General features: G+C 34.3%; 41 protein-coding genes. 18 read left to right on the top strand and 23 right to left on the bottom strand.

Features of this window, described 5'->3' with window-relative positions; translation table 11 throughout:
* Nucleotides 1-1253: site-specific integrase (locus FNW52_RS18645; RefSeq protein WP_143378981.1), on the bottom strand; the 1253-nt coding region annotated here is incomplete at its 3' end.
* A gap of 787 nt (nucleotides 1254-2040) precedes the next feature.
* Between FNW52_RS18645 and FNW52_RS18640 the strand changes: the two genes are divergently transcribed.
* On the top strand, nucleotides 2041-2274 hold the full coding sequence (locus FNW52_RS18640; RefSeq protein ID WP_116761113.1) for a hypothetical protein: 234 nt from the start codon (nucleotides 2041-2043) through the stop codon (nucleotides 2272-2274).
* A gap of 124 nt (nucleotides 2275-2398) precedes the next feature.
* Nucleotides 2399-3301 carry a transposase gene (locus FNW52_RS18635; RefSeq protein ID WP_143378980.1) on the top strand — a complete coding sequence of 301 codons (903 nt, stop codon included), beginning with the start codon at nucleotides 2399-2401 and terminating at the stop codon, nucleotides 3299-3301.
* 97 nt (nucleotides 3302-3398) lie between these two features.
* Here FNW52_RS18635 and FNW52_RS18630 read toward each other — a convergent pair whose 3' ends face one another.
* From FNW52_RS18630 to FNW52_RS18615, 4 genes are all read right to left on the bottom strand, one after another.
* Complete coding sequence (locus FNW52_RS18630; RefSeq protein WP_143378979.1) at nucleotides 3399-4127, bottom strand: superoxide dismutase; 729 nt, start codon at nucleotides 4125-4127, stop codon at nucleotides 3399-3401.
* Nucleotides 4124-5290 (bottom strand): chromate transporter, encoded by a 1167-nt coding sequence (locus FNW52_RS18625; RefSeq protein WP_116761107.1) that lies wholly within the window; start codon nucleotides 5288-5290, stop codon nucleotides 4124-4126. Before FNW52_RS18625 ends, FNW52_RS18630 begins: the two co-directional genes overlap by 4 nt.
* Nucleotides 5291-5372: 82 nt before the next feature.
* The gene (locus tag FNW52_RS18620) at nucleotides 5373-6242 is read right to left on the bottom strand and encodes a chromate resistance protein ChrB domain-containing protein (protein WP_116761105.1); all 870 of its coding nucleotides are present in this window, start codon (nucleotides 6240-6242) and stop codon (nucleotides 5373-5375) included.
* Between the two features lie 183 nt (nucleotides 6243-6425).
* Nucleotides 6426-7145, bottom strand: coding sequence for a hypothetical protein (locus FNW52_RS18615; protein WP_143378978.1), 720 nt, complete (start codon nucleotides 7143-7145; stop codon nucleotides 6426-6428).
* Between the two features lie 166 nt (nucleotides 7146-7311).
* Here FNW52_RS18615 and FNW52_RS18610 point away from each other — a divergent pair, with 166 nt between their 5' ends.
* Nucleotides 7312-7479, top strand: coding sequence for a transposase (locus tag FNW52_RS18610; protein WP_116761101.1), 168 nt, complete (start codon nucleotides 7312-7314; stop codon nucleotides 7477-7479).
* 441 nt (nucleotides 7480-7920) lie between these two features.
* Here the strand turns inward: FNW52_RS18610 and FNW52_RS18605 are convergent, their stop codons facing one another.
* The 10 genes from FNW52_RS18605 to FNW52_RS18560 all read right to left on the bottom strand — a co-directional run bounded on the left by FNW52_RS18605 (nucleotide 7921) and on the right by FNW52_RS18560 (nucleotide 21312).
* The gene (locus tag FNW52_RS18605) at nucleotides 7921-8676 is read right to left on the bottom strand and encodes a phosphatase PAP2 family protein (RefSeq protein ID WP_116761100.1); all 756 of its coding nucleotides are present in this window, start codon (nucleotides 8674-8676) and stop codon (nucleotides 7921-7923) included.
* Between the two features lie 70 nt (nucleotides 8677-8746).
* Nucleotides 8747-11788 (bottom strand): efflux RND transporter permease subunit, encoded by a 3042-nt coding sequence (locus FNW52_RS18600; RefSeq protein WP_116761098.1) that lies wholly within the window; start codon nucleotides 11786-11788, stop codon nucleotides 8747-8749.
* Between the two features lie 5 nt (nucleotides 11789-11793).
* The gene (locus FNW52_RS18595; RefSeq protein WP_185966039.1) at nucleotides 11794-12708 is read right to left on the bottom strand and encodes an efflux RND transporter periplasmic adaptor subunit; all 915 of its coding nucleotides are present in this window, start codon (nucleotides 12706-12708) and stop codon (nucleotides 11794-11796) included.
* 4 nt (nucleotides 12709-12712) lie between these two features.
* Nucleotides 12713-13966, bottom strand: coding sequence for a TolC family protein (locus FNW52_RS18590; protein ID WP_116761094.1), 1254 nt, complete (start codon nucleotides 13964-13966; stop codon nucleotides 12713-12715).
* A gap of 14 nt (nucleotides 13967-13980) precedes the next feature.
* A complete protein-coding gene (locus FNW52_RS18585) occupies nucleotides 13981-15003 on the bottom strand; it encodes a YncE family protein (protein WP_143378977.1) in 1023 nt (340 codons plus the stop codon).
* 163 nt (nucleotides 15004-15166) lie between these two features.
* Complete coding sequence (locus tag FNW52_RS18580) at nucleotides 15167-15586, bottom strand: PepSY-like domain-containing protein (protein ID WP_185966038.1); 420 nt, start codon at nucleotides 15584-15586, stop codon at nucleotides 15167-15169.
* 64 nt (nucleotides 15587-15650) lie between these two features.
* Complete coding sequence (locus tag FNW52_RS18575) at nucleotides 15651-16907, bottom strand: HAMP domain-containing sensor histidine kinase (protein ID WP_143378976.1); 1257 nt, start codon at nucleotides 16905-16907, stop codon at nucleotides 15651-15653.
* The gene (locus tag FNW52_RS18570) at nucleotides 16900-17577 is read right to left on the bottom strand and encodes a response regulator transcription factor (protein ID WP_116761086.1); all 678 of its coding nucleotides are present in this window, start codon (nucleotides 17575-17577) and stop codon (nucleotides 16900-16902) included. The genes FNW52_RS18575 and FNW52_RS18570 overlap by 8 nt, the downstream gene beginning before the upstream one ends.
* 436 nt (nucleotides 17578-18013) lie before the next feature.
* Nucleotides 18014-20188, bottom strand: coding sequence for a TonB-dependent receptor domain-containing protein (locus tag FNW52_RS18565; protein ID WP_185966037.1), 2175 nt, complete (start codon nucleotides 20186-20188; stop codon nucleotides 18014-18016).
* Nucleotides 20189-20214: 26 nt separating this feature from the next.
* Nucleotides 20215-21312 (bottom strand): cytochrome-c peroxidase, encoded by a 1098-nt coding sequence (locus tag FNW52_RS18560; protein ID WP_116761082.1) that lies wholly within the window; start codon nucleotides 21310-21312, stop codon nucleotides 20215-20217.
* A gap of 402 nt (nucleotides 21313-21714) precedes the next feature.
* Here FNW52_RS18560 and FNW52_RS18555 point away from each other — a divergent pair, with 402 nt between their 5' ends.
* The 3 genes from FNW52_RS18555 (at nucleotide 21715) to FNW52_RS18545 (ending at nucleotide 24605) form a co-directional block, all read left to right on the top strand.
* The gene (locus FNW52_RS18555; protein ID WP_124019494.1) at nucleotides 21715-22464 is read left to right on the top strand and encodes a hypothetical protein; all 750 of its coding nucleotides are present in this window, start codon (nucleotides 21715-21717) and stop codon (nucleotides 22462-22464) included.
* A 1023-nt stretch (nucleotides 22465-23487) separates the two neighbouring features.
* On the top strand, nucleotides 23488-23766 hold the full coding sequence (locus FNW52_RS18550) for a transposase (RefSeq protein ID WP_143378975.1): 279 nt from the start codon (nucleotides 23488-23490) through the stop codon (nucleotides 23764-23766).
* Between the two features lie 5 nt (nucleotides 23767-23771).
* Nucleotides 23772-24605: an IS3 family transposase gene (locus tag FNW52_RS18545; RefSeq protein WP_143378974.1), complete on the top strand. Its 834-nt coding sequence runs from the start codon at nucleotides 23772-23774 to the stop codon at nucleotides 24603-24605.
* A 169-nt stretch (nucleotides 24606-24774) separates the two neighbouring features.
* Here the strand turns inward: FNW52_RS18545 and FNW52_RS18540 are convergent, their stop codons facing one another.
* The 4 genes from FNW52_RS18540 to FNW52_RS18525 form a co-directional block, all read right to left on the bottom strand.
* Nucleotides 24775-25836, bottom strand: a complete 1062-nt coding sequence (locus FNW52_RS18540; protein WP_143378973.1) for a DUF932 domain-containing protein — start codon at nucleotides 25834-25836, stop codon at nucleotides 24775-24777.
* A gap of 37 nt (nucleotides 25837-25873) precedes the next feature.
* Nucleotides 25874-26269 carry a single-stranded DNA-binding protein gene (locus FNW52_RS18535; protein WP_143378972.1) on the bottom strand — a complete coding sequence of 132 codons (396 nt, stop codon included), beginning with the start codon at nucleotides 26267-26269 and terminating at the stop codon, nucleotides 25874-25876.
* A gap of 402 nt (nucleotides 26270-26671) precedes the next feature.
* Nucleotides 26672-27106 (bottom strand): DUF1810 domain-containing protein, encoded by a 435-nt coding sequence (locus FNW52_RS18530; RefSeq protein WP_143378971.1) that lies wholly within the window; start codon nucleotides 27104-27106, stop codon nucleotides 26672-26674.
* A gap of 89 nt (nucleotides 27107-27195) precedes the next feature.
* A complete protein-coding gene (locus FNW52_RS18525; protein WP_255515651.1) occupies nucleotides 27196-27513 on the bottom strand; it encodes an alpha-ketoglutarate-dependent dioxygenase AlkB in 318 nt (105 codons plus the stop codon).
* A gap of 69 nt (nucleotides 27514-27582) precedes the next feature.
* Here FNW52_RS18525 and FNW52_RS18520 point away from each other — a divergent pair, with 69 nt between their 5' ends.
* Nucleotides 27583-27813: a hypothetical protein gene (locus tag FNW52_RS18520; RefSeq protein ID WP_223256052.1), complete on the top strand. Its 231-nt coding sequence runs from the start codon at nucleotides 27583-27585 to the stop codon at nucleotides 27811-27813.
* Between the two features lie 342 nt (nucleotides 27814-28155).
* Here FNW52_RS18520 and FNW52_RS18515 read toward each other — a convergent pair whose 3' ends face one another.
* Complete coding sequence (locus FNW52_RS18515) at nucleotides 28156-28473, bottom strand: helix-turn-helix domain-containing protein (protein ID WP_116761068.1); 318 nt, start codon at nucleotides 28471-28473, stop codon at nucleotides 28156-28158.
* A gap of 459 nt (nucleotides 28474-28932) precedes the next feature.
* On the opposite strand from FNW52_RS18515, the gene FNW52_RS18510 reads away from it, so the two are divergent.
* The 10 genes from FNW52_RS18510 (at nucleotide 28933) to FNW52_RS18465 (ending at nucleotide 50411) form a co-directional block, all read left to right on the top strand.
* A complete protein-coding gene (locus tag FNW52_RS18510; protein ID WP_143378970.1) occupies nucleotides 28933-37056 on the top strand; it encodes a PKD-like domain-containing protein in 8124 nt (2707 codons plus the stop codon).
* 13 nt (nucleotides 37057-37069) lie between these two features.
* On the top strand, nucleotides 37070-38101 hold the full coding sequence (locus FNW52_RS18505; protein ID WP_143378969.1) for a PorP/SprF family type IX secretion system membrane protein: 1032 nt from the start codon (nucleotides 37070-37072) through the stop codon (nucleotides 38099-38101).
* Nucleotides 38102-38487: 386 nt separating this feature from the next.
* Nucleotides 38488-40056 carry a class I SAM-dependent DNA methyltransferase gene (locus FNW52_RS18500; RefSeq protein ID WP_143378968.1) on the top strand — a complete coding sequence of 523 codons (1569 nt, stop codon included), beginning with the start codon at nucleotides 38488-38490 and terminating at the stop codon, nucleotides 40054-40056.
* Nucleotides 40040-41293, top strand: coding sequence for a restriction endonuclease subunit S (locus FNW52_RS18495; RefSeq protein ID WP_143378967.1), 1254 nt, complete (start codon nucleotides 40040-40042; stop codon nucleotides 41291-41293). Before FNW52_RS18500 ends, FNW52_RS18495 begins: the two co-directional genes overlap by 17 nt.
* Nucleotides 41294-41297: 4 nt before the next feature.
* The gene (locus tag FNW52_RS18490; protein WP_116761058.1) at nucleotides 41298-42248 is read left to right on the top strand and encodes a hypothetical protein; all 951 of its coding nucleotides are present in this window, start codon (nucleotides 41298-41300) and stop codon (nucleotides 42246-42248) included.
* Nucleotides 42245-42754: a hypothetical protein gene (locus tag FNW52_RS18485; RefSeq protein ID WP_116761056.1), complete on the top strand. Its 510-nt coding sequence runs from the start codon at nucleotides 42245-42247 to the stop codon at nucleotides 42752-42754. The genes FNW52_RS18490 and FNW52_RS18485 overlap by 4 nt, the downstream gene beginning before the upstream one ends.
* Nucleotides 42755-42945: 191 nt before the next feature.
* Entirely contained in the window at nucleotides 42946-44766 is a 1821-nt protein-coding gene (locus FNW52_RS18480; protein WP_116761054.1) for an ATP-dependent endonuclease, read from the top strand.
* A gap of 13 nt (nucleotides 44767-44779) precedes the next feature.
* Nucleotides 44780-46321 (top strand): ATP-binding protein, encoded by a 1542-nt coding sequence (locus tag FNW52_RS18475; RefSeq protein WP_143378966.1) that lies wholly within the window; start codon nucleotides 44780-44782, stop codon nucleotides 46319-46321.
* Entirely contained in the window at nucleotides 46318-49509 is a 3192-nt protein-coding gene (locus tag FNW52_RS18470) for a type I restriction endonuclease subunit R (RefSeq protein WP_143378965.1), read from the top strand. The genes FNW52_RS18475 and FNW52_RS18470 overlap by 4 nt, the downstream gene beginning before the upstream one ends.
* Nucleotides 49510-49511: 2 nt before the next feature.
* Nucleotides 49512-50411: a YafY family protein gene (locus FNW52_RS18465; RefSeq protein WP_143378964.1), complete on the top strand. Its 900-nt coding sequence runs from the start codon at nucleotides 49512-49514 to the stop codon at nucleotides 50409-50411.
* Nucleotides 50412-50428: 17 nt separating this feature from the next.
* On the opposite strand, the gene mobC is transcribed toward FNW52_RS18465, so the two are convergent.
* The 3 genes from mobC to FNW52_RS18450 are packed head-to-tail and all read right to left on the bottom strand — an operon-like array spanning nucleotide 50429 to nucleotide 54116.
* On the bottom strand, nucleotides 50429-52411 hold the full coding sequence (mobC, locus tag FNW52_RS18460) for a conjugal transfer protein MobC (RefSeq protein ID WP_143378983.1): 1983 nt from the start codon (nucleotides 52409-52411) through the stop codon (nucleotides 50429-50431).
* A gap of 17 nt (nucleotides 52412-52428) precedes the next feature.
* Nucleotides 52429-53739 carry a relaxase/mobilization nuclease domain-containing protein gene (locus FNW52_RS18455; RefSeq protein ID WP_143378963.1) on the bottom strand — a complete coding sequence of 437 codons (1311 nt, stop codon included), beginning with the start codon at nucleotides 53737-53739 and terminating at the stop codon, nucleotides 52429-52431.
* Nucleotides 53724-54116, bottom strand: a complete 393-nt coding sequence (locus FNW52_RS18450; protein WP_143378982.1) for a plasmid mobilization relaxosome protein MobC — start codon at nucleotides 54114-54116, stop codon at nucleotides 53724-53726. The genes FNW52_RS18455 and FNW52_RS18450 overlap by 16 nt, the downstream gene beginning before the upstream one ends.
* A gap of 824 nt (nucleotides 54117-54940) precedes the next feature.
* On the opposite strand from FNW52_RS18450, the gene FNW52_RS18445 reads away from it, so the two are divergent.
* On the top strand, nucleotides 54941-55231 hold the full coding sequence (locus FNW52_RS18445; RefSeq protein ID WP_317045987.1) for a hypothetical protein: 291 nt from the start codon (nucleotides 54941-54943) through the stop codon (nucleotides 55229-55231).
* The last annotated feature ends 308 nt before the right edge of the window (nucleotides 55232-55539 follow it).

The raw sequence follows: 55539 nt of genomic DNA, 5'->3' as shown, positions 1-55539 counted from the left end.
TTGGAATTTACTTTCACTAATTCATTTGTGGGATTTTTTGCGAGATTGAATTTGTTTCTTAAAATTATCATATCCTCACTCACTTTTTTATCCAATATTTTAGCATAGTGTTGTGTGGTTCTTATATTTTTATGTCCTAGCATTTTGCTCACGCTTTCTATGGGAACACCATTTGTAAGTGTCACAGTGGTTGCAAAAGTATGTCTGGCAATGTGGAAGGTTAAATCTTTTTTAATGCCGCAAACATCTGCTATTTCTTTTAGATAGCTGTTCATTTTTTGGTTGCTTAAAACGGGTAACAGTTTATCTTCATTTATGCATTGTGGGTGATTGGCATATTTCTGAATTAATTCTTCCGGAATAGGGAGGAGGGGAATGCGAGAAGCGGTTTCTGTTTTCTGGCGATGGGTGAATATCCATTTGCCACCATCAATACCCATGCTGATATTTGATACGGTTAAGTTTTTAACATCGATGTAAGCCAAACCTGTAAAGCAGCTGAAAACGAAAATATCTTTTACCAGGTTTAATCTTTCAGTTGCAAATACTTTAGAATAGATATCTTGAACTTCTTCTTGCGTTAGATAATCTCTTTCGACTTCACGAATTTTTGATTTATAGTTTGCAAATGGATCTTTATCTAACCATCCATTTGAAATACAGATTTTGATTATTTTCTTGAAGTTCTTAATGTATTTGACTGCTGTGTTATTGGCACATTTTCGGATGCTTCTCAGATAGAATTCATATTCTGTTATGAAAGAATGATCTATTTTATTGATTTCGATATCGGATATGTTGTATTTCCACTGCAGGAAGTTTTTGGTGTGCTTGAGTGAGGTTTTGTATCGCTCTAATGTTCCAGGTGCGTATTCGAGCCCCAAAAGTTCTTCTACTTTCCGGTTATGTTCTTCGAAAATAGGGATGAGCATATGTTGGTGTTCTTGGATCCCGAGAAGTCTATTTTTAAAAACTTCAATTGTGAGGAGTTCGTTGCGGTGTATTAATTCCATTTGGATATCGAATATTTTCGATTTCATTAAATCAAGGTATTCATTTAGTGAACGAGCATTCTCTGTATTGCCTTTCATTTTTGACATCTCAGGTGACCATTTAGTGGAATCTATAAATTTTTTGGTACTGAACTCCATTCGATTTCCATCAACAGTTAATCTTACATAGATAGGAAGTAGACCTGCTGCATTAGCTTTTGTGCTCTTCGCATAAAAGTGCAATGTGATTTTAGTTTTCATAGTGGTAACCTTTTAATTATTATTCAATTTAGACTTCTAAAGAATATCAAACAAGATGTTTAAATAGTGGACAAGTGTTAAACTATCCATTGAACAGGTTGTTTGAAAATTTTAAATTGATTTAGCGAGACCCTGATCTTAGAATTATAGTAGGGTCTCGATTTTATCTCGTTAAGAATGAGATTAGATGAGTAATTTGAATAATACGTAAAAGCAAAAACCCCGTAAATCATAAGATTTACGGGGTTTTGATACCATTTGTATTTCTACTGGCGGAGAAAGAGGCTCCGATGCCTTTATAATAATCCCAGTAAATACGGGGCTTCTTGCATTATATTTAAGAACAGGGTAACCAATAGGGTAACTCTGAGGAAGTTTCTTAAAAACTCTATGCAAATATATTAAAATTTTAGTGTGTTGCATACAATACTTCCGCAGAAAATGATTTAAGCAGTTAAAAATCAGTAAAATAAACGCCAAAAAAAAATAGGCTAAACCCGTGAATTATTGTGAATTATAAGATTATTATATAATTTTGAATCCACAGGCAAGATGTATTATTAAGCTTATCATTGTCAATACATTAGAGAAGGAGTATTTTAAATCTCTAAATAAATCAAGGAAAAAATTCATTGAAAATATCTTGATTTCCTTTTTGAGCATAAAAGGTAGAATTAATTTTCTTCAACTGGAAAGGTTCGGTGAATATTCAGAAAGCACCTATCGAAATCAATTTGAATAAAAATTTGATTTTTTTGAGTTAAACAAAAGTTTAGCTGTTCAGACTTTGAGCAACATAATTATTGGTTTTGACCCGTCCTATCTCTCCAAGTCTGGAAAGAAAACACATAGGGTTGGTTATTATTGGTCAGGGGTTGCTGGTAAAGCTAAATGGGGCTTAGAGGTTGCTGGTTTCGCAGCGATAGACCCAATTCTCAATACGGCTTTTCATCTGAATGAGTTTCAAATACCTCCAAGAGAAGAACTGGAATCGTCTGGAACATTACTTTTAGATTACTAATGCGAATCAAGAGTTGAAAAAGCAGTTGTTAACATGATAAATAGAAAGAAATATCTTTCAAATAATTTGTTTTAAAGTCTGGAAATCAGTACATTTAAGGTGTATTCGAAGCACTTTTAAACATATGATTATCCAGACTAAAGCCGTAAAATTAGTACAAATTTATTCAACAATTTGTGAACAATTTGAAAAAGATTTAAAATATACATGTCAGCGATTCAGCAATAATGACAAGCAAGATTTAACAGATCAAGAAATTATGACAATTTACTTATTTGCATTAGAAGAGGAACAGCGAATTACCGTAAAGCAAATCCACCGATTCGCTAGCGAATATTTGCATTCGTGGTTTCCAAAACTCGGCTCTTATGTTGCGTTTTCTAATCGCTTGAACCGCTTGTCAGAAACTTTCAGGAAATTGGTAACTAGCTTGATTACTGAGTATTGCCCTGACGATTGTTTTTTAGATCAAAGCTTGTTGGACTCGATGCCGATTATTACTTGTTCCGGAAAGCGTTCTGGAAAAGTTGCCAAAGACATTACAGATAAAGGATATTGTTCTACAAAAAGCATGTATTACTATGGAGTTAAACTTCATGCATTAGCTTTTAGAAGAGAAAAGACAATCTCTTTTCCTGAGGAAGTATTAATTACCCCAGCTTCTGTAAATGATTTGACCGTTTTTAAAGAAGCTTGGACAAACAAAGAAAATAGATGCTTTTTTGGGGATAAAATCTATCATCATCAAGACTTTTTTTCTGACCTTGAAAAAGAAAACAACTCAATAATGATGACACCCGTTAAGGCTGTTAAAGGAGAATGTCAAGAAATTAGAAATAGAGATAAAGCTTCAAATGACTTGTATTCAACAGCAGTATCAAGAGTTAGACAGCCTATTGAATCCTTTTTTAATTGGTTGATTGAAAAAACAAATATTCAAAGAGCTTGCAAAGTTAGATCCACAAAAGGATTATTAGTGCATCTATTTGGTAAGATAGCAGCTGCCTTTATAAACTTAATATTTTAACCCTTGATTCGCATTACTATGTAAATTTGATAACAAAAAATACAATTGAATTTAAAAATCTTACATTATAATTTTCTCAATAATGTCTCTTGACTTTTTATTTCATCAAATTTTCAGCATCATTTAATCGCAACGCAACATTATCCCAATTAATAATATTAAACAAAGCATCTACAAAATCGGTTCGTTTGTTTTTATATTTCAAATAATAGGCGTGTTCCCAAACATCTATAACTAATAACGGAATTGCTCCCCATTGTGTTAGTTTTTCGTGGTTTTCGCATTGCAAGATTACTAAATTATCGCTGTAAGGTTGATACGCTAGAATTCCCCAACCATTACCATCTACATTTTTGGAAGTAGCCGCAATTAAAACCTTCAACCTGTCGTAGCTTCCGAAACTTTTTTCAATTCGTTTTAATAAATTGCCTTTTGGCAAGGTGCTTTTATTAGTAAGATTTGTCCAAAATATAGAATGGAGAATGTGTGATGAAAAATGATAGGATAATTTTTTTGTCCAAAAATCAATAGTTTCCAAATTGTTTTCGTCCAATGCTTTTTTTATCATTTGCAAATCTTTGTTTGCGCCTTTTACCGCTCCGCCATGATGAAAAGTATAATGGAGATGCAAAGTTTCAGCATCCATGTAGGGTTCTAAAAAACTTTCGCTATATGGCAAGGTTTGCTGAATATAATTTCCATTGGCATCAACCAATTTATCAATAGAATTGTCGGCTAAATTTTCAGCAAACGCATTAGTCGTAGGTAGCACCAATGCTGCCGCACCAAATAAAGTACTCGATTTTAAAAAATCTTTTCTGTTCATAGCATTAATTTTATAATAATCCCAACAACTGCTGCAACAGCAATAATATAAGGTTCTTGAATTTTTTTGATATAAATTAAAGAAAAAATTGCCGCAATAGCAATAAGTATTGTTGGAATATCCAGAATACTTTTGGATGCAATTACACCAACTGCACCTACCAACGCGCCCACAACGGCTGCGGTAATACCATCTACAAAAGCTTTGATTGATTTATTTTGTGCGATTTTTTTAAACGATGGAGCTAAACTAATTGTAAACAAATAACACGGCAAAAAAGTCGCTAAAGCTGCAATCAATGCTCCAGGAAAACCAGCAACTAAATAGCCTATAAAACCAACGGTAATAACAACTGGACCAGGAGTAATCATCGCAACTGCTACTGCATCTACAAATTGTTGCTCCGTTAGCCAATGATTTTCTATTACAACTCCTGCGTGCAAAAAGGGCACTATCGCCAATCCGCTACCAAATACAAAGGCTCCAGCTTTTGCAAAAAAGATGGCAATTTCCACAAGAGTAGAATTGTCATAATTCCAAAAACCAATTTGCAATAAGGCAATAGAATTGGCAGTTTTAGCATTTAACCATTTTGGAGGTGCTTTGACAAACATATACAAAAGTCCAGCAAATACAAATAACAAAACTTGTTCCTGCTGTGTAACCAAGGTTACAACTATGGCAACTACAAAAAACAGCCACAATAACCAATTGGTTTTAAAAGAGGTTAAATTAAATTTACCAATAGATTTCAGCGTTAGTTTATAGGAACTCATTACGATAATACCGATAACTGCTGCTCCTACCCCATAGAAAACAGCTTGTATCCAAGACAATCCTCCGTATAATTTATAAACGATTCCTAAAAGTACTACCATTAAAAAAGAAGGCAAAACAAAAGCCAATCCTATCAACGTTGCTCCTAGAAAACTGTAATGTACAAATCCAAGATAAATCCCTAATTGTGCTGCTAATGGACCCGGTGCTAATTGTGCTAAAGCGAGACCTTCCTTGTATTCTTCTTCTGAAATCCATTTTCGCTCTTCTACTAAATCTCTGTGCATATAACCAACCAATGCTACTGGACCACCAAAACCAATGGTTCCTGATTTCAGGAAATAAAATGCTAATTCTTTTAAAGTATATTTTGGATTTTCTTTCATATCTAGATATTCAAATAGAGTGACATCATTTTGTATTAATAAAAAGCAAAACTATTGATCTTAAAAAGATATAAATAGAATGCTACTTACCTTTTGTATCTGGATTACTTTTTATTGAATTTCTCATGTAAGAAGAAGGATTTTTCCCAGTGCTCAGTTTGAATATTCTTGTGAAATGACTTTGATCTGAAAAGCCAGTCATATAGGCTATTTCGGTAAGGGTATAGGTTGAATTTTGAATAAGTGCAATTGCTTTTTCTATTCGTAACTTTCTAACGTAATCTCCAAAATTGAGGTCTTCAAAATACTTAGAAAACTCCCTTGACAAATAGGAAGGGTTCAATTCTAAGTCATTAGAAATTTTCTTTAGATCGAAAGTAAATTGGGCATCTATTTGATCCTGAATAATTGCCTTTAGCTCTTTGACCCAAGAAGGCGTTTTTTTATTAGTTGTTTTTTTCTCTTTCAGAAAGTTATGATACACTTCATGTAACAACTTTTCAAAAGGACTATTCTGCAAATGACTTTGTTTGTATAAATGCGTTGCCCAACTGTATAGCGCATCATAAATAACCATTCCAGTTTCTAACAATTTATAGTCATCGGTAATATTATACGAAAGTCCAGTAGAAATTGCAAAAAGTCCCGCTGATTCTTTTGCTATATCATGTCTGTCCGTGTCAGCACCACGTACAATATCTGCCATGATTAAAATAGCAGAATCTTCAATTTTATATTTTTTAACAAGGTAATCAAAGGTACTTTGCTCTTTGTAGTGCGTAAACTCTACATTGAGAATATCAAACGGAATAGCATGCAATTCTTTTGCTTTATCCAAAACTTCGCTGAATGGGACATAAATAAATTCAGCGTCTTTGTCTACGAAAGTTTTTATCAGCCAAGGACAGGCTATTCTATCAATTTTAGGTCTTTCTCTAGTAATCCATTTCATTTGAAATAATATAAAGGAAATTTTGCTCCTCAAATATTAAGCTAATCTACATTTATTTATCTACGTTTCAAAAAAACACTTACAAATCAATTGCTCCAAAACTAAGATCAGATATTCTTTATTTAGACAATATTTCTTTCTAAGAAATTTAAACAGGCTCTTATTGAATTCTTATATTTTTTTTTAAAAAAAATCCTCTAACGGTTTTTGGGTCGGAACTTTGTCTGAATTGTCAATACTGTCAAGTTGAGATTGAAATTTTGTCCACCAAGCCAAACCATACTTGATTTCCAAATGGTGAATCATTTTTTTGTTGTAATATTCTGTGCCATTCAATGTTGCTGTAGATACATTACAACCAAATAAATAAAAGTTAAAACCGTAGGAACTGGCCAGCTTTTGTTTTTCCTCAAAGTTCAAGGGCATTTCTCCAATTTCAACAATTTGTATTTTACCGTTTTCAATGTCTTGTCCTGCTGTCCAAGAATTGAAATCTGTAAATAGCCCGAAAACAGAATTCAGCCCAAAGCAAAGACCTCCGAGCAGTAAAATTGTCAATAGTCCGTATGTGATTTTTCGTTTCATTTTTTTATTTTTAAATAAGCCTTCCTGTTCATAATCTGGGCCGTTGTCATAAATATAAGGTTTCAATAATATGCTGTCATTTCTGTCGATTCCCACTAACTCATATTCAGAATTTATTACAAATGCCATTTCACATAAAGGACCAGAACCATTCAGGTATTTTGCCTTAATAATAATCTCTCCTTTCAAAGATTTATAACCCATTAATACTTTCCCAGATGTTGAGTCGAGATAAGAGATTAAACAATCCTTGATGCTCTTTTTTTGCCCAAAAAATTGATTTGAAAACAACAACAAGGCAAGTGCAGTCGTCATCATAATGGTAGTTGCGATTTTGAATCTAGGACAGTCAGCAGTAGTTTTATTTTTCGTTTTTTTTTATTTTTCTTTTCTTATATTTATAGTATAATATGCTGCTCCCCAAAATTGATACAGAAAAGGAGCTTGAATTAAGGTAGAATAAAAACCTTAAATTAGCAGAATTATGTCAAGAACAAGAAGAGTGTTTAGTAAGGATTTTAAATCCAAAGTAGTTTTAGAAGCCTTAAAAGAGACAGAGACTCTTGAGACGTTGGCTAAGAAATATGAAATATCAGGGTTCACTATCGAACACTTGATAACAGTTTTAACATTTTTTGATAATTTAAAGTAGATTCATTTATGGTTCGAATCCCACCGTGGTCACCAAACAGGTCAGATGGATTTTTCATACATTTGGCCTGTTTTTAATTAAAACTAACTGATTGTCAGTCTTTTAATTTTATGGTGTTTCGCAGTTGAATTTAAAAAGAATTTTATTTCATTTAAGAATAAAAATAATAAAGTTCACATGACCACACTACAAACACATGATAATCAGATATTTACATGTTTTAAATGTGTTATTTTTCATATTTGGTTCGACATGTCCCAGCATGATAGTAAATGGGGTTCGAACCACATTTTAAAGCAATAATTATCAGTCTGTTATAAAATAAAACAAACTCTTTTTATCTGTGTAAAGCGAGTAAAACCATCTTTTTTACAAAAAAGACAATTTCAGAAGCAATTCTGGGTGTAATGTTCGAACCATCAAAAGGTGTCAGAAAAATACTTAAAAATTTATCACCAGACCACAACCTAACTGCTTCCCATTATAAAAAGGCGTTAGTAATGTTGTGGTGTTTTTCTCTTTAGTGTTAAATAATTTTTTCTTGATATAAGGATTAATCCAATAAGCGACTTTCGTGCTTAAAATACCTATACCGGCACCCGCAGCAACATCTGTTAACCAATGTCTGTCGTTGTATATTCTGAAAAGCCCCGTTCCTGTGGCAACAACATAACCTGAAATCCCGTACCAAATTGATTTGTCTTTGTATTCTTGCCATAAAAATTCAGCTCCGGCAAAAGCTGTTGCAGTATGTCCTGATGGAAAAGAATTATTGGAACTTCCGTCAGGTCTTGGAACTTTCGTAATTGATTTAAGACTTAAAACAGCAGTTGACATTATGATATAGGAAGTAACCAATATTATTGAGCGATCCTTCAGATTATTTTTCCCTTTTATTCCTGCGGCATTCAGCGCATAAACCGCAACCGCAGGTGCATATTGTGAGAAATCATCAATAGTAATTTTCTCATCAATATGCTCATTTACTTCTTCTTTAATTTCAGAATTAAAATTTTTTATCTGATCGCTTTCAAGACCTATGAAACCATATCCTATTAATACAGCTGGAATAATAAGCTGTTTGTAATTGTATTTCATATTTCCCTGAGTATCCCCCTTCGAAATAGTATCTGTTTTTACTTCTTGCGCATTTATAGTTACGATACTAAACAATGAAAATAGAATGATTTTTAACATTAGATTTTTTTTATAATTATGGACTAATTCTGAATTCTTTTATTTTTTGGGCACTAAACTATGTCAAACATTACAAGTGCTTTTCATTTTTAAAAACAAAACACAATAAACTCGGTAATACCACTAACAGCAAAGGCATAGCGATTATAAAACCGCCAATTACAGCAATAGCAAGTGGTTGATGTAATTCTGAGCCTGTGCCAATTCCTATAGCCAAGGGTAATAAAGCGATAATAGCACCGAAAGCGGTCATTAATTTTGGTCGTAATCTGGTTGAAATAGAATAAATTAAAGATTGATTTGCGTTTCCGGTAATCTTGAAAGTTTCTCGGAATTGTAGAAAAGTAAAAATGGCATTCTCACTAATGATCCCAACAATCATAATAATTCCAGTGTAGCTTCCAACATTTAAAGGTGTTTTTGTAATGAAAAGCAAAATATAACTTCCTGAAATTCCTAAAACAGAAATTAAAAGTATAATTATTGCTACTCTAAAATCCCTGAATAAAAATAAAATAACACCAAAAACCAATAATGATGAAGCTATTAAAATCATTAATAATTCTTTGAAAGATTGTTGTTGTTCTTTGTAGGCTCCAGCATATTCAATATAATAACCACTAGGAAGATGAATACTATTTGTTACTTTAGTTTTTATTTCCCGCATCACACTCCCCAAGTCTCGATTATCTAATCTTCCTGTTACCACACTCATCGTTTGAAGATTCTCTCGTTCTATCACTGCAATCCCTTTTTGCACATTTATGCTTACAAGACTTGTAATTGGTATCGATTGTCCACTAGGTAAAAACAGTTGCAGTTTCTTAATATCTTCTAAACTCCTTTTTTCAGAGTAAGGATAAATCAATCGTATGGGAATTGTTTGCTCGCTTTCCAATAAATGTCCAATTACATTTCCTTCGAGCGCCGTTTGCATTTGAAATTGCAAATCGGTTGGCGTTATTCCAAATTGTGCCAATCGGGAATAGTTAGGCTGAATATTTATGGATGGTCCAGCCAAAATAATTCCGTCAAAAACATCAGCTGTTCCTTTTACTTTCTCGACAATAGCATTAACTTGCTTTGCAATTTTGTGTAATTCGGCTTGGTTGTTTCCATAAATTTTAACTTCTATCGGCTTTACCGAACTCATCAAATCACCCAACATATCACCAATCACCTGACCAAAATCAATGCGTAAAGCAGGTTGTGTAGCTTCTACTTTTGCTCTAATTTCATCAATAACATCATTACTAGTTTTGTTCCTGTCTTTTTTTAATTGAATTAAATAATCACCAAAATTGGGTTCGGTAATAAAAAATCCCATTTGCGTACCCGTTCTTCTACTATAGGCTTCTACCTCGGGAATTTGAATTATAATTTTCTCTACTTCGTTGAGCATTCTATCAGTTTCTTCCAATGATGTACCCGGAGGACTTTCATAATCAAGAACAATACTGCCTTCATCCATTTCCGGTAAAAAACCAGTTTCTAAATTAGGTACTATTAGTATAATTGAAAGTAGTAAAACAATACAAAAAGCAGTACTTATAATTGGTCTTTCAATAAAATAAGCCACCCAATTTTGAGTTTTTACTTCGTAGATTTCGTTTTGTTTCTCGATCACTGCATCTATTTTTTCTTTTTTGGAAAGCAATAAATAAACAACAGGCAGTAACAACCATGTTACAAAAAAGGAACAAACCAATGTAATAATCATTGTGTCGGTTAACACTTTAAAATAAGAACCCGCCACACCACTCATCAAAACAAATGGAATAAAAATTACGATGGTACTTAGGGATGAACCCACCATTGCCGGAAACAAATAATGAATTGCTTTTTGCAAAAGCGAAACTGTGGGTTCATCAGGATGTTCTTCGTGTGTTCTATGAATTTGTTCAACAACCACAATCGCATCATCAATAATTAAACCCAATGCCGCAGCTATCGCACCAAGTGTCATAATGTTGAATGTTTGTCCCGTGAGATACAGAATAATCAAGGTGAGTCCCAAAGTAACCGGAATAATTATCAGAATTGTGGCACTGGCTTTCACTGATTTCAAAAACAAAACGGCAACAATTATGGCTAATAATAATCCGATGAGCAAACTATCTGTAACACTTTTTACTGCATCATTTACAAAATTAGCTTGTTCATAAAACGGTTTTATACCAATACCTTTTGGAAGGATTTTTTTTAATGCTTGCAACTTTTCATTCATCGCACTCGAAAGTGAAATTAAATTAGTACTGGGTTGTTTTATAACTGCCACAAGAATACTTTCTTTACCGTTGGCATTTACTTTTATATATTCTTTAGCTTCGCGAATTTCTACCGATGCAATGTCTCTTAGAGTGACAATTCCTTTTCCGTTGTTGCGAATGACCAAGTTTTCTAATTCGTCTTTTTTATTGACTTGTGCATCAGTAATCGTGAGATACAAATAGCGATAATCAGACAAATATCCATTAGATTTTATAAAATTGGTTTCATTCATTACCTGTGTAACCGCATTCGGCGTAATGCCAAGCGTTGTCATTTTATCAAAGTCTAACGTTAACCAATATTCTTTTTCTTTGCCACCAATAATTCTAATTTCAGAAACACCTTCTATTTGGGATAAAAAAGGTTTAATTGTTAAGTTGGCAATTTTTTTGAGTTCAATCGCAGATTTGCCTTTTCCTTCAATGGCATAACCAATAACAGACAGAATTGAAGGGTTCATTTTCTCGACCGTAATTTGCGTATCTGGCGGAAGATTATTTTTGATCTGATTGATTTGTGCCTCAATTCTTGTTTTACTTAAATCTATATCCGATTTCCAATCCATAAAAGCCGAAATCTCACAACTTCCCCTACTGGTCGTACTTCTAATGGTTTTTAAATCCTGAACTTTTTTAATGGCATTTTCAAGTGGCTTTGTAACGGTAATCATCATTTTATCGATAGGCTGTTGGCCCGCATCGGCAATGATTTTTATTTTTGGAAAAGTAATCTCTGGAAATAAGCTGGTTTGCATTTTAGAATATGCAAAAAAACCACCCAAAATGATTAGGAAAATAACAGTACTTAAGCCGTTTTTATGTTTAACAAAAAAGGTATTCATCTGGATTAGTTTTTAACTATTTTGACTTTTATCGTATCTGCAACCCCGTAATTTCCGGTAAGTACTATTTTATCTTTACGAGTTAAATTTGGCGAAAGAATTTCTACTTTGTTTTCGGTTTCAATTCCTTTTTTTATAGGGATTTTTATAGCCGTATTGTTGTTAATCATTTTCATTATCCAGAAATTAGTTTCTGTTTCATCACTCAAAACTGCTGCTTTTGGCAATGAAATGGTTTTTGAACTTGAGGCTTTTTCTATTCGGACTTTTACAATTAAATTCTCCGGAATATCTTGTTTGCCCATGATCTTTAAAATGACGCTTTGTGTTTGCGAAGTTGCATCAACAGTTGGCATAAACTTTTGAACTTTTGCTTTTACAGATGTTCCGTCAGGCATAAACACCGAAAATATTTTGCCAATTGGAACTTGTTTTTTCAACTCATAAGGCAGACTTAAAATGATGGCAAAGCTGTTGGCATCGTTAATTGTAACGAGCTGGTCACCATCTTGAACATAATCTCCTTGTTGCACATTGACAGAAGTGATGTAGCCATTTGTATTTGATCTTACTTGAATTGCATTTCCAAAATTTAAACTTGGATCAATTTTATTTATGGTATTTCCTAAAACTTTTGCTTCTCTGGTTTTTATTGAAAATAATACTTTACCGTTAGAAACATAATCGTTCACGGCAACATTTACCGAATTCAAGTAACCGGTTGCATTTGCTTTTATAACATTTTTAACCAAATACGTTGCTGTTGCATTCAAATCTATAAAACTTTGAATTGCAGAAGTGTCAATTGAAGTTAAGGTTACAGGAACGCTGGCATCAATTTCTTTTTCCTCCTCATTTTTTTCTTTACAGGAAATAAAAAGAAGCAAGATTACGGTAAAAAATAGAATTGGTTTCGTCATTGAATTATTCATTAAAACTCCAATAATTTATTTCATTAATGATTTGAAGTTTGTTGCTGTTGTTTTGTGAGATATTATTTTTAATGGTTATCAAATTGCCAATTGCAATAACATAATCAGTGATTTGTGCGTCTCCAGTAAGTAATAATTTTTTATTGGCTTCTATTAATGCTTCGGAAATAATGAGTTGCGATTGTAATTGTTCTTCAATATCATCAACTTGTTTCAATTTCTGATTTAACATTAAAATTTGTTGATTGTATCGCTTTTTAAAATTGTTTTTGTAAGCCAAATTTGTTGCAATAGCAATATCATTTTTCTGATGTTGTAACGTTTTTTGGTTTCCGTCATAAATTGGAATTGATAATCCTAAACCAACACTAAAGCCAAAGTTTTTGTAAGCTTGATAAGTAAAACTCGAATTGTATCCTGCATCACCAAGCAATGCTAATGAAGGTTTATACATATTATCAATTAATTTATTTTGATTTTGAAGTTTCAAACTATCAACTTCAAATTGTTTTATAAATATAATTTTATCTTCATTTTTAATATTCTTCAATGCAATATCAGGCTTCTTCAAATGGACGAAAGTTGTATCCGTTTCCCCAGTCAAATAATTAAGTAAAGCCAAATCATTTTGGTATTGCTGTTTTAATTGTAAAAGGACTAATTCCTGCTGTTTTACCGTTGCATTAAAAATTAAATAATCGGTTTGTTTGTAAATTGAATTTTGGGTCAATTTTTTTAGTATTGTAACCTCATTTTTTAAAAGCACAGCCATTTTTTGGTTGTAAACTATTTGTTCCGAACTTTCGGAAGCAGTTATATATTGAGAAACAATTAGCTTGTTCAAATCTTTCTGCGCCATTTTTTTATTCAATACCAAACCATCTTTTAGTAATTTGAAAGTTTCCGATTGTGAATTAATTTGGTTTCTACCAATTATTTTCTGGTTAATACTAATCAAACCCGAAACCGATTGACCATTACTCAATGCTGTATCATAACCAAATCCGTTTATGACTGGAGCATAATTTGCATTTAGGTTTCCGGTAATTTGAGGTTTATAGGTTGATTTATTTAATAAACTATCAAGAGTGGCTGATTTTATTTGGTTGTTAAAATCGATAATTAAAGGCGAATTGGTTTGTGCCTTTTCAATAAAATAGTGTAAATCCTTTTCTTGCGAAAAGGACTTAACACTTAACAAAACAAAAATGAGGCAAATCTTTAATCTCTTTGAATAAGTTTGCATAAAAAGAATTTTAACTATTTGGCATTATTTTCAACAACCAAAACCACAAAGGAGTTGGGTATAAGACTTGCGCGAGGTTTTGGGTTATCTTTTGTTGGGTCGGGTTTTATACCAAAATCAGCAATAGGCAAATACAATTGATGCGTAGTTTTGTTCAATGCAATTGTTCTGGCCCCTTTTTGCGTTTTTACAGTTTCAAGAACTGAAAAGGTATTGGCATTTTCTTCTTTTACAACCGTAATTGTTCCTTCACCATTCGAACTAAAAATAAGTTTCTTTTTGGCATCAAATGCTACACCGTCACAACCTTCGCCAATAGGTGAAGTTTTTATAATTTTCCCATTTGAAGCATCAACAACAATCATCAAATTATTGCTACAAACCGAAAACAATCTGTTAGTTTCTAAATCTATTGCCAATCCCGAAGGTTCATCTCCAGGCGCAATACTCCATGTATTTATAACTTCTAATGTTGAAGCATTTATGGTTTTAATTTCATTTTTATCTTCAATATTTACATAAATCAAACCTTTGGTATTGGTTACCGAAAATTCTGGTTTTCCGCCAAGTGGAATAGTTTTTATCACTTTATTTGTGATAGCATCGATAACTGTTGCATCATTACTTTTGGCATTGTAGGCAAACACTTTTTTAGAAAATTTATCATACAAAACTGCATCCGGTTTTTGACCTTTAATAGAAACTTTATCAATTAATTCAAACGTATTCAAATTGACTACTGTAACCGAATTGTCTTTTCCGTTTGTAATGAATGCTTTGTTTAAATCGTCGGCAATCGCAATGCCGTGAACTCCTTTGGTATCGGGAATTGTTGTTATTGTTTTATTGGATTTTAAATCGACAACGTTGACAACGCTTCCGTGAGAAACAAATAAATGCTGATTCACTTCATCAACGGCTAGATAATCCCAGCCTTCATCACCTGAAACATTTATTTTTTTTGATACTTTATACGTTTGACTATAACTATTAGAAATATAAGCAATAATTATTAATGATAACATTATTTTTTTCATTTTAAAAAAAAAATCAAAAGTTAATTGTATTTAATTTTATAGGATAAGAGTTGCTATTTCATTTTAAATCTACAAAAAAATGGAAACGTTTGCTAAATTAAAAAGAGTTGGACGTAAAAATTAACTCTTTATGGATATTAATTCATTAAAAAAAAAGCGAAAATTATTCTTTTATTGACATACCATTTTCTTTAAAAGCAAGGCTTTTACTCTTCATACCTTTTTTTAAATCTACTTCATAAATAGTTCCATGTTTCAAACTTTCTGTTTTGTCCGCCTCCACAATTTTCCAATCACTATATTTCGATTTTACAGATGCTAAAACTGCTTTTGGCAAATTGGTAACTTTAATTTCTCTTTCCGTTTCCAGCCAGGTTCCATCTTCTGAAAAATTAGCAGAAATCTTGTTTCCTTCCAAGGTAAATTCTGCTTCCCATTCTTTTGGGCCTTCAACTCCCCAACTCACTTTTGTTGCCGTAGGAAATTTTTCAGCGAATGCTTTTTTTACTTTATCCGGTGGAGTCCCAGCAAATGCACAACTGCAAATGAATACAATTGACATAATCATTAATAATTTTTTCATTGCTATTAATTTAAAATTTATAATAGCCAAAGTTGCAAACCGATTTTGAAGAAATATTGAATTTTTAGAAACGAATCTCGAAAATGTGAAGATTATCTTTGAAATTATAAATAACATTCCATTGGTTGTTATCGGCAATTTTTTTAATTATTGATAATCCCAAACCATTTCCTTTTGAAGAAGGATTTACTTTAGAAAAACGCTCAAATAATTTATTTATTTCTAGTGATTTTGGTATACCTGTATTAGAAAAAATTAAAGAATTTTTATCCAATACAACATTTATAATACCATTTATAATATTATGATTAATCGTATTTAAGAATAAATTGCTTATCAAGATTTCAGATAAAAACGGATTTGTCCTAATTAATGTACCTGACTCTAGATTTGTTGCAATACTAATGTTCTTTGCGAATGCTTGTTCCTTGAAAAAGTCTAATTGATTAGTAATAACCACATCCAAAATTACATCTTCCAGAATGTTATATTGTTTACTTTCAATCTTGGATAAAAGCAAAAGATTTTTATTTAACCTGTTTAATCTAGTTGCAGTATCATTTAATTTGTCAAGTATTTCAAATTGTTCTTCAGTCACATCTGATCTTTGAAGTAATGTTTCCAGCTTACCTTTAAAAATAGCTATGGGTGTTTGCAATTCGTGTGCGGCATTTTCAATAAATTCTTCTTGGCTTTTGTAAATAAGTGTGTTTTTTTTTATCGCTAGGTTTAGTCGATTGAATTCCTCAATATTATTTGTAGTTAATTTTGAATCTAAATTTTTATCTATTTCAAATCTCTCAATTTGCTCCAGTGTTTCATAAAATGGTTTCCATAGTGTGAGTGATACTCTTTTTGTAATGATGAATAAACCAATGAGAAGTATAGCTATTATTACTACAAACAATATAATAATACTTACTATCAAATCTTTCTTTTCCACTAAATTTGTTCGGGCAAAAAAGGTATAGTCTTTTCCATTAATTGTAACGGGGGAAACAAGAACTCTATATGGTTCGTTTTCTACGTCTAAAGTGTCGTAATATTTTTTATAAAAGAATGTATCTTCCTTTAAATTTTCTTGAACTTTATTGATTTTTACATTTCTATTGAGTTTATTCCAAACCTCAATATCATTTTCTTTTAATTTTGGTATTGAATTTTCAATAAATTCTTTTTTTAAAAGGACCAACCCTTCATCTGCTTCTTCAAGATATAAAAATTGAGTTACAAAATAAAATAACGGCGCAGCCAATAGCATGACTAACAGCGAAAATGACAAATAGTATTTTAAGGTTTTATGTAATAGTTTTTCAGTCATTATTCCATTTGTAACCAATGCCGTAAATCGATTTTATGTAATCGTTACTTCCAGCATCACTTAGCTTTTTCTTCAAATTTTTAATATGTGCATAAACAAAATCGTGGTTGTCTAACATATCTGCCATATCACCCGAAAGATGCTCCGCTATTGCGCTTTTTGATAAAACTTTATTTTTATTCCCAATTAGAAATAATAACAAATCAATTTCTTTCTTGGTACATTCAATTTTCTTTTCTCCAATTTTTACCGATTTAGCTAATGTATCAACTTCAATTTCATTGAATCCAATTTTATTATTTCCATTGAATTTTTTTCTTCTTACCAATGCTTGAATTCTTACCAAAAGTTCAGAAAGATGAAAAGGTTTTGTTAAGTAATCATCAGCTCCCAGATTGAAGCCCTCAATTTTAGTCTCCAAAGTTTCCTTTGCAGAAATTATAATAATTCCCTCTGATTTGTTTAGACTTTTCAACTCCTTCAGAATATTAAATCCATCACCGTCAGGAAGCATTAAATCTACTAAAATACAATCATAATCATACATAGTAATTTTATCTAAAGCAGTTTCAAATTTACTCGCCGTTTCACAATGAATATCATTTGCTTTTAGATAACTTTTTATACTGGTGGCAATATCGATTTCGTCTTCAATGATTAAAATTTTCATACTGCAAGTTAACAATTCAATTTTGAATGAAAATTGAATTTAGCAGTTTTAATAATTTGTTTTTAAACTTCTGATACCTCACTCAAAAGCTTCAAATCTTTTAGTAAAAGGTTCGAATTTTGTATCAAGGGGTCCACAAAACAGAGCAGAAGTGTCAAAAACACATCTGGTCTGTTTTTAACAATAACCAATTGATTATAAATAATTTAATTGAATGTAGCTATATACTTTAATGTACTAAAATTTTAATGTTGCATAATTTTTAGTTTTTCTACTTAAATTGAGTAAGTGTATACATTAAGAATTAAATTTTTACAAGACATATAATTATGAATTTGTTGTTGGTATATCAAAGTATATAGATACCTTTCTGAAATAAAAAAAAACACATCTCAAAAGGAAATGTGTTTTAAAAATTGAAATGTAAGCCTTCTGTTTATTGAAATTTAGCTGTAAAACCAAGATAGAAACTTCGTCCCACGGCGGGTATAATACCTGGACCAGGATATTCATCGGTTCTACGAGTGAAATAAGATTTATCAGTTAGATTATTGGCACCTAACTTGATTGCAAAATTATTTAATTTATAGGAAGCACTCCAGTCCAAAACTGTATACGAAGGAATATGACCCGCTACTGGATCTTCGCTAGTCATGACATTGGAAGCATCTCCATAAGAGTCTCCAATATAATTGTACTGTAAAGTGGTCGATAATTTACTAGTACTGAAAATTAAGCCTATACGGTTTGTGGTTTCGGCTGCTGCTTCGACTCTTTTTCCTTTAAACTCTCCTGTAGTGTATTTGGCATCTACATAGGAAAAGGAATTGAAAATACTTAAACCAAAATCAGATTGTGAATTAAAGTATTTTAGAATATTAAACTCTATATAACTTTCGATTCCTTGGTGCACACTATTGGCGATATTTTTTCGAATAGAATAATAATCCCCAGTAATTGGATCGGTTGCTAATGTTACCCCGATACGGTCGTTGTACGCCATATAAAATGCCCCAATATCAAAATTAAGATAGTTTCTAATGGTTCCTCTGTATCCTAAATCACTATTAAATCCTTTTGAATCTTTCAGGTTAGGATCTATTTTTGAACTAGTTCCAAAAGGTTCTAACTGGCTGTAATCTATCGGACGGTAGGCTTGGCTAATATTGGCATAAATACTTGTGTTTTTTCCCGGTTTTAACTCTAATCCAAGTCCTGCTAACGCAAAAGTTCTATTTCTAACTTCATCAGTAATTTGAATGTCGCCTTCTACTTCTTTATGTCCTTTGGCAGTACTTCTTAAATATTCAAATCGGAAGCCAGGAGTGATAGTGAAATTTTTGGTGATTTTAAAAATATTTTCTACAAACGGAGCCAGATTTGTGGTGGTAAAATCCAAATCATATCCCCAATCGCCCGTAATGGATAAGTCAAAATCACTATTTGTGGTTCCTTCTCCACCTCCTTGACGTTTAAACCAAGCATAACTTTGACGGACACCGCCAGCAAAAGTTGATTTTTGATTCCCCAAATAATAATTTTGGGAATAGCGTACTTCGGTTGTGGTATTGTTCATTTTTTCGATACCTACTTCTCTAGGGACATATGCTCCCGTTATTGGGTCTATATCATCTGTGGCTCCAGCTCCTCCGTCTTCATTTCTCCAAACCAAAGAACGACTGCTAAATAAATAGGTAGATTTAACACTCAAAGTGCTGTTTTCCGTAGGCGTATAATTGGCATAAGCCGTAATGATATTCCAAGGGCTTTTTAGCCAGTTTCTTGCCCTTGTAGAAGTTTTTGGATTAGCATAAAATAAACTGTCGGTTAATCCACCTGGCATTTTTATTTTATTTCGAAGCAAAGAATATTCAACACCAAAATTTAATTTTTCAGAATGGTTGTATTGTATTTTTCCAAATCCAGAAACTTGCGATTGCTGACTGTTGGGTCTGTAGCCTTCCATATTTCGGTATTGTAAAAAGCCGTAGTAACTTAATTTTTTATAGTTTCCACCAACAGAATTAAAGGAATTAAACAACCCATAGCTTCCTATTGTTTGTGAAGTAATAAATTCAAATGGTTTGTTTTTTGGGGCATCTTTGGTGACATAATTGACTAAACCGCCAAATTGTGAACCAAATTGCAACGATGCAGCACCTCGAACCAATTCGATGCGATTGACAGCTTCCATTGGTGGAATGTAATACGATTCATTATAACCATAAATATCAGCACTAACGTTGTAGCCATTTTGTCTGGTGTTCATTTCTACACTTTGGGAAGGGTTAAGTCCACGTGTTGCAATTCCGTTGGCGGTAAACCCGCTACTTTCTGTTTCTACAATATTTAAACCTGGAATTCTTCCTAGTATTTGTCTGGTATTATTGACTGCTTTATTGGCATCGAGACTGTCAACAAGAATGATTTCACTTTTTTTACCAGCATAAATGATTCCGTCTTTACTATCGGGCAAGTGACCTATACCATTTACGGTTTTAAAGCCTTTGACAATAACTTCTTTCAGGGAGTTTTCAGTGTTTTCTTGTGCTTTGATTGTTTGTAATCCAGCTAAAGCAAGAAGGGTAAACATTATTTTATTGAAATTCATATTTGTGGTTTTTGTAGTATAAAAAATCATTTTCGGTAATGATCGGTAAGAGTTTCAAGAAATACTTCTAGTTGACTTTCTTCCTGGGCAGTCATTTTTAAATTACCTAATTCGTCTCTATTTACGTTTTCAAGGACTTCTGGAGTAGCAAATTCGCTTGGATTTACATCACGAACATTATAGAAATGAATGACTTCTTTTAATGTTTTAAAGGATCCGTTATGAAAGTAAGGGGCTGAAATAGCAATGTTTCGTAACGTGGGAACTCGAAATTTTCCGTTGTGTTCAGGTTGCGAAACAATAGCTCCAATACCCAAATCAATAAAGTTGACTCCTGCAGGATTTACAGCTGTAGATTGGTTGTAGAATGGATTTTTTTCGTTTCTAGGTACTCCTATATTATCATAACTAAAATCCGTAAACAAAATTTTACCTGTTCTTTCGTCTGGCTCTAAAACGTGACATTGTGCACATTTTCCTTTTCCTTGAAAAACGGCTAATCCTTTCTTTTCATCATCCGTAAATTTGATCAACTGCTTGTTGAAATAATCAAATTTTGAGGTAAAAGAATTTACTTCTTTTGATGTTTCGAAAGCAGCTAAGGCATCCGCAACATAAGACATTAATTCCTCGTCAGACTTTGCCATACCGTATTCTTTTTCTATTTCGGAATAATAGGATGCCTTTTTTATTTTTGAAATAACATCTGCAATATCCGCATTGTTCATTTCTACTGGATTAATAAAAGGATGCCTGAGTTGCTCTTGTAAATTTGGGGATCGTCCATTAAGAAAAAGGCCTCCAATATAAGTTTCATCCTTAGTATTATAGGTACGCTCCGGAGAAAATACATTGTAAGCTAAATTTGGAGAATTGGTGTTTGAGAAAGCACCTGTTACAGCACCTTCCGAAATGTCTCTGTGCAAAGGATCGCTAAAGCCAGTTTCTGGTGCGTGACAAGAAGCACATGCTTGACCGATAGGATTGGACAGGTTTTTATCAAAGAAAATTAATTTCCCGATTGTTATTTTATTACTAACAACAGGTACATATTCGGAATCATCAGTACAACTGGATAGCATTATTAAAGCTACAGTGCTAATTAATAAGTATTTTTTATTCATTTATTTGGAATAATTAAAAATAATGGCGCAAATATAAAATTCCATTTTTATACCAGCAAGCTTATTTAGACTAAATATTAACAGTGTTTTTAAATTAATTTTAACAGTATTGAATTTCAATATTTTACAAAAAAAAATGTTTTTTTGGATAAGATTTTGCTTTATTTTTTTCAGATTCGCATCCTATTTTTACCTCAAAATCTGAAATCCCTTGTAAATACTGGGTTGCTAATTTCTGCATCGAAAATTTATCCAATTAAATACTAACGTATATAGTTGCCTAATATATTTAATAGATTAAATTTTTTGGTGTATTGAAGTATATAGTTCCCTTATCAATATAACCCAATCCAAAAGATTTATAAAGACTTAAATTAATATATTTGTCTTAAATCGTATATGATGAAAAACAATATAATTCGTGAGAAAAGACGTCTGGTATTTAATTTTAAAAGAATCACGCCTAAAATAATTAGAGATTTATCCAATATAATTGAACAAGAAATTAAATCGCTGAGCACTAATGAAACAATTGACCACTATATAATCTATTCAGTTGATGCGACTGATAATACATCTTTTGAAAGTCAATCCAATGAAATTTTCACAGAAAATCAGATTATTGAAAGCAGAGTTGTTAGAAAAGTTGTTATGAGGTTTTATACAAAAGACAATTCAAAGAATATTGAGGTACAAATGGTGCATTTAATAAATGATGAAAACTCAGAAAACTTTATTTCAGTTAGTGGAGATGAACCTAATTGGGTAAATGGAGTATTAAGTAGATTATCAGAAATTATAAATAATGCAGAAAACCAATCAAAGTTTAAAGACAGATTTAGTGGCTGGATAATATCTGCAGTTTTTGTCCTATTTAATGTTGAATACTTCAGGCTTGTCCATTTTGAAAAAACACAATATGAGCTTCTAGCAACACTTTATGTTATTGGTGTTCCAATATTATCTGCCAGTGCAGCTTTTGGGCTTCATGCTTACATTGAAAAACTGTGGCCATCAGTAGAATTACAAACAGGACCAGAATATCTTCAATTAGCCACAAAAAAAAGAAACAATATGAAGTGGCTCATGGCGACTATCTTTTTTCCTATTTTACTCGCTATTATTTATGATGTTGTTAAAAGTAGTCTATAGAAACTTAAGGCATCTGAATATACCAAATTATCCTTGAGAGTTTGTTGTCTCTTTTTTACTTAGTTTCTTAAGTTGGACTCATAAAATATTAATTAACATTTTTTTTTATTAAAAATTGAGATTGGTACAAAGTATATAGATGCCAAATTAAGGCATCTATATTCAATTGCTTATAGACATCCCCTATTTATTCTAACGAATTAAGACATCAAGAGTCCGCAGGATTCTCTTTGACACTTTTTAAAGAGCTATTTTGAACATAAAGAGTAGTGAATAAATACTCTTTTTCTTATTTTTATTATTTTAATGGTGATGAAAGTATTCGCTCATTTGAATAACAAAACGGGCTTTAAACTTCCTTTTTTCACTTATATGAGTTACTTTTGCACTTGTAAACACCTCTTATATTCACTGCTACTAAAACGATTCTTTTATAAAAAAGCGTTCCATTTAAGGAATTGCTTTAAGAACTAGATAGTTATGAAGTCGTTAAAATAAAGCGGGAATACTTTAAAAAGAAGACCTAATACTAGATTATGTTCTGATATAAAATAAGTAACATGAAAAAAAATAGTTTGATTCGTTATTTCTGAAAGTATGGTTGTCAAAATGTCTATTTTAATATTAAAAAAATAAAATCGCGATGGATTGCTTGAACTGCCGTAGTCGATAGACTGGGGCATGTTCTGGGCAATCGTTCGTAACCGCCGTCAACCGCCGAGCAATTGTTCTTACGCAGGAAGAACAATTGCTCGGCGGCGGGCATTAGCTCTCCATTATGGGCTGTGACTTTTGTCATTAAAAAGTAATACAGACACAATGAGTTTATCCGCAGTTTCTTTAGCTATGTTTATTTTCCAGTCGCCTGCTACCTGCAAGGCGATTAGGGATTAAAAGAAATCCATATTTTTAATTTTTATTGATTGAACTTTAAATTGTAAAGAAGATTATGCTGCTCCCCAAAATTGATACAGAAAAGAAGTTTGAATTAAGGTAGAATAAAAACCTTAAATTAGCAGAATTATGTCAAGAACAAGAAGAGTGTTTAGTAAGGATTTTAAATCCAAAGTAGTTTTAGAAGCCTTAAAAGAGACAGAGACTCTTGAGGCGTTGGCTAAGAAATATGAACTTTTACCGGGTCAGATTTCGGTTTGGAAGGCAGAAGCTATAAAGAATATTTCAGCCGTTTTTTCAGCAGAAAAAAGCAAATCTCCAAAGGATGATATTCCCAAGGAAAAGCTTTATGCTCGAATAGGAGAACTAACTTTGGAAAATGATTTCCTAAAAAAAAAGTTGAAATAGTCCCAATGGAAGAACGAGAAAGAATGATCGACAGTAGGGATAAATTGAGCATGGTGAAGCAGTGTAAGTTATTGTGTATTAGCAGGAATTGTTTTTATTATTTACCGAAAGGCGAAAGTAATGAGAGTCTTGAAATGATGTTGTTACTAGACCAGCAATACTTACTTACCCCGTTTTATGGATACCGAAAAACAACTGTTTTACTTCAAAACAAGGGTTTTAAAGTCAATGAGAAACGAGTTAGAAGACTAATGAAACGTATTAATTGGCGTACTATTTACAGAGAACCACGTACCACAATTCCTGTGAAAGCACACAAGAAATACCCTTATCTTTTGAAAGATTTAGAGATTACCCACAAGAATCATGTTTGGGCAACAGATATTACCTATATCCCAATGGCAAAGGGTTTTATGTATTTGTGTGCCATAATAGATTTACACACAAGATACGTACTGAATTGGAGCGTAAGCAATACAATGAGTGCCGATTGGTGTGCTGAAGTTTTAGAAGAAACAATTGAAAACCATGGTAAGCCAGAGATTTTTAACACAGACCAAGGAAGTCAATATACCAGCGATGTACATACAAGAGTATTGTTATCCAACGGAATACAGATTTCAATGGATGGAAAAGGAAGAGCTATTGATAATATTTTTATTGAGAGATTGTGGCGTACTGTCAAATATGAAAATGTATATTTGCAAGCCTATACCGATGGAATAAGTCTTCGTAAAGGACTTAAAAATTACTTTGAGTTCTATAATGAAGAGCGATTTCATCAGGCGTTAGATTACAGAACGCCTCATCAAACCTATTACAAAAAAGAAGTGGCATAAAACGAGAATAACTTTTTTTTGGCTTTTTTAATTAGCCAAAAAGTTATCTCCCATTTTAGCCAACAGGCTGGAATATTGAAATTGAAAAACTACCTTAATTAGTTTGAAATTCTGTTTAAAAAATGGTCGCAGCGTAGATACAGGCAGGTTTACTGCCTGTATCAATAGGTTAATTAAGTATCAGTCCATCAGCACCTTTATTGGCAAAATCCAAACATAGATTAAAAGCTGACTGCGTGCGTATTTGTCCCGTGCCCCCCATCAAAAGAGAGGTTAGTTTGGCTTCATCATCTTTGTAATTTCTAACATTTTGAAAATACCCCGTCACAGCATTATATGCTCCGAACACCGTGCCTTTTGTGGTATTCATAAGTTGTGTGGGGTCGCTCATAGCATATTCATAGGCGCTGTCCACCATATTAGTAAAACAGGTAGAAAGTTCGTCTTCCTTACCGTCCTGTATGGTTTTAAGTACCTCCTTATTGGGAACGAGCGCAGACTGTATTAGTTTTTTTACTTCGCTGTCCGTAATACGTACCTTTGTCCAATCGTTGAAAATAGTTTCCATTTGTGCCGATAGCATATCGGATATGCCCATAACTTTATGTGCCTGTTCCAAACGCTGTTTGGCATTGGAAGTATGACGAATACGGACGGTATTGGTTTTGCTGTTCATTGCTGCATTAAGAGTGTTCGCACATACAATGCGTATGGGTGTGAATGCTGCTGTTATGCTTCCGCTTCCGTCGTGTGAAGTCGTAAGGAACAGGTATTTTTCAATCAAATCGTCGTTACCAACCCGAATATAATCGGGTAATTTAGCCGTTATAAATGTGCGCTCCCCTTTGCCCAAAGCACCTGCGGTTTCGTATAGGATTCCGTCACCGCCCACAATGCTGTCGAAAAAAGAAAAGGCATCCCTGTTCTGTACGATTTGATAGTCTTTGCCCACCACACCCAATACGGCATTGTTATCCGTGCGTACGGTACTAAAGTAATTGGGTACTTCGATTTGATTGTGGATGGTTTCGCCGTCCAAACTGATTTCCTGTAAGCAAGGTGTAAAGAGTTTGCGTTTTTCCACTTCGTAATCCAACCCTGCGTGCCCAATTGCTTCTGCGCTTGTCGGATAGTCCTGTATGATTTGCCCTAAATTGTGCCATGCTTTTTCCTTTACGCTAAAAAAACTGTGTTTCTCTGTTTGCTCGTTGTAATTTATATTGTGTGCCATGATGTTAAATTTTAAGTGATTATTAAATTGTTTTTGATTAAAAAGGTAGGTCGTCTGTTGGTTCTGAAGTCGTTCCCTGTACTGCTGGATGCGCTGTTCTATTTTCTGCCTGTTCCGATTTTTTGGCAAATACTAAAATCTTGATGTTGTTGGTGTGAAATGTCAAACTGCCAAATGCTTTGCCTTCGGCATTGCTGTAGACATTCAAACCAATGCGCCCGAAGAGTTCTACCAACGCTCCTTTTTTTAACCATTCGGCGACTTTTGCACTGAGCCAGTAGGAGCAATTGATATAGGTTACTATTTCCTTTACCTCGGTGCTTCCTTTGGGTTTGTAATTGTCATTGATAGCGATGCTAAAATTGACCACCTGTTTGTCGTTGCTCACTTTGTGAACTACGGCATCTGCTGTTACTCTTCCTGTAATTTCCATAACTTGATTTTTTAATGATTACTATTATTTACCTTACTTTCTCTGTAACCGTCTCACTCAAAAAATGTTTTCAAAAGAAAAAACGGAAAAAAAGAAAGCAAGATAAAAGTGGCTTAAGGATGTGGAGAGCTATAAGTCCCGGAGGGTGGCAAGTGCAACGCAGCCATTATGCGCTTGCAGCATCCTTAAGACACTATCTTAGCTGCCTTTTAGTCCGTTTCGAATGAAAATATCCTTTAAAACTTCTTAATTTTTTAGACAAAAAAAATCTGACATTCAAAATGTCAGATTAAGGGGTAAATGTTTTCGGAATGTGGGAATAAGCAATCTATTATTGATAGCTACCTACCTAATAGCTCTGCTAGAGGAATATGTTTTTCAGATTATACTATTTGCTTTGGATTATGATCGTATCAAGTTTAGTAATTGTAGTGTGAGTTCATCAGGTAATCCATTGAAATATTTTTCCAATACCTTCCGAAATACAGGATTGGTATTTTCAACATTTGAAAATAATGTCATGCATGATCGTAATTTCATATCGTCAGGAGTTCCAAATATCTGTGTTGCCGTTTTTCCGTTGAGATTTAATACTTCCTCAGAAATTTCAACCAGATGCTTACCCAGGATGGGATGCTGTAAATATGTAGTGGCTTGATTCAAATCTTTGAGCCCGTACTGTTTTGCGGTTTCACTTGAACCCAGTCCTTTAATCTGTGGAAAAATATACCACATCCAATGGGTACTCTTTTTGCCTTTTTTTATTTCTGAGAATGCTTTTAGGTACACCTGATTTTGTGCGTCTAAAAATTTGATTAATTCGTTGTTATCAGTCATTTTTCTATTTTAGGTGCTATCGGTAAACTGTATCACTAAATTAATAATTTATTTGCTATTTATTCAATTATAACGTCAGTAATTTATTATTATTTACGATTGATCTGTCTAAAAGTAAGATTGATACGGGGTATAATGTCTTTTGCCGTTTTTGGCACTTGATACTGCCAAAAGCTTTGGGTTGTTCCTGCTATCAATAAAAGTGAACCGTGATGCAAGGGGATTTCTACCTGAGCAATATCTTTCCTGAACTTATGACGCAAGCGGAACATGCGGGTTTCACCGAAACTTACTGATGCAATAATTGCATCCTTACAAAAATTCTGTTCTAGGTCACTGTGCCATGCCACACCGTCCTTGCCATTGCAGTACAGGTTTAGCAAAACGTAGTTAGATTTAACCTGTATTTCTTTTTACACTCTTTCTCTGATGGATAGTAATTCAGGACTTATATACTGATAACCAAAAGCGAAGGCATGGTGTACAAGCGATTGAATAAAAACAAGAAAAATGTACTGGTTGTAGAATCAGACAACAGTTTTTACCCCGTTTATGAAGTCAAAGTTTCTGACATTCTCGAAATTTGGGAGTACGAGTGTAATATTGGGCGGAATGACAGTAAACAAGAAATGGCTGAAGCTGCAAGTGTGAAAGATATGTTTTTGGAGTTGAAAAGGGATATTAATGATTTGAAAATTAAGCGTTAGATAAATGAAGGGTATCCTTACAGAGGAAGACCTAAGTCAGGACTTCGAAGAGTTGGAGATATTCACGATTTGAAAATTAATCGTTAGATGTAAATGAAGGCTTATAAAGGAATTTCGAAGTGAGGACACTTCGGATAGCTACTATGTTTCTGACAAATAAAAATGATACACTTGCTGGCTTTTTTTGCTTTTGTGGGGGCCTGAGAAAGAGTGTTCAGTTTTTACTGCTTAGTAGGAATGTGTTATGAAATGGAAAGCACCGACAAAAGCAAATGCAGGTGCTTCCTATAAATTGCCAGTGATGTTTGTAGCGGAAATGATGTTATGTATAATAACTCTTTATTATTTCCTTGGATTCTGTTGGATGTACTCCGTTGCTTCTCTTTCGATATCGTAACCTGTGTTGATTTTGGTAGTGAATATCCATTCATTAATTTCTTCTCTTTTGAAGAATAGTCTTTTGCCATTTTTATAATGAGGTATCGTACCTGTAGAAGTAAATTTATAAATAGCTGAGGGACTCATTTTTAGGTAAGCTGCCAATTCTTTAATCTTCATTGGATCATTTAGCTGAGCTATTGGTCCGCCTGAATTTAGCTTGTCAATAGCTTTTTCAATTCGATCAAGTTTTTCTAAAATAATTTCAAAAATATTTTTCATTTTTACTATAAAATTAGTGAAATGTCGCTAACAAAGAATTGAGTTTAGGAATGCTTAACTAAGCGATATTTTTTGTCCAGATGAATAAGGCCTGTACTATTAGGAGTTTTGAATAATGAGGATTACGAAGATTGAGCACAGATTGAAAATCCGCCTTTACTTTGTATTGCATAAAAAAAGATAACGATTTAAAAACTGTCCTCTCGAAATCACCTTTTTTAGAAACAAACATACCATGCATCATGAGTACGATTGGAAGATATATAACGGGGCAGTATAAAACTATTTATTAGTAGAATACACAAATAATTTTCATCAAAAAAATTTCTTTTACGTAAAACCGTAAGAAATGTATATTCATAAACTGTACATTTGAACTTTCCTATTTGAGAATGAATAGATATCCCTATCAATTTGTGTAAATGGAATATAATTACGTACAGCAACTAAATACATTTTATGAAAATCCTCTACAAGATTATCTTTTTATTCATTCTAATAATTATTCCTTCAATCCCTGCTTATTCAATAAATAAAGTAGAGGAAAGTATAAAAATAAAAACAGTTGCTAGTCCGTCTGGACAAATAACGGGAGATGCAACGGTATGCTTGAATGAAACCGCTCCATTAGTAATATTAGAAGTTAAAAACGATAATAATGGACCCTATACATTTACTTATACCATAAATGGAGGAGCTCCATTAACTATTCAAACAAATAATAGTGATAAAAGTGTAACTGTTTCTCAACCAACTAATGTTGCAGGGGCTTTTACATATATTTTAACGGGGGTAAAAGATAAAGACAATAACACCGTTGCTGTTTCTAGTAGCAATACAGTTGTAATTACTGTAAATCCTTTGCCAGTTGTTGATTTTACATTTACCGATAATCAATGTTCTGGCACCGCAGTCCAATTTAACTCAAATGTTTCCGGAAATTCTCCTTTTACTTATACATGGAATTTTGGTGATTCAGACACTTCATCTCAACAAAATCCTATACACACTTATAACGCTCCACTTGGTTGCTCCACTTCTTCCTATATTGTTTCTTTGACTATTACGGACGTAAACAAATGTAGTACAACGATCCAAAAAACCATTACCATCAAGCAATTGCCCGATATTGCTTTTTCTGATACTGTTAATTCCTTTAATCCATTTAATAATTGTAATTCGGCTTCCTCCTCAAATCCAAATTTTTCTATAACTGTTGCCAACTCATCACTATCTTCTTGCATTAGCTCGTTCGCCATAAATTGGGGCGATGGAAATATTCAAAATAACATAACCTTTCCTGTAAGCCACACCTATAACCAGTTAGGTGCCTTTCAAATGGTAATTACTGCTACAGGTAGCAATGGCTGTCAAAACAGCAAGACTTATACGGTAAAAAACGAATCAAATCCAGCAGGAAGTCTCAGTAGTCCCGGTAGTACGGTAAATTTATGTGCCCCAACCCCTAATTTGGCATTTGTGATTTCAAGTTGGGGAAATAATTCGCCGAACACTCTTTATTCCATTAATTATGGTGATGGCACCCCTAATTTTAAAATTCTGCAGTCCGTATTAATGAGTTCGATTTATTATAATTCAGGTAATCCTTCTCTTTCTCAAAACTATCCGGTTCCTTATTCTTATACCGCTACTAGTTGTCCAAATGCCAGCATTACTGCCACTTTGATAATCTCTAATTCTTGTGGTTCAACTACATCAACGATTAGTCCAATAAGTATCCTTAGGCCTCCAACTTCTAAATTTACGAATCCTGCAGTTGGTTGTGTTAATTCAAGTATATTGTTTACAAATAGTTCAACTCCCTCTTTAAATCAAAACTGTATACAAGGGACTACTTATGAATGGGATTTTGGTGACGGAAAACCAGTAGTTATTATTATGAATTCTTCTTCTATTCCCAATATAAATCATACCTACACTACTACTGGCAACTTTACCGTAACATTAAAAACCCAAGGGTATTGCCCTTCATCCTCTGTTTTTACGAGTTCTATTTGTATAGAAGCTCCTTTATTACCACAATTCAATCTCGACAAAAATGAAGGCTGTACCCCACTAGCTGTTGCTACTACAAACACAACCAATTTGGTTAATTCTTGTGCTGCTCCAACTTATTTATGGAACGTCATTTATGCCAGTAGTAATTGTGGTACCTCCTCTTCATTTACATATACGAATGGTACAAGTGCCACATCTGTGAATCCAAGGTTTAATTTTGTAAATCCGGGTACTTATACTATATCGCTTTCAACAACCAACTCTTGTGGTACTGTAAAGTCACCAGTAAAAACCGTTATCGTAAAACAACCTCCAACAGTTGGCTTGCCTCCCATTTCGACAATTTGTCAAACTTCTGCTTCTACGACAATCAATCCGACAGCTATAGTTGTGAATTGTGGCACTACGGCAGTCAGTTATGAATGGAGTTTTCCTAGTGGTACCCCTGCAACTTCCTCAAGTGTCAATCCAGGAGCTATTATTTACAGTGTCCCTGGCACCTATTCTTATTCTTTGAAAGTTACAAATGAGTGCGGATCGACTACAACAACTAGTGCTGCATTTACTATAAAACCAACTCCAACCGTTAACGATGTACTAAATCAAACAAAATGTAAAGGAGCGCTTTCGGATGTAACTTTTGGTGGGACATTGGCAGGAACTGTTTATACATGGGCAAACAACAACACGAGTATTGGTCTTGTAGCAGCTGGTACCGGGAATATTGCCCCATTTACACTTTTAAATACAGGAACCACAATTTTAACAGCAACTATTACCGTGACTCCATCATTAAATGGTTGTTCAGGAACTTCGAAAACATTTACCATAACGGTACATCCGGATCCAACAGTAAATGCAGTTAGTGATAAGGTGATATGTAACAATGCTACACAAAATACTATTGTTTTTGGAAGTACAGTCGCGGGGATCACTTTTTCTTGGATCAATGACAATACCGCTAGTGGATTGGCCGCTAATGGCGCAGGCGATATTCCGAGCTTTACAGCTACAAATACAACAACAGCTCCTATAGTGTCAACGATAACGGTTACTCCTTCAAATGTTTTGGGATGTAGCGGAACTCCAAAAACATTTAAAATAACGGTTAATCCAACCCCAAGCTCATTGACATTGGGTAATCAAGAATATTGTAATGGAGCACTAACAGGTGTTATCTCTTTTAGTAATAGCGTAACAGGAACTACCTATGCTTGGACAAATTCAAATACAGCTATAGGATTGATGGCAAGTGGGACAGGAAATATTCCGGCTTTTACAGCTACCAATTCAAGTGCTAATCCAATTTCAGGAACAATAACTGTAACGCCAACAGCCAACGGCTGTTCAGGGTCAGCACAGACTTTTATCATTACCGTTAATCCATCACCAATTGTAACTTTTTCCACAACCGATCAAACCATTTGTTCCGGCGATAGTTCCGTTTTAGTTACCTTAAACAGCACCACATCGGGTGCTACTTTTAATTGGACAGCTATTCAACCTATTGGAATTACAGGGGTCGTAACTAGCGGTACCAATGTAATTCCAATTCAACTTTTAACAAACAGCACAAATGCTGCAATTGTAATTACCTATAAAGCAAAAGCGTCCATTTCTGGAGGGCCAAATTGTGCAGGAGAGTTTCTTTACACCATCACAGTAAAACCAAAACCATTTGTTGCACAGCAAACACAAACGATATGTAGTGGCGGTACTTTTACAATAACTCCAGCAAATAATGTAGGAGGTAATATTGTACCAATCGGAACTACTTACTCTTGGCCAACACCAACTGTGACAGCAGGCGTAACCGGAGGCGCTTCAGGTGTGAATCAACCTTCAATTACTGGAATATTAACAAACCTTACAAATTCAATTCAGACTGTAACTTATGCAGTCACACCTACAACTAATGGTTGTACAGGGTTACCATTTGATATAGTGGTTGTGGTAAACCCAACACCAACTACTTTATCATTAACCAACCAGATTTATTGCAATGGAGTAATAACCCCTATAACAACTTTGAGTAATGCCGTCTCAGGCACTACGTATACGTGGACAAATTCAAACACGGCAATAGGACTGCCTGCAAATGGCATAGGTAATATACCTGCATTTACAGCAACTAATACGACCAGTAGTCCGATTACAGCAACAATATCTGTAATTGCTACAGCCAATGGCTGTTCAAGACCCGCAGAAATATTTACCATAACTGTAAATCCGTCTCCTGCGGTTACGTTCTCACCAGTTCCTCAAATAATATGTTCAGGCAGTACATCGGCGATTGTTGCTTTAACCAGTAGTACTGCAGGAGCAACATTCAGTTGGACCGCTACACAACCTGCAGGAATAACAGGAGTTGTTACTAGTGGTACAAATACCTTTCCAGCTCAAACATTGACAAACACTACAGCTGTACCGATCATGGTAACCTATAATGCAACGGCCATAACGGCTGGAGGTTCGGCCTGTCCGGGAGCAGTTTATTCTTATACGATCACAGTAAATCCAAAACCTTCCATCACAGAAGTTTTCACAACAAGTATATGTGGAGGCTCTGCTTTTACAATAACTCCTTCTAGTTCTGCTTTAAATAGTATTCCTGCCGGAACCATCTATTCTTGGAGTGCTCCAACTGTCACCGGAGGATTATCGGGAGGTGCTCCAGGTATTGCTCAATCGTCAATTACAGGCACATTAAACAATCCAACCACTATCACTCAAACTGCAACTTATACCGTGACGCCGACTGCGAATAGTTGTTCTGGATCTCCATTTACGATTACCGTTACAGTAAATGCTACTCCCATTATTGCTAATCAAACCGCATCGATTTGTTCGGAAGGCACGTTTACTGTAACACCTATTAATGGAGGTGCAACTATTATTCCAACGGGAACAACTTATACTTGGGCAATTTCATCAAACCCAAACATTTCAGGTCAGTTAGCGTCTAATACCGCAGGAATAACAACCATAAGTCAAACTTTAACTAACCTATCCAATACAGTTCAAACGTTAATTTATACAGTGACGCCAACATCAGGTGTTACAGGCAATTGTGTTGGCCCTACTTTTACAATAACAGTAACGGTTAATTCTAAACCATATATAGCTAATTCAATCTCAACGGCAATTTGTTCGGGAACATCATTTACAGTAGCACCAATTAATGGCAGCGGCAATATTGTTCCCGTAGGAACCACTTATATATGGGGACCGCCTGTTAGCAATCCCCTAGGTGTAATAATAGGTGGTACGGCTCAAGCAACAGGACAAAGTAATATTAGTCAGACACTAACAAACACAACATATGTTACGGCAACATTAACTTATACCGTAACCCCTACTTCGGGTAGCTGTATAGGTCTTCCTTTTACGATTGTTGTAACAGTGAATCCAAGTCCCTTAATTACCGCGTCACTAGGGAATCAAGACATTTGTTCTGGGATTTCGAGTATTTTAGTGAATTTATCTACTACTACACCTGGAGCTACTATAGCTTGGACATGTATTGCTCCTTCAGGTATAACAGGAGCTAACCTATCGGGTACCGATACGATACCTGCCCAAACATTGGTGAATAGCACGAATGCTCCGATTGCAGTAATTTACAAAGTTGTTGCAACAACAGGCGGAAGCGTTTCTTGCGATGGTGCTCCTTTTCTTTATACTATTAATGTAAATCCAAGTCCTGCCGTTTTATTCTCACCAAGTCCTCAAACCATTTGTTCAAACGACACTTCAGCGGTTGTTGTTTTAAATAGTTCTACCGCAGGAGCAACCATCAGTTGGACAGCGACACAACCAGCGGGAATAACTGGGGTCGTTACTAGTGGGACAAATACAATTCCTGTTCAAAATTTAATTAATTCTACCAATTCGCCAATTATTGTAACTTATCAAGCTATAGCCACTGCAGCTGGCGGTTCGGCTTGTCCTGGAGCTGTTTATAATTATACCATAACCGTAAATCCAAGACCGAATGTAGGCAATCAAACAAAAACAATTTGTAACAATCAAAGTTTCACAATAGCCCCTATTAATGGTGTACCAACTTTATCCACCATTGTTCCAAGTGGCACGCTATATACATGGACAGTAAATCCAAATTCTAATATAACAGGTGCTTTTGCAGGAAATGGCACAACCATCAGTCAGACATTGAACAATTCTTCCAACAGTATCCAAACTATTTTATATAATGTTGTTCCTTCCTTTTTAAACTGCGCCGGAACAAGCTTTACAGTTGAAGTAACTGTTTATCCTTCTGCTCAAGTTGTTTTTAGTGGTCCGAATCAAACTATCTGTAACAATACAAATAGCTCTCTTGTAAACTTAAGCTCAACAACACTGGGAAATGTCACTCTTAACTGGACGGCTATTGCACCTGCAGGCATCTCGGGAGCGCTATTATCAGGAACTGATTCCATCCCAATCCAGACCCTTACAAATAGTACTGTGAATGCATTAACCATATCTTATACGGCTATTGCGACTTTTACTAATAATGGATTAAGTTGTCAAGGACCTCCAACTATTTACACTATAACCGTAAATCCAACTACTTTGGCATCTGGTGTACTATCAAATTACAATGGGTATGCAGTGAGTGTTTTCGGTAATTCTGATGGGTTTGTAAATGTAAGTGTAACGGGAGGTTCTGGAAGTTATACCTATAGTTGGTCTGGGCCTAATGGGTTTACTGCTGTCACTCAAGACATCAATAACGTCCCTGCCGGCTCCTATACCGTAACTATAAATGATGGATATTGCGCTCCTGTGACATTGAATTTCATTCTAACACAGCCACCAGAATTGTTGATTCAAGAAGATTTATCTGCACATATCAATTTACTTTGTTTTGGTGACAGTAATGGTGTGCTAGGAGTTACAATTACACAAGGATCGGTAGCTCCTTATGATTATCAACTTGTAAATTCAAGTGGTACAATTATTAGTTCGACCAATGACAGTACCTCATTGAATGCTGTTTTTACGGGATTAATTGCTGGAACTTATAGCATAAAAGTAATCGATGCCAACAATGGTACAAAAACCTTAACAGGACTAAAAATCACTCAGCCAAACGACATCCTGATTACTCCAACTGCCAAAGCCGTTACCTGTTATCATGGTAACGACGGAACAATAGCATTGGCAATATCGGGGGGGATAAGTCCATACAAAGCAGTCTGGGGTAATCTGTCCACTGGTTTTTATCAAGATAACTTATCTGCCGGTGATTACACCATAACCGTAACCGATGCAAACAATTGTTCGAAGCTTATTAAAGTAAATGTTCCAGAAGCTCCAATTTTTGATATCAATCCGGTTGCTAAAAATATTTCCTGTCATGGAGCACATGACGGAAGCATTGTTCTAAATGTGATAGGTGGCATACCTTCTCTTTCCTTAACTTGGAGCGATGGCAGCACAGCGGGAACCACAAGAAACAATCTTGGACCAGGAACCTATTCAGTAGCCATTACTGATGGAAAACCATGTCATATAAATAGAACTTTTGTAATTATTGACCCTCAAGAAATAGCACTTGATGCGATTACCACACAACCGCTAGATTGTAGCAACGCAAATAGTGGCGCTATAAATCTTAATGTTTCCGGAGGAACTCCACCGTTTAAATATTTATGGTCAAACGGAGCAACTACAGAAGATTTATTGGGTGTGACTGCAGGAAATTATACCGTTATAGTTAAAGATGTTAACGGATGTTCCAAACAAGCTTCCTATGTGTTGACACGGCCATCTCCTATTGTGTTGACTGTAGATACAAAAACACTATCGAGCTGCGAGAATCATACGGTAGAACAATATTTCACCGCGCAAACTACGGGAGGCGTTCCACCTTATCAATTCACTTGGTCAAGCGGAACTGTAAGTGGAACAAATAATCAAACTATGACAACATCTCAAGATGGTTTAATTATGCTACAATCTACAGATGCGATAGGATGTTCTGCTTCTTATTCATTCGATGTTAATATCCCTATACTTGGACAGCCCTCGTTTGATAGGAATTCTAAAGGTTACACTGCTTATGGGATATATTCAATCAATGATCCCATTCAATTTACAAATACCTCGACTGGGGATTTTGTGAGCGTAGCATGGGATTTTGGTGACGGTAGCTTTTCAACAGAACTCAATCCAGTGCATACTTACGTAAACCCAAAAGATTATGTGGTCACTCAAACCGTTACTTATCCTTTTGGATGTGTTTATGTTCAAACCATTACCCTGCTAATTGAAAAGGGGTATGTATTGGTTGTTCCAACGGCTTTCACGCCAAACAACGACAAGCTTAATGACACCTTCAGACCCGTGACAAAAGCGTTGAAAAATGTTAGGTTAGAGGTTTATGATTCCTGGGGTTCCCTCATTTATTCGGAAACCGGAGAAGTTTTGCGTGGATGGGATGCAAAAATTAAAGGGAGTAACGCAGAAAACGGCAATTACTTTTGCGTTGTAAGTGCTGAAACTTTTTATGGAATTATTTTAACCGAAAAGCACCCCTTTGTAATAATAAAATAAGGTCCAAAAGAATATGAAATTAAAACTATTATTATTTATCCTACTGATTACTTTATCTGTAGAAGTCAGAGCACAAGATCCTATTTTTACTCAATATTTCTTTGTTCCGGAAACCATAAACCCCGCTTTTACCGGCACTCTTGCGGCTTGGTACGGAGGCCTTATACATCGATCCCAATGGCCGGATGGATTTGGAAGAATTGATACCGAGTTTGGTTTTATAAATGGTCCTATTGATGTGGATGGAAAAATGGGATTGGGCCTAACCATTTTAAATAACCGTGAAGAGTTTACTAATTACAATTACCTTCAATTTAACGGGACCTATGCCTATCGTATCGATCTTAGCGACGATTGGAAATTGCGACTTGGTGTAGAAGCGGGATATGGGCATAAAAATTATAATTACAGCAACACTTTATTAGAAGATCAAATCGATGGTGGGACTGGAGCCATAATTGGCGGAAGTGTTGATCCTGGTTTTTTAAATTATAGTGATTCAATCGACTTTTTTGATATTTCTTCGGGATTTTTGATTTATAATGAGGGTGCTTGGTTCGGTATGGCGATAAAGCACTTAAATAGACCCGACATTGCTGTTATCGAATACAACGATGTAGCTCTAAATATGTTTTTTTCCTTTCATGGAGGATATACCTTTACTACAGACAATTTGCTATCTGGATTTGCTGATGAATCAAAATTTTTACTCACGGGAAATTATATGAAACAAGGGGTGTATAACCGATTGGATTTTGGCGGTGCTTTTGAATTTGACAAATTTACCCTTGGAACCACCATGACTACCAATCCGGAAGGTAAAAGCAAAGATAGCAGCATTCTTACTTCCATAAATCTCTTAACCTCTATTCAGTTAGACCGCTTTGTTCTGGGGTATTCTTATGACATAAATACCACAGGAGCTGGAAACGCTCAAAACATACACGAATTTTCGCTTACATTCCAATTAGGGAGAATATGCAGAAACTGCTATTCGTATTTTGTTAAGCAACCATGGGGTAGAAATTATACGGAGCCAAATTAAAAAAGCAATTTAGCTTAACGGTACAAAAAAAGCTTCTCAGTTTGAGAAGCTTTTTTTGTACATACTCCCAATTCGCCCAAAAAATATGCTGCGGTTGTAATTATAGGCATACTAGTTGAGTTTTTAATTGATTTCTTCTGAAGTTAATTAGTTAATGTAAAATTGTAAATTCATATAACTTTATTTACAAATTAATAAACCTCATTTTAGCTTAAAAGGCACTGAAATTTATTTATATTTGACGTTAAATGACAAAACTAAAACAGATCTTTGTCAATAAGCGTCAAAATCTATTAATTTATAGCAGCAACTAATGTAATACTTTTATGTAGTTAAATCGGATTTTACGCTAAAAAATAATAATTTCAAAAAACATATTTATTTAAATGGCTAAACAAGCTAAACCCAAAAAAGAAAAAAGCATAGAAGAAACCCTTTGGGACTCCGCCAATAAACTGCGAGGAACCGTAGAATCATCAGAGTACAAGCACGTTGTGTTGGGATTAATCTTTTTAAAGTTTGCCAGTGACAAATTCGAAGAGCGCAGAAAAGAATTAATCGCCGACGGCAAGGAAAAATACTTGGAGATGAAAGAGTTCTACAATATGTCGAACATTTTCTTTTTGCCGGAAGAATCCCGTTGGTCATTCATTATAGAAAATTCCAAGCAAAGTGATATTGCCTTGAGAATTGATACCGCTTTGCATACCATTGAGAAAAACAATCCTGCCCTTAAAGGTGCTTTACCCGACAATTACTTCTCCCGCCTGAATATGGACGTGAGTAAGTTGGCCGCTTTGTTGGATACCATCAACAATATTGACACGATTAAGGACAAACAAACCGACATTGTGGGTCGTGTGTATGAATATTTCCTGAGCAAGTTTGCCTTGGCCGAAGGAAAAGGGAAAGGAGAATTCTACACCCCAAAAAGTATTGTTAACCTCATCGCCGAAATGATAGAGCCCTACAAAGGCGTTATCTATGACCCGGCTTGTGGTTCGGGCGGTATGTTTGTGCAGTCCATTAAGTTTATTGAAAACCACCACGGAAACAAAAAGGAGATTTCCATTTACGGTCAGGAATATACAGCTACCACTTACAAATTGGCTAAAATGAACTTAGCCATTCGCGGTATAGCTGCCAACTTGGGCGATGTAGCCGCGGATACCTTTGGACGTGACCAACACCCCGATTTAAAAGCCGATTATATCATGGCTAATCCTCCGTTTAATCAAAAAGACTGGAGAGCCGCCGATGAATTGAAAGACGACCCACGTTGGAGAGGCTACGATGTGCCGCCAACGAGCAATGCCAATTATGCCTGGATTTTGAATATGGTGAGTAAACTTTCCGAAAACGGCGTTGCCGGTTTTATCTTGGCCAATGGAGCACTTTCCGGAGGGGGAGAAGAATACAAAATTCGAAGAAAACTGATTGAAAACGATTTGGTAGAAGCTATTGTGATTTTACCACAAAATATGTTCTATACCACTAATATCAGTGTGACACTTTGGATTCTGAACAAAAACAAAAAAGCAAGAACAGTTCAGTTTCCTGATGAAACCCGAAACTACCGTGACCGACAAAATGAAATTCTTTTTATGGATTTGCGAGAAGTGGGGATTCCATTTGAGAAAAAGTTTATTCAGTTTTCAGAGAAAAATATTAAAGATGTAACCCAAGCTTACCATAATTGGCAAGCTAATTTAAGTCAATACAAAGATGTTCCTGAGTTTTGTTATTCGGCTTCATTTGAAGTGGTAGTTGCCAAAGATTTTTCATTAGTACCCAGTAAGTACATCACTTTTGTAAATCGTGATGAGAATATTGATTTTGATGATCAAATGAAGGCTTTACAAGTGGAATTCAGTGAATTATTGCAAGCCGAAGCGCAGTCCAAAAACGATTTACTAACCGTATTTAATGAATTGGGTTATGGGATCAAATTATAAACCTATTGGTGATTATATTCGATTGGTTGATGAAAGGAACAAAGGATTACAATTCACTAATCTTTTAGGGTTAAGTATTTCAAAAGAATTTATACCGTCTGTAGCTAATATTATTGGAACAGATATGGAGAATTACAAAATCATACGCAAAAGTCAATTTGCATGTAGTACCATGCAGGTAAGACGTGACAAAAAGATGCCTGTTGCTTTATATAGTAAAGAAGTGCCTTCTATCATATCACAAGCTTATCCAATTTTTGAAATTACTGATATTGAAGAACTACTTCCCGAATATTTGATGATGTGGTTTACTCGTTCTGAATTTGACCGAGAAGCTTGTTTTCATGCAGTTGGAGGAGTTCGAGGCAGTTTAGAATGGGAAGATTTTTGTGGTATGAAATTACCCATTCCTTCCATCAAAAAACAGCGGGAAATTGTTAGTGAATACAATGTCATCCAAAACCGCATTGTCTTAAATAACCAACTCATTACTAAACTCGAAGAAACCGCTCAAGCTATTTACAAACAGTGGTTTGTGGATTTTGAGTTTCCGGATGAAAATGGCAAGCCTTATAAAAGTAATGGTGGGGAGATGGTTTGGTGTGAGGAATTGGAGAAGGAGATTCCGCAGGGGTGGGAATTGAAATCGGTTAAAGATTTTTCATCAGAAATGAAAAGTGGAAGCACGCCACGTAGAGATGAAAATGAATATTGGAATTCCAAAGATTATCCATGGTTAAAAACAGGTGAGCTTAAAAATAGTGTAGTTATTGATGCGGAAGAATATATTTCCAAAAAAGGGCTTAAAGAAAGTTCAGCTAAATTATTACCTGTCAATTCTGTTTTGATTGCAATGTATGGAGAAGGTAAAACAAAAGGACAAGTTGGATATTTGAAAATTGAAGCTGCTACTAATCAGGCTTGTTGTGCAATTATTTGTGAAAATGAAATTGAAGCAACGTTTCTATATTATCATTTAAGAATAAATAGAGATGAAATTGTAAGTATTGCTATCGGGGGGGCTCAACCTAACTTGAGTAAAAATATAATTGAAGAATTGAGTTTGATTGAGCCTACTAAAGTAATAATTGAAAAGCACCCTTTTGTCGAAATTATGAAGCTCAAAGAAAGTTATACTTTTGAAATAAAATCACTGATGGATTTGCAGAATATAGTGCTTGCAAAAATGACCAAAGTTGAAACTGAAAAGACATTAGAAAAAATATTAGGAAAATAAACGTATGAGTACCAAAAACTGCAAAGTAGACGTAGTAAGCGTCAAAGTTCAGCAAAAAGATGATGCTGCATTAAAAATGAATTTTAAAGACATTTTAAAACATCCTGAAATTTTAGGACAAGAAAAACAAATAGGCAACAAAATTGTTCATTATTCCATATTGGAGGAAAATGAAAAATATATTATTGGTTTTATTAGAACGATTCTTGATAAGGATTTACCAGCAAAAATTGACAAAAAAACAAAAGCAATATCACAATTAGATGTAAAAGAAAATGAAGGATTGGCTTATGGAAATATATTCATGTATTCCATTGAATTAAATTGCCTCTTTTATGAAATTAATAAAAACAGTATTTATTTAAACGTTTTCAAAGAATTCCTTTATAGGTGTTATAAAGATTCTGAAGCCTTACAAAATACGGGCGGATTCTCTATCGATTTTGGTACAATCTATAGAAAAAAAGAATATGAAAGAGCAATAAAAATGCGTTCCTACAAGAGTTTTGTTTTGAAAGTTCATCAACCAGCAAAATTATTAGAAAAGATCAAGCAATTAAATAGTACGTTAGAAGACCAAATTGAGAATGATTTCTTACCTCAATTGACACAAGCATCTAAATTAAACAGCGACATTGCTGAAATAGTTTTTAATGTTTCATATCCCAAAAAAACAGGAGGATTATATCAAGATACGATTGTTCCAATGCTTGAAAGACTGAATAGATTTTTGGGATATGGCCAAATAAGAGAATATATTGATAAAGTTGAAGTTTGTGGTTATACCGATGATTCTGAAGCTAAAAAGCCAATTGATTTATTAGGAGATATTTATTTTGCAACTTTTAAAATTGCAATTCCAAGATTAGATTCGAATTTACTAAAACAGGAAAGAAAAGAAAATATAATAAAGATGTACAAAAAAGAATGTTTAATACTTAAGGAATATATATGATTTCTGCCGATAATCATAATGAAATAAGAAAAGGTAAAATCAAGAAAGGATTATATTCCTCAATAGATTATGTGATTTTTATGATTTCATTTTGGGCTTCATATTTATTAAGTTTTTCATACAACGATGACACATCATTATTTAATGACAAATTAATTGATGTATGTTCAATTTTTTTTGGCGTTTTTATCGGTTGTATGTATTTGTTTGAAAAGTTTAAAAACGACGAAACACATACGGAATTTATAAAATTCAGTAAAAAACTACTGTACTTGAACTTAATTATTATTACTTTTTCATTTGTAATAATTTTAGTCAATCCTATTTTACCCGATATTCGCAAACTGACATACATTCTTTTTTCTTATGTTTATTTAAATTTAGATTTTAAGCCAAAAGTGCTTATGTTTTCAAGCTATGTTGCACTTTTCACAGTTACCATTTATAATATTTTTCGCTTTATAAAAATTATTTTGATAATATTAAAATCAAAAGAAACACAATAGGAATTTGAAACATTATGTACAGGAATCAATACAAATGGAGAAAGATTTTTTTTGTAGAGGCGGAAGTTATAGATAAGTTTACAGATATTGATATTAGTTTGAGTATAATGAATGATTAAAAATGAATGTTGACTAATTAAAAAATTGTTGTTGTTAAGAATGATATAAGTTTAAACTGTAAAAGTTGAAATATGATAAAAAAAATAAGAATCCAAAATTTCAAAAGTATCATAGATACTACTATTGATTTTAATGACAATATATTTGTTTTGGCTGGTCAAAATGAAGCTGGCAAAAGCTCTATTTTGGAAGCCCTAAATGTATTTGAAGACGAGATAATTGATAAAGAAAATTTAAATTTTGAAGAAGAAAGTAAAGGTAATTTAAAACAATCTGTAGCAATAACTTATTCAGTTAAGGATAAAGCTTTTTATGAATATTTTGAAGAGTTATGTGCAAAGCTAGTTGAAGAAAGTATTAAAAAAACTATACCTAATTTTAAATTATTTAATATTGAAAAACTCTCGAAATTAAAAGAATTTACTTTAACAAGATTCATAAATTTTGAGAAGGATGATGTATCTAGTTTAGAATTAAATGAGCAAGCATTTGAAATTATAAAGGCTTCAATAAATGGATTACCTAATGAGAATGAAAATATTGTTACCACACTAGTAAAAATTATTAGACCTTTTATTGATGTAAAATCAAATAGAAATAATATTATTATTAATTTATGGAAATCATGTCCGGATATAATTCTTTTTGATGATGTAGCTGATTTATTACCGGATTATATTTACATAGCTGATTTAATAAATGGGGATAATAATGCAAAAGGATATAAGGCTGTAAAAAATATTGAAAAAATAATTGGTATCGATTTTATTTCATTATCCCAAAAAAGCACTACTCTTAAAAAGGGCAGTGTTGAATCTGCTCATAAAAGTATTACAGCTACTTTTCAAAATGATTGGAAACAAAAAATTGCAGGAAACAATCAAGTTGAAATTAATTTTGAATTAGGATTTGATAAAACAGGTAAGGAGATTATTACTTTTTATTTAAAATCTAAGGATGGAGTTTATTTAGAGCCTAGAAGAAGAAGTAAAGGATTGATTTGGTTTTTATCATTATGGTTAGAACTTAAAGCATCAGAATCATTAAATAAAATTATTTTTTTATTTGATGAGCCAGGATTAAATTTACATGTTAAGGCTAATAATGATATGTTGAGTGTATTCAAAAATTTAGCTAAAAATGGGCATCAAATAATTTATTCTACTCATTCTCCCTCATTGATAGAATTAGATAAACTACACAATATTGGTTTAGTGCTTAACACTGAAAAAAGAGGAACTGTTGTAGAAGGTTTAACATCATCACAGTTAGATACGACGTATAAAAAAGATGCTTTACAACCGATTTCTGAAGCAATGGGCCTCGAACCGTTTAAAGAGTTTTCAATACTTTCAAAAAAAAATATTATTGTTGAAGGGCTTTCTGATTTTTGGTATTATAAAGGGATGTCAAGAATTTTAGATAGAAAAAATGAATATAAGTTCGTTCCTGCTATCGGAGTTAAATCGTCTAAACTTTTTCCATTAATTTCATTTTGTATCGGATATGGTCTAGATTGGGTACTAATCATGGAAAATGGTGAAAATCCTCAAAACACAAAAAATGAACTTTTAGATAATGTGTTTTTAAATAATAATGAAGAAATGAATAAGAGGATTAAAATAATTAATTTTAAAGAAGTTGAAGATATGTTTACTATTTCTGAATTGAAATTATTAGACCCTAAAATAGATATAAATTCAAAAAAACAGCCTTCTGAAATAATTGGCAAACGTAAAATAATATTCGCTAGAAACTTTTTTGCTCAAATTGAAAATGGGAATATTACTAGAGATAATATAGATCCTGAAACAATTAAAAATTTTGAAGAGGTATTTGATTTTATTGATATAAGATTATTTTCAAAATTCGTAACTGCTGAAATTTTTTAAAAAGGATAATATAATGTCGAGCGAATCACAAAACATAGAATGGAAACGAAGTTGGCATGACGACTATCTGAAATGGGTATGCGGTTTTGCCAATGCGGTGGGTGGTACTATTTACATCGGCAAGGATGATGATGGTGTGTTAACACATTTGGAGAATCACAAATTCCTTATGGAAGCCCTTCCCAATAAAATCCGTGAAAACTTGGGTATTATCTGCGATGTCAATCTGCATGACGAAGCGGGTAAAAAATATATCGAAATCAGAGTAAATCCTTATTCGGTTCCTGTGTCGCTCCGGGGGCGTTACTATTATCGTTCCGGTAGTTCCAAAATGGAAATGACCGGAAACACCTTAAACGAGTTTTTACTCAAAAAAGCGGGTAAAACTTGGGATGATGTCATTGAGGAAGGTGCCAGTTTGGATGACATAGACGACAACAGTATAAAGAGATTTATCAAAGATGCCTTAAAGAGCGGACGTATGCCCAATGATATTGGAGAACTTTCTACCGTAGAACTTTTGGAGAAAATTCGTTTGCTCGATCACGGCAAACTCAAAAGAGCCGCCATCATCCTGTTCGGAAAAGATCCTAATCGTTTTTATCCCAACATCAAAGTAAAAATAGGTCGTTTTGGTGTCAACGATGCCGACCTGCGTTTTCAGGAAGTCGAAGAAGGCAATATTATGGAATTGCTGAAAACGGTTCCCAATCAGTTAAACTACAAATTTTTCACCAAACCCATTGACTTCGAAGGGTTGCTACGCATAGAAAAAGACGAGTACCCTGTGGCTGCCATACGCGAGATGCTGCTGAATGCTTTGGTACATCGTTCCTATATGGGTTCGATGATTCAAATGCGTGTGTATGATAATAAATTAACTATTTGGAACGAAGGTTTACTACCCGAAGGCATGGAGCTGGAAAGTTTGAAACGCCACCATATTTCACGTCCCAGAAATCCTTTGATAGCCGATGTTTGTTTTAAAGCGGGTTATATTGATTCTTGGGGTCGTGGCACTTTAAAAATTTATGAAGCCTGTAAAGAGATGGGCTTGCCGGAACCGGAAATTATTTCGATGGATGGAGGGATACTGGTTACTGTTTACAAAGATTTAAATAATCAAGCCACCCCGCAAGTCACCCCGCAAGAAGGTGGTCAAGAAGGTGATCAAGCAGGTGGTCCAATGGAAGATTTAACAAAGTATATAGAACAACTTCAAAAGGAGTTCGGGTTATTATCTGATAGAATTATTCTCGGGAAGGAAACAAACATTGCTTTTTTACGGGGTAATTACGGGGTAATTACGGGGTATTTACGGAAGAAATACGGAAGAAATACGGAAGAAATACGGAAGAAATACGGAAGAAATGCAATTGATATTCTTATGCTCTTCATGCTTGAGCCATCCATTAGGTCTAAAGATATTGCTGTTATTCTTGGTCTAGCGGCAAGTACAATAGAAAAAGTTATCGCTAAATTGAAGGATGATAAAGTGATTGAAAGAGAAGGTTCAACAAAAAGTGGGCATTGGAAAATAATAGAACAAAAATGAAATTTACCGAATCACAATTAGAAAAGGCATTTATATCATTACTGCAAGAAGAGAAAATGACTCACCTTGCAGGCGGGGAAGTGCGTAAAACAGAATTCAACGGTTTTGCCGAACCACCAACTGTTTATGGCCATGTCGTAAGTGAAAAAGTTCTGATTATTGAGGATTTAAAAAATTACCTGCAAAGCCAATACAAAACAGAAAATATTACCGAAAACGAAATCGATTCCATCATAAGGGATTTAGATCGTTTACCTGCTTCTGATTTGTATGAAACCAACAAAACCATTATGAAAATGGTGAGTGATGGTTTTCTGTTGAAACGTGAAGACCGCAATCAGAAAGATGTTTATATTCAGTTGATTGATTATTCCGAGGAGGATAATAACACCTATAGAATTGTCAATCAATTGGCGATTAAAGGGTATGAAATGCGTATCCCCGATTTAATTTTGTACATCAACGGATTGCCATTGGTGGTTTTTGAATTCAAAACAGCCATTCAAGAAAACACCACCATACACGATGCTTTTGTTCAATTAACCACAAGATACAAAAGAGACATTCCCGAACTCTTCAAATACAATGCGTTTTGTGTCATAAGCGATGGAGTGAATACCAAAGCCGGTTCTTTCTTTGCGCCCTACGAGTTCTTTTATGCCTGGCGCAAAATTGAAGGTATGGTCAATGAAGTGGATGGTATCGATGCGATGTTTACGCTTATTCAGGGCATGTTCAACCGCAATAGGTTAAGAAACATTATTCAAAATTTCATTTATCTTCCGGACAGTTCCAAGAAAAATGAAAAGATAGTTTGCCGTTATCCTCAATACTATGCCGCGATTAAACTTTTTGAAAATATAAAAATACATCAACGTCCTGAAGGTGATGGAAAAGGTGGTACTTACTTTGGCACTACAGGTTGTGGCAAAAGTTACACGATGTTGTACTTGAGTCGTTTGCTGATGAGAAGCTCTTATTTTGGAAGTCCGACTATTGTATTGATAACCGACAGAACTGATTTGGATGACCAATTGTCGGGACAATTTACCAATGCAAAAGGATTTATCGGTGATGAAATGATTATCAGTGTAGAAAGTAGAAGTCAACTAAGAGAACTATTGCAAGGTAGAAACAGCGGAGGGGTATTCCTGACGACCATACACAAGTTTACGGAAGATACCCGATTATTGACCGACCGTAACAATGTAATCTGTATATCCGATGAGGCGCACCGCAGTCAAACCAACTTGGATCAGAAAATAAAAGTGACCGAGAATGGGGTCTCTAAAACTTTTGGCTTTGCTAAATATTTACACGATTCCCTGCCTAATGCCACTTATGTAGGTTTTACAGGAACTCCCATTGATGCCACGATTGATGTATTTGGTGATATAGTCGATACTTATACGATGAAGGAATCCGTAATTGATGAAATTACGGTGCGTATTGTTTATGAGGGGCGCGCGGCCAAAGTCCTGCTCAATAATGGGAAACTTCAGGAAATTGAAGAATACTATAACCGTTGTGCCGAAGAAGGCAGTAACGAGTATCAGGTGGAGGAAAGTAAAAAAGCCATGGCACAAATGAACGCCATTATTGGTGATCCTACACGATTGAAAACCGTAGCCGAAGATTTTATAAAGCATTACGAAAACAGAATTGCAGAAGGGGCGACGGTAAAAGGAAAAGCAATGTTTGTTTGCAGCAGCCGTCCCATCGCTTACGAATTATATAAAAACATTTTGGAACTCCGTCCGGAATGGGGCGAAGTAAAAATTACAGAAGATGGAATTGTACTTTCCGAAAAAGAACAAAAGGAAATCAAACCGATGGAACGTATCAAAATGGTGATGACCAGAGGTAAAGATGACTCGGAAGTCTTATACAATCTGTTAGGAACCAAGGAAGACCGTAAGGAGTTAGACCGACAGTTTAAAAATGAAAAATCCAATTTTAAAATCGCCATTGTGGTCGATATGTGGCTAACCGGTTTCGACGTGCCTTTCTTGGATACGATGTATATTGACAAACCGATACAAAGGCACAATCTTATCCAAACCATTTCAAGGGTTAACCGAAAATTTGAAGGTAAAGAAAAAGGCTTGGTAGTTGATTATATCGGAATCAAAAAACAAATGAACCTGGCTTTGGCGCAGTACAGCAGTGCCGATGTTCAAAACATAGAAGATATTGAACAATCCATAGTGGTTGTTAAAGATCAATTGGATTTACTGGGGAAACTGTTCCATAAATTCGATAAGTCAAAATATTTCAAGGGTTCACCCGTAGAACAATTACGGACCTTAAATCAGGCAGCAGAGTTTGTCCAACTCACACAAGAGCTGGAAAAAAGGTTTATGTACATAGTAAAACGATTAAAATCGGCTTACGATATTTGTTCCGGTAGTGGTGTGTTTGATGAAACCGAAAGAGACGAAATTCATTTCTATTTAGCCGTGCGCTCCATAGTGTTCAAACTCACCAAAGGAGTGGCGCCGGATACTGCCCAAATGAACAATAAAGTGCGCCAGATGCTACAGGAAGCCATTGAAAGCAATGGTGTGGAGGAAATTTTTAAATTGGGAGAAGAGAATCAAACGGAGGTAGATATTTTCTCGGAGGATTATATGACAAAGATTGATAAAATCAAGCTGCCTAATACCAAAATCAAGCTTTTACAGAAGCTTTTGGCCAAAGCTATTGACGATGTAAAGAAAATTAATAAGATAACCGGAATTGACTTTTCTAAGCGCTTGCAATTCATCGTTGATAAATACAACGAACGAAAAGAAAGTGATGTATTGCGAAGTGAAGTATTGGAAGATTTCACAGATGAAATTATTGAATTATACTATGCCTTGAAGAAAGAAAAAGATTCCTTTAAAGACCTCGGAATTGACTTTGAGGAAAAAGCTTTTTATGACATCCTGAAAGCCTTGGCCGTAAAATATGACTTCGAATATCCCGAAGATAAATTAATTCTTTTGGCACAAAAAGTAAAAGAAGTAGTTGATGACAAAGCAAAATATACCGATTGGAGTAAACGGGATGACATCAAAGCAGAATTAAAAGTAGGCTTAATTATACTTTTAGCTGAAAACGGTTACCCACCTGTAGATAGAGACGAAGTCTATAAAGAAATTTTTGAACAGGCGGAGAACTTTAAGAAATATCAAAATAGTTAAGAATGTCAGATCAAGCTAAATTTCAGAAAATGCTGGAAGTGTTACTGCTATTGGATTGCCAATATGGTCGAACGATTGCAGAACTGTCTGAACGATTTGAAATATCGCAGCGAACCGTTTATCGTTATCTTGATACTTTCAAACATGTGGGTTTTGTCATTGAAAATAGCAATGGTTATTTTAAGATTGACAAAGAAAATACTACTGTTCAAGAAATTAGTAGCTTATTGCATTTTTCTGAAGAAGAGGCCTTTATATTGAGTAAAGCTATTCATAGTATAGATGATAATGATGAATTGAAAATTAAATTGGTTAAGAAATTATATAGTCTATATGATTTCGACCGTGTTATCCATGCCATTGGAAAAAAGGAAGAAAGTGAGAATATTTATTCTTTACTACAAGCCATAAAACAGCAAAAACAAGTCGTCTTACAATCGTATAAGTCCGGTAATAGTAAAAACATTAGAGACAGAATTGTAGAGCCAATTGATTTTACTATTAATTATACAGGGGTCTGGTGTTACGATGTTGAAGATGGTCTCAATAAAGTTTTTAAGACTTCGAGAATTAAACAAGTCATTTTACTTGAATCTTCCTGGAAGTTCAAACCTAAACACAAAAAGGGAATCGTTGATATTTTCAGAATGCAAAGCTTTGAACCCATAGCTGTTAGTTTGGAGCTTTCGTTAGTAGCCTATAATTTGATTATTGAAGAGTATCCATTGTCTGAAAAGTACATCACTAAGATAACTGATAATTTATATCGTTTAGAGTGTGAAGTTGGTAATTTTTTAGGTGTTGGTCGTTTTATCCTAGGACTTCTTGGAGAAGTCAAAATTATTGAGCCAAAAACATTGAAAGATTATGTTCAAGAGCGACTGAATACATACAAAGGATGATATAATTATTATCAATCCTATTTCTTTACCACCAAATAAGCCAACCCAGGATCATTCAGCAGTCGTTCCATTTCAGAATGAATTATATACTGAATATCTTGTTTTATCTGCAAATAATTCCGTTGTACCATAGAATTGTCAAGCTTGCGAATTACAGCTATATCTTTATAATTATCCTGTTCTTTTTTCAGCGCTTCATGATCATTTATAATTTCTGAGTGGAATGTTTTTAATTCAATTTTACAATCGGGATCATCGGCTACCATGCCTACAAACTCGCCTGAACTTAAAGACGAAATTTTAGAAGGAGGCACAGCGGATTCTAATTGCTTGGAACGACTGATTGAAGTGTCTCCGCTATTAATAGAAAGACTTTCTCTGTCCTGCATAATTTTACCAAATCGCTCCGAAAGTTGCTTTGCAGTATCGCCAGTAACTTGACCACTGACGATGTTTCCGGTAATGTTCATAATCACGTCTGCCTGTTCACGTCCGTAATCCTTACGCAGCTGACTGAAGTCTTGAATTCCGAGACAAGTTGCTACTTTATTACTTCGTGCAGTAGCAATCAGGCTATCCATATTGTTGAGGTAGATGGTCGGAAACTCATCAAATATCAGACTGCTTTTTTGCTTGCCTTTTTGGTTGACTTGTTTTACCAAACGGTTTACATACAAAGATAATACGGCACCATATATTTGTATTTTTTGTGGGTTGTTGCCCATGCAAACAATCTTGGGTTCTTCAGGATTATTGATGTCCAACGTAAAATCATTGCCTGATAAAACATAATACAATTGAGGAGAGGAGAGCCTTGCCATTGCAATTTTAGCGGAAGCTATCTGACCCTCTAATTGTTCCATTACATCGTTGAGGTAGGCATTGACAAAAGGATTAATCAATACCTCAATTTCCTTTTCAGTTCGCAGTAATGTAAAGAGACTATCGTAGTCAGCTTGCATAAGTTCAATAACATGGGGTAGCGTACAAAATTCGCCGTCTTTGTATTTTTTTAGATACCATATTATAGCAGAAAGAAAGTTAATTGGAGATTCCACAAAGAAGTCTCCTTGTCGTTTGATCCATTCTCGATTTAATCCTAACAAAATAGTTCGAGCAGATTCGGATGCATCTGTAATATCCGTCATGGCTGAGGGTTCTAACGGATTGCAGCGATGTGTTCGGGTTAGGTCATCAAAATTAATAACATAAAACTGTGGCACCTTCGGGTACAAATGTTTGTATTTGAGCCACGTATTATAGGCTATTTTAGAAAGGTCATCAAACTTAAAATCATAGACAAACATAGTAAACCCTTTACGGATGTGTTGTGTAATCACGTGTCGGATTACGAAGTACGATTTGCCAGAACCAGGAGTACCTAAGACCATCAATGCCCGAAAGGGATTGATAATGTTTATCCAGCTGTTGCGAATTTTGTCTTTCAAGTAATAACGAGCAGGCAGATTAATAGAAAATTCATTTTCCAAAAGCCTTTCTTCCTGCGGAAAAGTTTCGTTTTCTTTATTGAAAATATCCTTGTGGTTGAGTCGGTTTTTTATAATACGCGACAACAAAGTACCTCCAGAAAGCACCAAAAGAAACCCAATTGCCGTAATACTTATATAAGCAATCGCTACTTGTACTATTTCTATTTTCAGATATAATGAAAGACAGCTTATAAAGTAAATTAGGATACCCGTAACAATATAGGCAAAGGCTGTTTTATAATTGAGTTTTTCATCTTTTCGTCCCTTGGTACCTATTAGGGAAATCATCAAAAATCCCAGAGCAAAGAGTTTGGATTTATGAAAATTATTGAACAATCCTGTATTGTGAATATTACCCAAAAGTTTATCACTTAACCCGCTAACAAGATGCCACTCCCGAAAGGCAGCGTAGCAGTAATAATAAAAATGGATCACCAAAATAATGATGCTGATGAGCCTTGTCATGTCGAGTATTTTTCTCAATGCTTGTTCGTTTTCTCCAGTCTGCATAGCCATAATTTTAGTTTTTATTGGTTATCCGATTGTCCTTTTCTTTTTTTCTTTTTCCGTTTTTTCTTAAGCTGGTTCGGAACGTAAGTCGTTTCCTGTTCGGATTGGGTAAGTATATCCGATAGTTGTCCAATTGCGGTATTTGAATCAACAGATTTATTCTTTTGGAACACATCGTCAAACGAAGCTTTATCGCTTATTTGATTTGGTGTTTTAGATTTAGAGTCTATTGATTTCTCAATAGTTGAACCCGTCATTTTTTGTTCAGGCACTGTAATTAATGAACAACGTTCTTGTATTGCTTTGGCACTGTATTGTTTACCCAAAGCACTACCGTTAAAAACACATTTTGTAGTATGGTCAACATAGGTAATCCCATAGAGTATCCCTTCTTCACTTTTTCTTAAAACGGTATTAATTCCTTCCTTTTTCAATAGTTGTACCAATTCTGCAAGCGATGGTTTCTTTCCTAAAAATGCAAGATCAACAGTATTTTTGACCCTGTTCTTGTGGGAGACCTGGCTAGTCATATTTGAAGTAAACTTTTCCTCTAAAAATTTCAAGGTAGGTTTGTTATAAAAATCGCTGGCTTTGATTGGAACTCCAATAGGCTTACCACCTTCATCCAATATTCGGTACACCAATCCTTTTGCTTTAAATATCCTTGAATTTTCACTGCCACGATCAGCAAGAACATTGTACTGTTGCAACACTGCGTTTAGTTCTGCAAGGCTTGAATATTTGTAAGTAGAAAGCACTCCGTTAAGCACATTTGCAATTGCTTTTTTGGATTGAATTTTTCCGTATTGAACCTTTCCAGTAGCAATGGGTAGAAGCTCAATATTCTGATTTTTTCTGCGTCCTTCTGCCACTACGAGTCCAAAGGATTTTTCGATTTCCTTTCTAGCCACTTCAGATTGGTTTCTACCGATATTCTGCATGTCGATTCGGCTTCCGTCTGCTTTTACTTTTATGGAAACTAAATGAATGTGTGGGTGTCCTGAATCGTGATGCTGGTATACCAAATAAGGTTGCTCTCCAAAGCCTGTTTTTCTCATATAAGTATCAGCTATGTCCATCAGTTTTTCTTTCGAATGATTTTCTGATGGATCAAAATTCAATGAGATGTGCACGCTGTTTCGTTTTACATTGTCGTTCAATTCCAATTGTTTCAGAAACCTGTTCAGTTTCATCGTACTGTTCATTTTATCTACATCAATTGGGTAATTACCTTCGCCGATACACTCCGCCACGCCCTGTTTTACCTTGTTCTCATTATAGTTAAAAATGTTGTTTATCGAATGTCCTGTCTTTATGATTGCAACCATTTTTCAGCCATTTTTTGGATGTAATTTTTGATCTCTTCAACCTTATTAAAGAGGATTTTTTTCTCCAGTTCATAGCTGATAATCCAGTTCTTAAATTCAGGAATTTGCTGAAGGGTATGCAGCTTTTTGACAGCTTGATTGAAGTTGTTTCCTATGGCATTCAATTCACCTCGCAGCCGTATAATCTCCGACATAAATTCATCAAGGGATTGGTTGCGGTAATTAGTTGTTACCGGTTTTTCCAAAAGATTTTTTCGGGCATATTCGCTTAATTTCCGGCAGGTTGACTTACTAAATTTTTTGAATATTTTTTGATATTCGTCAGGCTTCAAACGTAAATGAAGCCATTTTGTGCGGTTGTTGTTTTGCTCTTCCATCATCTGTCATTTTCATGTTTTTCAACTCTTTTTCATTTTTCAGTGTCACTGCCCACGAGTCCCGAGTGACCAGGCAGCCAGAATCGGTTGTGATACAACCGGACATCTGGCCGATTGCAGGAACGTTGCAATCTTCCTGCTACTTTAAATGCCTATTAGACTTTTCAGTATTTCTGAAATGTTCCAAAATCAATTTTTCATTTATATAATCTTCTAATAGTGTTATTTTGAAGATTAGATGTAAATACTATTTTAGTCAGTTAGAGTCTTAATGATTTTGAAAATATATTCTATCTCTGTTTCAATAATCAAGGAAAGTGCACACTGTGTACAATTTAGCACCATTGTAATTGGACAGTAATAAAACCAATTAACCCACACAATTTCCACCAAAGGAAGTGCTCTTTCCAAACAATAAATCAATTTTAAAACAACAAAGTCCTGACTTTTTAGGAAGGTTTTTGTTGTTCGTTTTAAAAGGTAATGGTTGTCATTAAATACTTAAATGAAATCACCTTTTCAGAGTTTCTTAATTTACTCTAAATGATCTTTGATAAACCGCTTCTTTTGAAATATGATTATCAAATTTTATACTCTTGAAAATCGTTTTTAAAACCAATATTACTAGATACATTTTATATCAAATTCGAAGCACATTATTCTAACCCTGTCTATCTAAAATCCTAACGTTCATCATTTATATCAGATACGAAGTTAAGCAAGCGGGATGGATTCTACCTATCATAGGTAAATTTTACCTATCAAAATTCATAAACGGCTTTATACCTTTATAGAATAAATTATTAATTAAAAACGTGAAGATTATGACAACAAATGATGTGGCCAAGGTTTTTGATACTGTACTTAGTATCCCTGGAATGAATGACGTAGTGAAGATTGATTTGAAAATTTCACGAAAAAATGTGCTGTTATTGAACCACGTAATTGAACGTGGATTAGCAGCTAAAGACGATGATAAGCCATCGATTCTCATGACAAGTGTTCCGGAAGAAAATCTCCAGGAATTAAAACTGTTTGGAGATGAGTGTTTACAAAAAGCCGGACTTATAGAACTTAGTGAGAAACTGAAGACATTGAGCGAAACGGGGAAGTAATAACAATTTATAAATAGAGAAAATAGCTGGGTGTCAAATAAACAAATATTGTTTATTTGACACTTTTTTTATTAGTCAATTTTATTTCAGAGATGCTTTTTTTAAAACTTTAACTAAAATAGCGGATTTCGATAAATTTATGCCGGATTTCGGTAACACGTTATAAAACAAGCTATTGTAATTTTGGTTCAGTTTCAATTCCAAATAATTAAATCATTAATATTTTTTTTTAACTGCTTATCCCCTTTACACATGTAGCTCTGTTTTTTCTTTGGTTAGCTCATTAATTGGGGTAGGATTCGTTGAAA

It is taken from the genome of Flavobacterium sp. ZT3R18, from assembly GCF_007097385.1.
Taxonomy (GTDB): Bacteria; Bacteroidota; Bacteroidia; order Flavobacteriales; family Flavobacteriaceae; genus Flavobacterium.
The sequence above is the reverse complement of the archived record's forward strand: the minus strand, read 5'-3'. Positions and strand labels throughout refer to the sequence as shown.

Excerpts from the sequence above, each read along its gene's own strand:
- FNW52_RS18560 (WP_116761082.1), bottom strand. The coding sequence starts at position 21,312 with ATGAATAAAAAATACTTATTAATTAGCACTGTAGCTTTAATAATGCTA.
- FNW52_RS18565 (WP_185966037.1), bottom strand. The coding sequence starts at position 20,188 with ATGAATTTCAATAAAATAATGTTTACCCTTCTTGCTTTAGCTGGATTA.
- FNW52_RS18570 (WP_116761086.1), bottom strand. The coding sequence starts at position 17,577 with ATGAAAATTTTAATCATTGAAGACGAAATCGATATTGCCACCAGTATA.
- FNW52_RS18615 (WP_143378978.1), bottom strand. The coding sequence starts at position 7,145 with ATGATGACGACTGCACTTGCCTTGTTGTTGTTTTCAAATCAATTTTTT.
- FNW52_RS18630 (WP_143378979.1), bottom strand. The coding sequence starts at position 4,127 with ATGAACAGAAAAGATTTTTTAAAATCGAGTACTTTATTTGGTGCGGCA.
- FNW52_RS18600 (WP_116761098.1), bottom strand. The coding sequence starts at position 11,788 with ATGAATACCTTTTTTGTTAAACATAAAAACGGCTTAAGTACTGTTATT.
- FNW52_RS18495 (WP_143378967.1), top strand. The coding sequence starts at position 40,040 with ATGGGATCAAATTATAAACCTATTGGTGATTATATTCGATTGGTTGAT.
- FNW52_RS18545 (WP_143378974.1), top strand. The coding sequence starts at position 23,772 with ATGGAAGAACGAGAAAGAATGATCGACAGTAGGGATAAATTGAGCATG.
- FNW52_RS18505 (WP_143378969.1), top strand. The coding sequence starts at position 37,070 with ATGAAATTAAAACTATTATTATTTATCCTACTGATTACTTTATCTGTA.
- FNW52_RS18500 (WP_143378968.1), top strand. The coding sequence starts at position 38,488 with ATGGCTAAACAAGCTAAACCCAAAAAAGAAAAAAGCATAGAAGAAACC.
- FNW52_RS18635 (WP_143378980.1), top strand. The coding sequence starts at position 2,399 with ATGATTATCCAGACTAAAGCCGTAAAATTAGTACAAATTTATTCAACA.
- FNW52_RS18540 (WP_143378973.1), bottom strand. The coding sequence starts at position 25,836 with ATGGCACACAATATAAATTACAACGAGCAAACAGAGAAACACAGTTTT.
- FNW52_RS18605 (WP_116761100.1), bottom strand. The coding sequence starts at position 8,676 with ATGTTAAAAATCATTCTATTTTCATTGTTTAGTATCGTAACTATAAAT.
- FNW52_RS18515 (WP_116761068.1), bottom strand. The coding sequence starts at position 28,473 with ATGAAAAATATTTTTGAAATTATTTTAGAAAAACTTGATCGAATTGAA.
- FNW52_RS18610 (WP_116761101.1), top strand. The coding sequence starts at position 7,312 with ATGTCAAGAACAAGAAGAGTGTTTAGTAAGGATTTTAAATCCAAAGTA.
- FNW52_RS18485 (WP_116761056.1), top strand. The coding sequence starts at position 42,245 with ATGATTTCTGCCGATAATCATAATGAAATAAGAAAAGGTAAAATCAAG.
- FNW52_RS18580 (WP_185966038.1), bottom strand. The coding sequence starts at position 15,586 with ATGAAAAAATTATTAATGATTATGTCAATTGTATTCATTTGCAGTTGT.
- FNW52_RS18510 (WP_143378970.1), top strand. The coding sequence starts at position 28,933 with ATGAAAATCCTCTACAAGATTATCTTTTTATTCATTCTAATAATTATT.
- mobC (WP_143378983.1), bottom strand. The coding sequence starts at position 52,411 with ATGCAGACTGGAGAAAACGAACAAGCATTGAGAAAAATACTCGACATG.
- FNW52_RS18535 (WP_143378972.1), bottom strand. The coding sequence starts at position 26,269 with ATGGAAATTACAGGAAGAGTAACAGCAGATGCCGTAGTTCACAAAGTG.
- FNW52_RS18480 (WP_116761054.1), top strand. The coding sequence starts at position 42,946 with ATGATAAAAAAAATAAGAATCCAAAATTTCAAAAGTATCATAGATACT.
- FNW52_RS18555 (WP_124019494.1), top strand. The coding sequence starts at position 21,715 with ATGAAAAACAATATAATTCGTGAGAAAAGACGTCTGGTATTTAATTTT.
- FNW52_RS18575 (WP_143378976.1), bottom strand. The coding sequence starts at position 16,907 with ATGACTGAAAAACTATTACATAAAACCTTAAAATACTATTTGTCATTT.
- FNW52_RS18455 (WP_143378963.1), bottom strand. The coding sequence starts at position 53,739 with ATGGTTGCAATCATAAAGACAGGACATTCGATAAACAACATTTTTAAC.
- FNW52_RS18530 (WP_143378971.1), bottom strand. The coding sequence starts at position 27,106 with ATGACTGATAACAACGAATTAATCAAATTTTTAGACGCACAAAATCAG.
- FNW52_RS18590 (WP_116761094.1), bottom strand. The coding sequence starts at position 13,966 with ATGCAAACTTATTCAAAGAGATTAAAGATTTGCCTCATTTTTGTTTTG.
- FNW52_RS18490 (WP_116761058.1), top strand. The coding sequence starts at position 41,298 with ATGAGTACCAAAAACTGCAAAGTAGACGTAGTAAGCGTCAAAGTTCAG.
- FNW52_RS18595 (WP_185966039.1), bottom strand. The coding sequence starts at position 12,708 with ATGACGAAACCAATTCTATTTTTTACCGTAATCTTGCTTCTTTTTATT.
- FNW52_RS18465 (WP_143378964.1), top strand. The coding sequence starts at position 49,512 with ATGTCAGATCAAGCTAAATTTCAGAAAATGCTGGAAGTGTTACTGCTA.
- FNW52_RS18470 (WP_143378965.1), top strand. The coding sequence starts at position 46,318 with ATGAAATTTACCGAATCACAATTAGAAAAGGCATTTATATCATTACTG.
- FNW52_RS18520 (WP_223256052.1), top strand. The coding sequence starts at position 27,583 with ATGGTGTACAAGCGATTGAATAAAAACAAGAAAAATGTACTGGTTGTA.
- FNW52_RS18550 (WP_143378975.1), top strand. The coding sequence starts at position 23,488 with ATGTCAAGAACAAGAAGAGTGTTTAGTAAGGATTTTAAATCCAAAGTA.
- FNW52_RS18625 (WP_116761107.1), bottom strand. The coding sequence starts at position 5,290 with ATGAAAGAAAATCCAAAATATACTTTAAAAGAATTAGCATTTTATTTC.
- FNW52_RS18585 (WP_143378977.1), bottom strand. The coding sequence starts at position 15,003 with ATGAAAAAAATAATGTTATCATTAATAATTATTGCTTATATTTCTAAT.
- FNW52_RS18445 (WP_317045987.1), top strand. The coding sequence starts at position 54,941 with ATGACAACAAATGATGTGGCCAAGGTTTTTGATACTGTACTTAGTATC.
- FNW52_RS18475 (WP_143378966.1), top strand. The coding sequence starts at position 44,780 with ATGTCGAGCGAATCACAAAACATAGAATGGAAACGAAGTTGGCATGAC.
- FNW52_RS18620 (WP_116761105.1), bottom strand. The coding sequence starts at position 6,242 with ATGAAATGGATTACTAGAGAAAGACCTAAAATTGATAGAATAGCCTGT.
- FNW52_RS18450 (WP_143378982.1), bottom strand. The coding sequence starts at position 54,116 with ATGGAAGAGCAAAACAACAACCGCACAAAATGGCTTCATTTACGTTTG.